53 protein-coding genes and 1 other annotated feature are annotated in these 57,671 nt (G+C 52.1%); of the genes, 16 read left to right on the top strand and 37 right to left on the bottom strand.

The window, feature by feature from the left end; translation table 11 throughout:
* Window positions 1-510 (bottom strand): thymidylate synthase (thyA, locus tag TJ79_RS11320; RefSeq protein ID WP_040950484.1); only part of this gene is annotated, 510 nt, incomplete at its 3' end.
* Window positions 511-685: 175 nt separating this feature from the next.
* On the opposite strand from thyA, the gene pdxK reads away from it, so the two are divergent.
* Window positions 686-1,498, top strand: a complete 813-nt coding sequence (gene pdxK / locus TJ79_RS11325) for a pyridoxine/pyridoxal/pyridoxamine kinase (protein WP_040950426.1) — start codon at window positions 686-688, stop codon at window positions 1,496-1,498.
* A gap of 127 nt (window positions 1,499-1,625) precedes the next feature.
* Here pdxK and TJ79_RS11330 read toward each other — a convergent pair whose 3' ends face one another.
* From TJ79_RS11330 to TJ79_RS11360, 7 genes are all read right to left on the bottom strand, one after another.
* Window positions 1,626-2,570: a Gfo/Idh/MocA family protein gene (locus tag TJ79_RS11330; protein ID WP_040950427.1), complete on the bottom strand. Its 945-nt coding sequence runs from the start codon at window positions 2,568-2,570 to the stop codon at window positions 1,626-1,628.
* Window positions 2,571-2,627: 57 nt separating this feature from the next.
* On the bottom strand, window positions 2,628-3,602 hold the full coding sequence (gluQRS, locus tag TJ79_RS11335; RefSeq protein WP_040950428.1) for a tRNA glutamyl-Q(34) synthetase GluQRS: 975 nt from the start codon (window positions 3,600-3,602) through the stop codon (window positions 2,628-2,630).
* A gap of 20 nt (window positions 3,603-3,622) precedes the next feature.
* The gene (locus tag TJ79_RS11340; protein ID WP_040950429.1) at window positions 3,623-5,320 is read right to left on the bottom strand and encodes an anti-sigma factor domain-containing protein; all 1,698 of its coding nucleotides are present in this window, start codon (window positions 5,318-5,320) and stop codon (window positions 3,623-3,625) included.
* Window positions 5,317-6,033 (bottom strand): RNA polymerase sigma factor SigI, encoded by a 717-nt coding sequence (sigI, locus tag TJ79_RS11345; RefSeq protein ID WP_238322968.1) that lies wholly within the window; start codon window positions 6,031-6,033, stop codon window positions 5,317-5,319. Before sigI ends, TJ79_RS11340 begins: the two co-directional genes overlap by 4 nt.
* Before the next feature lie 301 nt (window positions 6,034-6,334).
* A complete protein-coding gene (locus TJ79_RS11350; RefSeq protein ID WP_040950431.1) occupies window positions 6,335-6,754 on the bottom strand; it encodes a hypothetical protein in 420 nt (139 codons plus the stop codon).
* A 156-nt stretch (window positions 6,755-6,910) separates the two neighbouring features.
* A complete protein-coding gene (gene gcvH / locus TJ79_RS11355; RefSeq protein ID WP_040950485.1) occupies window positions 6,911-7,306 on the bottom strand; it encodes a glycine cleavage system protein GcvH in 396 nt (131 codons plus the stop codon).
* Between the two features lie 156 nt (window positions 7,307-7,462).
* Window positions 7,463-8,008, bottom strand: coding sequence for a peroxiredoxin (locus tag TJ79_RS11360; RefSeq protein ID WP_040950432.1), 546 nt, complete (start codon window positions 8,006-8,008; stop codon window positions 7,463-7,465).
* Window positions 8,009-8,404: 396 nt separating this feature from the next.
* On the opposite strand from TJ79_RS11360, the gene TJ79_RS11365 reads away from it, so the two are divergent.
* Window positions 8,405-9,769, top strand: coding sequence for a dicarboxylate/amino acid:cation symporter (locus tag TJ79_RS11365; protein ID WP_040950433.1), 1,365 nt, complete (start codon window positions 8,405-8,407; stop codon window positions 9,767-9,769).
* Window positions 9,770-9,897: 128 nt separating this feature from the next.
* On the opposite strand, the gene leuB is transcribed toward TJ79_RS11365, so the two are convergent.
* From leuB to ilvB, 5 genes are all read right to left on the bottom strand, one after another.
* Window positions 9,898-10,974, bottom strand: a complete 1,077-nt coding sequence (gene leuB, locus TJ79_RS11370) for a 3-isopropylmalate dehydrogenase (protein WP_040950434.1) — start codon at window positions 10,972-10,974, stop codon at window positions 9,898-9,900.
* A 316-nt stretch (window positions 10,975-11,290) separates the two neighbouring features.
* Window positions 11,291-12,841: a 2-isopropylmalate synthase gene (locus tag TJ79_RS11375; protein WP_040950435.1), complete on the bottom strand. Its 1,551-nt coding sequence runs from the start codon at window positions 12,839-12,841 to the stop codon at window positions 11,291-11,293.
* 65 nt (window positions 12,842-12,906) lie between these two features.
* Window positions 12,907-13,899, bottom strand: a complete 993-nt coding sequence (ilvC, locus tag TJ79_RS11380; RefSeq protein ID WP_040950436.1) for a ketol-acid reductoisomerase — start codon at window positions 13,897-13,899, stop codon at window positions 12,907-12,909.
* Between the two features lie 242 nt (window positions 13,900-14,141).
* Window positions 14,142-14,633, bottom strand: coding sequence for an acetolactate synthase small subunit (gene ilvN, locus TJ79_RS11385; protein WP_040950437.1), 492 nt, complete (start codon window positions 14,631-14,633; stop codon window positions 14,142-14,144).
* Window positions 14,630-16,375, bottom strand: a complete 1,746-nt coding sequence (gene ilvB / locus TJ79_RS11390) for a biosynthetic-type acetolactate synthase large subunit (protein ID WP_040950438.1) — start codon at window positions 16,373-16,375, stop codon at window positions 14,630-14,632. Before ilvB ends, ilvN begins: the two co-directional genes overlap by 4 nt.
* 560 nt (window positions 16,376-16,935) lie before the next feature.
* On the opposite strand from ilvB, the gene TJ79_RS11395 reads away from it, so the two are divergent.
* From TJ79_RS11395 to TJ79_RS11405, 3 genes are all read left to right on the top strand, one after another.
* Window positions 16,936-17,412 carry a helix-turn-helix domain-containing protein gene (locus TJ79_RS11395; protein ID WP_238322969.1) on the top strand — a complete coding sequence of 159 codons (477 nt, stop codon included), beginning with the start codon at window positions 16,936-16,938 and terminating at the stop codon, window positions 17,410-17,412.
* Window positions 17,348-17,977, top strand: a complete 630-nt coding sequence (locus TJ79_RS11400; protein WP_040950439.1) for a VOC family protein — start codon at window positions 17,348-17,350, stop codon at window positions 17,975-17,977. The genes TJ79_RS11395 and TJ79_RS11400 overlap by 65 nt, the downstream gene beginning before the upstream one ends.
* Window positions 17,978-18,347: 370 nt before the next feature.
* On the top strand, window positions 18,348-19,787 hold the full coding sequence (locus tag TJ79_RS11405; RefSeq protein ID WP_081756864.1) for a DHA2 family efflux MFS transporter permease subunit: 1,440 nt from the start codon (window positions 18,348-18,350) through the stop codon (window positions 19,785-19,787).
* A 40-nt stretch (window positions 19,788-19,827) separates the two neighbouring features.
* Here the strand turns inward: TJ79_RS11405 and TJ79_RS11410 are convergent, their stop codons facing one another.
* From TJ79_RS11410 to TJ79_RS28120, 8 genes are all read right to left on the bottom strand, one after another.
* Window positions 19,828-20,415: a TetR/AcrR family transcriptional regulator gene (locus tag TJ79_RS11410; protein WP_040950441.1), complete on the bottom strand. Its 588-nt coding sequence runs from the start codon at window positions 20,413-20,415 to the stop codon at window positions 19,828-19,830.
* Window positions 20,416-20,581: 166 nt separating this feature from the next.
* The gene (gene rplT, locus TJ79_RS11415) at window positions 20,582-20,941 is read right to left on the bottom strand and encodes a 50S ribosomal protein L20 (protein WP_040950442.1); all 360 of its coding nucleotides are present in this window, start codon (window positions 20,939-20,941) and stop codon (window positions 20,582-20,584) included.
* Between the two features lie 38 nt (window positions 20,942-20,979).
* A complete protein-coding gene (gene rpmI / locus TJ79_RS11420) occupies window positions 20,980-21,180 on the bottom strand; it encodes a 50S ribosomal protein L35 (protein WP_040950443.1) in 201 nt (66 codons plus the stop codon).
* 50 nt (window positions 21,181-21,230) lie between these two features.
* Window positions 21,231-21,725 carry a translation initiation factor IF-3 gene (gene infC, locus TJ79_RS11425; protein WP_040950444.1) on the bottom strand — a complete coding sequence of 165 codons (495 nt, stop codon included), beginning with the start codon at window positions 21,723-21,725 and terminating at the stop codon, window positions 21,231-21,233.
* A 41-nt stretch (window positions 21,726-21,766) separates the two neighbouring features.
* Window positions 21,767-21,899: a sequence feature (ribosomal protein L20 leader region), on the bottom strand.
* 34 nt (window positions 21,900-21,933) lie between these two features.
* The gene (locus TJ79_RS11430) at window positions 21,934-23,169 is read right to left on the bottom strand and encodes a glycosyltransferase family 2 protein (RefSeq protein WP_040950445.1); all 1,236 of its coding nucleotides are present in this window, start codon (window positions 23,167-23,169) and stop codon (window positions 21,934-21,936) included.
* A 410-nt stretch (window positions 23,170-23,579) separates the two neighbouring features.
* Entirely contained in the window at window positions 23,580-24,377 is a 798-nt protein-coding gene (gene trmB, locus TJ79_RS11435) for a tRNA (guanosine(46)-N7)-methyltransferase TrmB (protein ID WP_040950446.1), read from the bottom strand.
* A 183-nt stretch (window positions 24,378-24,560) separates the two neighbouring features.
* A complete protein-coding gene (locus TJ79_RS11440; protein WP_040950447.1) occupies window positions 24,561-24,767 on the bottom strand; it encodes a hypothetical protein in 207 nt (68 codons plus the stop codon).
* Window positions 24,768-25,027: 260 nt separating this feature from the next.
* Window positions 25,028-25,543, bottom strand: a complete 516-nt coding sequence (locus TJ79_RS28120; protein ID WP_040950448.1) for a WGxxGxxG family protein — start codon at window positions 25,541-25,543, stop codon at window positions 25,028-25,030.
* A 186-nt stretch (window positions 25,544-25,729) separates the two neighbouring features.
* On the opposite strand from TJ79_RS28120, the gene mnmL reads away from it, so the two are divergent.
* The 3 genes from mnmL (at window position 25,730) to TJ79_RS11460 (ending at window position 28,344) form a co-directional block, all read left to right on the top strand.
* Entirely contained in the window at window positions 25,730-26,689 is a 960-nt protein-coding gene (mnmL, locus tag TJ79_RS11450; protein ID WP_040950449.1) for a tRNA modification radical SAM protein MnmL/YtqA, read from the top strand.
* A gap of 3 nt (window positions 26,690-26,692) precedes the next feature.
* Window positions 26,693-27,271: a tRNA 5-(aminomethyl)-2-thiouridylate-methyltransferase MnmM gene (mnmM, locus tag TJ79_RS11455; protein WP_040950450.1), complete on the top strand. Its 579-nt coding sequence runs from the start codon at window positions 26,693-26,695 to the stop codon at window positions 27,269-27,271.
* Window positions 27,272-27,378: 107 nt separating this feature from the next.
* Window positions 27,379-28,344: a type I phosphomannose isomerase catalytic subunit gene (locus TJ79_RS11460; RefSeq protein WP_040950451.1), complete on the top strand. Its 966-nt coding sequence runs from the start codon at window positions 27,379-27,381 to the stop codon at window positions 28,342-28,344.
* A 94-nt stretch (window positions 28,345-28,438) separates the two neighbouring features.
* On the opposite strand, the gene TJ79_RS11465 is transcribed toward TJ79_RS11460, so the two are convergent.
* The 6 genes from TJ79_RS11465 to TJ79_RS11490 form a co-directional block, all read right to left on the bottom strand.
* Window positions 28,439-30,664 (bottom strand): MMPL family transporter, encoded by a 2,226-nt coding sequence (locus TJ79_RS11465; RefSeq protein WP_040950452.1) that lies wholly within the window; start codon window positions 30,662-30,664, stop codon window positions 28,439-28,441.
* A 216-nt stretch (window positions 30,665-30,880) separates the two neighbouring features.
* A complete protein-coding gene (locus TJ79_RS11470; protein WP_040950487.1) occupies window positions 30,881-32,638 on the bottom strand; it encodes a B12-binding domain-containing radical SAM protein in 1,758 nt (585 codons plus the stop codon).
* A gap of 48 nt (window positions 32,639-32,686) precedes the next feature.
* Entirely contained in the window at window positions 32,687-33,181 is a 495-nt protein-coding gene (locus tag TJ79_RS11475) for a hypothetical protein (protein ID WP_238322970.1), read from the bottom strand.
* 113 nt (window positions 33,182-33,294) lie between these two features.
* Window positions 33,295-34,662: a DUF4129 domain-containing protein gene (locus tag TJ79_RS11480; RefSeq protein WP_040950454.1), complete on the bottom strand. Its 1,368-nt coding sequence runs from the start codon at window positions 34,660-34,662 to the stop codon at window positions 33,295-33,297.
* The gene (locus TJ79_RS11485) at window positions 34,652-35,869 is read right to left on the bottom strand and encodes a DUF58 domain-containing protein (RefSeq protein ID WP_081756858.1); all 1,218 of its coding nucleotides are present in this window, start codon (window positions 35,867-35,869) and stop codon (window positions 34,652-34,654) included. Before TJ79_RS11485 ends, TJ79_RS11480 begins: the two co-directional genes overlap by 11 nt.
* Window positions 35,781-36,752, bottom strand: a complete 972-nt coding sequence (locus TJ79_RS11490; protein ID WP_202903313.1) for an AAA family ATPase — start codon at window positions 36,750-36,752, stop codon at window positions 35,781-35,783. Before TJ79_RS11490 ends, TJ79_RS11485 begins: the two co-directional genes overlap by 89 nt.
* Window positions 36,753-37,135: 383 nt before the next feature.
* Between TJ79_RS11490 and TJ79_RS11495 the strand changes: the two genes are divergently transcribed.
* The gene (locus TJ79_RS11495) at window positions 37,136-38,059 is read left to right on the top strand and encodes an RluA family pseudouridine synthase (protein ID WP_040950456.1); all 924 of its coding nucleotides are present in this window, start codon (window positions 37,136-37,138) and stop codon (window positions 38,057-38,059) included.
* Between the two features lie 93 nt (window positions 38,060-38,152).
* Here TJ79_RS11495 and TJ79_RS11500 read toward each other — a convergent pair whose 3' ends face one another.
* From TJ79_RS11500 to TJ79_RS11520, 5 genes are read right to left on the bottom strand one after another with little or no spacing between them, the layout of a single operon-like run.
* Complete coding sequence (locus tag TJ79_RS11500) at window positions 38,153-39,322, bottom strand: ABC transporter substrate-binding protein (protein ID WP_040950457.1); 1,170 nt, start codon at window positions 39,320-39,322, stop codon at window positions 38,153-38,155.
* Window positions 39,323-39,355: 33 nt separating this feature from the next.
* On the bottom strand, window positions 39,356-40,060 hold the full coding sequence (locus TJ79_RS11505) for an ABC transporter ATP-binding protein (protein ID WP_040950458.1): 705 nt from the start codon (window positions 40,058-40,060) through the stop codon (window positions 39,356-39,358).
* Window positions 40,061-40,062: 2 nt separating this feature from the next.
* Complete coding sequence (locus TJ79_RS11510; protein WP_040950459.1) at window positions 40,063-40,842, bottom strand: ABC transporter ATP-binding protein; 780 nt, start codon at window positions 40,840-40,842, stop codon at window positions 40,063-40,065.
* The gene (locus tag TJ79_RS11515) at window positions 40,814-41,782 is read right to left on the bottom strand and encodes a branched-chain amino acid ABC transporter permease (RefSeq protein WP_040950489.1); all 969 of its coding nucleotides are present in this window, start codon (window positions 41,780-41,782) and stop codon (window positions 40,814-40,816) included. Before TJ79_RS11515 ends, TJ79_RS11510 begins: the two co-directional genes overlap by 29 nt.
* Before the next feature lie 9 nt (window positions 41,783-41,791).
* On the bottom strand, window positions 41,792-42,691 hold the full coding sequence (locus tag TJ79_RS11520) for a branched-chain amino acid ABC transporter permease (RefSeq protein WP_040950460.1): 900 nt from the start codon (window positions 42,689-42,691) through the stop codon (window positions 41,792-41,794).
* Between the two features lie 665 nt (window positions 42,692-43,356).
* Between TJ79_RS11520 and TJ79_RS11525 the strand changes: the two genes are divergently transcribed.
* From TJ79_RS11525 to ahbB, 4 genes are read left to right on the top strand one after another with little or no spacing between them, the layout of a single operon-like run.
* Complete coding sequence (locus tag TJ79_RS11525) at window positions 43,357-44,535, top strand: radical SAM/SPASM domain-containing protein (RefSeq protein ID WP_040950461.1); 1,179 nt, start codon at window positions 43,357-43,359, stop codon at window positions 44,533-44,535.
* A 21-nt stretch (window positions 44,536-44,556) separates the two neighbouring features.
* Entirely contained in the window at window positions 44,557-45,576 is a 1,020-nt protein-coding gene (locus TJ79_RS11530) for a radical SAM protein (RefSeq protein WP_040950462.1), read from the top strand.
* On the top strand, window positions 45,567-46,037 hold the full coding sequence (gene ahbA / locus TJ79_RS11535; RefSeq protein ID WP_081756859.1) for a siroheme decarboxylase subunit alpha: 471 nt from the start codon (window positions 45,567-45,569) through the stop codon (window positions 46,035-46,037). Before TJ79_RS11530 ends, ahbA begins: the two co-directional genes overlap by 10 nt.
* 8 nt (window positions 46,038-46,045) lie before the next feature.
* Entirely contained in the window at window positions 46,046-46,516 is a 471-nt protein-coding gene (ahbB, locus tag TJ79_RS11540; RefSeq protein ID WP_040950463.1) for a siroheme decarboxylase subunit beta, read from the top strand.
* Window positions 46,517-46,583: 67 nt separating this feature from the next.
* On the opposite strand, the gene TJ79_RS11545 is transcribed toward ahbB, so the two are convergent.
* Window positions 46,584-47,105 carry a flavodoxin domain-containing protein gene (locus tag TJ79_RS11545; protein ID WP_040950464.1) on the bottom strand — a complete coding sequence of 174 codons (522 nt, stop codon included), beginning with the start codon at window positions 47,103-47,105 and terminating at the stop codon, window positions 46,584-46,586.
* A gap of 183 nt (window positions 47,106-47,288) precedes the next feature.
* Here TJ79_RS11545 and TJ79_RS11550 point away from each other — a divergent pair, with 183 nt between their 5' ends.
* Together TJ79_RS11550 and deoC are read left to right on the top strand one after the other, a co-directional pair.
* Window positions 47,289-47,639 carry a hypothetical protein gene (locus TJ79_RS11550; protein WP_052339508.1) on the top strand — a complete coding sequence of 117 codons (351 nt, stop codon included), beginning with the start codon at window positions 47,289-47,291 and terminating at the stop codon, window positions 47,637-47,639.
* 123 nt (window positions 47,640-47,762) lie between these two features.
* The gene (gene deoC / locus TJ79_RS11555; protein ID WP_040950465.1) at window positions 47,763-48,440 is read left to right on the top strand and encodes a deoxyribose-phosphate aldolase; all 678 of its coding nucleotides are present in this window, start codon (window positions 47,763-47,765) and stop codon (window positions 48,438-48,440) included.
* A gap of 68 nt (window positions 48,441-48,508) precedes the next feature.
* Here the strand turns inward: deoC and TJ79_RS11560 are convergent, their stop codons facing one another.
* From TJ79_RS11560 to TJ79_RS11570, 3 genes are all read right to left on the bottom strand, one after another.
* On the bottom strand, window positions 48,509-48,730 hold the full coding sequence (locus TJ79_RS11560; protein WP_040950466.1) for a DUF1128 domain-containing protein: 222 nt from the start codon (window positions 48,728-48,730) through the stop codon (window positions 48,509-48,511).
* A 40-nt stretch (window positions 48,731-48,770) separates the two neighbouring features.
* On the bottom strand, window positions 48,771-49,406 hold the full coding sequence (locus TJ79_RS11565) for a YigZ family protein (protein ID WP_040950467.1): 636 nt from the start codon (window positions 49,404-49,406) through the stop codon (window positions 48,771-48,773).
* A gap of 215 nt (window positions 49,407-49,621) precedes the next feature.
* Window positions 49,622-50,977, bottom strand: coding sequence for a glucose-6-phosphate isomerase (locus TJ79_RS11570; protein ID WP_040950468.1), 1,356 nt, complete (start codon window positions 50,975-50,977; stop codon window positions 49,622-49,624).
* A 234-nt stretch (window positions 50,978-51,211) separates the two neighbouring features.
* On the opposite strand from TJ79_RS11570, the gene TJ79_RS28575 reads away from it, so the two are divergent.
* Complete coding sequence (locus TJ79_RS28575) at window positions 51,212-52,576, top strand: NAD(P)-binding domain-containing protein (protein ID WP_040950469.1); 1,365 nt, start codon at window positions 51,212-51,214, stop codon at window positions 52,574-52,576.
* An 87-nt stretch (window positions 52,577-52,663) separates the two neighbouring features.
* Here TJ79_RS28575 and TJ79_RS25960 read toward each other — a convergent pair whose 3' ends face one another.
* Window positions 52,664-57,433, bottom strand: coding sequence for a carbohydrate binding domain-containing protein (locus TJ79_RS25960; protein ID WP_238322972.1), 4,770 nt, complete (start codon window positions 57,431-57,433; stop codon window positions 52,664-52,666).
* Between the last annotated feature and the right edge of the window lie 238 nt (window positions 57,434-57,671).

Consider the following 57,671-nt stretch of genomic DNA (forward strand, 5'->3'; position numbering starts at 1 on the left):
CGTATCGCCGCCGCGTTGGTACAGTTGGCAGCTCAGCCGCCCTTCCGCCACGTAAAATTGGAACAACAGATGACAGGGAGCAAGAGCCATCTTGTCCAGCTCGCCGACGTTCCATGCACTGACGATCAGCCGTCTGGAGTCGGGATTGCTCTTCAACTGCTCCAGAACTGCAGTGATCTGGTCGATGACCTTACCGTCAGCAGCTAGCCAAGAGCGCCACTGCTTACCGTAAACAGGACCGAGATTGCCGTTCTCATCCGCCCATTCATCCCAGATCCGGACACCATGCTCCTTCAGGTAAGCGATATTGGTGTTCCCCTGCAAAAACCAAAGCAGTTCATGGATGATGGACTTCAAATGCAGCTTCTTGGTGGTCAAGAGCGGGAAGCCTTCCCGCAGATCGAAACGCATCTGATAACCGAATACGCTCTTCGTTCCTGTACCGGTGCGGTCTTCCTTGACAACGCCGTTTTGCAAAATGTGCTCGCACAAATCAAGATATTGTTTCATAGCTCCTCCCAAAACCGTTCATAACCGAAAAATTTTCTGATTAACCCCATTATAACAAAAAAGAATCATATTCACTTCCATGATGTTGAGGAAACGCAAATTCATTTTCCCGTTGACAAGCGGACGCAACATTAATAGGATTACATACAAAAGAAAAAGATAGGGGTAATGTACCATGAGCATGAAAAAAGCGATTACCATTGCAGGTTCGGATACAAGCGGCGGAGCCGGTATCCAGGCCGACCTGAAAACCTTCCAGGAGCATGACGTTTACGGCATGACGGTGCTGACCTGCGTCGTGACCATGGACCCGTTTAACGGCTGGTCACACGGTGTACATCCCATCCCCCTCGATGTGGTGAAGGATCAAATCAACACCGCTTTCGCAGGCGTCGGCGCCGATGCGATAAAGACCGGCATGCTGGGCTCCGTGGAGATCATCGAGCTGACCGCGCAAACCTTGGATAAATACGCGCCGAAAAGCATCGTGATCGACCCCGTCATGGTGTGCAAAGGAACCGACGAAGTGTTGCACCCAGAGACAGCCGTCGCGCTACGTGAGCTTCTTGTTCCCCGGGCGACTGTCGTGACCCCTAACCTGTTTGAGGCATCCCAATTGGCAAAAGTCCCGGTAATCAAAACCGTAGACGATATGAAGGAAGCCGCAACTCGCATTTACGAGCTTGGCGCGAAGTATGTACTTATCAAAGGCGGCAGCAAACTGCAGCACGAAAAAGCCGTCGATTTGCTCTATGACGGCAAAGAATTCGAGCTGCTTGAATCGGAACGGATCGCCACTACCTATACCCATGGTGCAGGTTGCACCAGCTCTGCCGCCATCACCGCTGCGCTGGCTAAAGGCACCGAAGTGAAGGATGCCATCCGCCAAGGCAAAGCTTTTATTACGACGGCTATCCGAAACGGCTTCCCGATCAACGAATTTGTCGGCCCCACCCGTCATTCCGCCTGGCGGACGTGCAAGTTGTAAGGTATAACAACTTCATGTGTTCAATAATAAAAACGGATGGAAGTGACTTTAGCTTCCGCCCGTTTTTTTCATAATTACGAGCCATGCCGGTGAATCCAAGCAAGCAAAAGGCGGTAGTAACCGGCTTTCATCTTTTGTGGAGTTTGCTTACGAGATGATCTGCTAAGCGGTGGGTTGCCAATACCCGATCCACCCGAAACTCGCAATCGTCCGGATGATCCAGTGCCGCAAGAAAGTGTCCGATCGCCCCTGTGAAGCCCCTTCGGTACAACACGCTGTCCCAACTGCCGAAGACTAGTTCCCGCTTTCCTTCAGCCACCGAATACAGATCAGCTGACTCCATATTCGTCACTTCCGCCGAGCGACCAAAGCCATGAAGCTCCAGCTTCTCCAAGTCCACACCGGCGCTGCGGTTCATTGCATACATCCCGGAACCTCCATCAAAGGCAAGGGAACCGGAAATATGCAGCAGCCTGCCCGTTTCGTCCACGCGGATATCGGCATCGCTTGCACGAGAATCTGCTTGTTCCCCCATTAGCCATAGTAACAGGTCGAGCATATGGATCAGATCGTCATAGACCGTTTTTGCTGCGTCATGCTTTTGCAGCCGGGTGCGATGCTTTTGGGCGACGGCAAATGCGATACCCCCTGCTCCTTCAAGCCACTCTTTCGCCTCCCGGTATCGCGGCGCAAAACGGCGGTTGAAGCCCACTGCCAGCAATCGGCCATACTTATACGCCGCTTCGGCCATCGCTTCGGATTCTTTCCATTCATAGGACAACGGTTTATCGACGTAAATATGAAGTCCCTCTTTTAAACAGTCCATCACAAGAGAAAAATGGGATTCCGTTGCAGTATGAATAAAAACCGCTTCCGGCCCCGCAGCCAAAAGCGATTTCAAATCGGTACAGCCGCCGGATAAACGGTACTGGCTGCCGATCCGCCGCACCGTCTCCTCTGTCCGGCTCATGATCCCGGTGATCTCCACATCGTCCATGGCTGTAATGACGGGCAAATATGCCTTTTGCGCGATATCTCCCAACCCGATGATCGCCACTTTGCGCTTATCCATTGCATTTTCCCCCCTGACCGATCTAAAAACAAGCCCATGCAAACCCGCCGTCTCTCATCAGGTGTATGAAGAAAGCTCCATAAGGAGATCCGTTGTTACGACAACGGGCTCGCGAATGATCCGCTGCAGCTGAAAATGCGGAATCAACTCCCCGGGCTTGACCGGTTCAGCTTTATCCAACAGTCCACTGAGATAGGCCAGTATGCCAATCACCCGCTCCGGCTGTACACCGGCATTCCGGATAGAAGAAAGCGTGACGGAGCCATGACGCTTAGACAGTCTTTTCCCATCCGGTCCGTAGAGCAAGGGGACATGGGCGAACCTCGGTGCCTTTAGGCTCAAGGCTTCGTAAAGCATCAACTGTCTGGGAGTCGAGTCCAAGAGATCGCTTCCCCGTAAAACGTCCGTAATTTCCATAGCGGCATCGTCCAGAACGACCGCTAGTTGATAACCGATCATCCCATCCGACCGCTTCACGACAAAATCGCCGCCGCTGTCAGAGGAATAGCACTGAAGCCCGGCCACGCCATCATGAAACGAGATGGATTTGTCTTCGGGCATCGCAAAGCGGTAAGACGGTGTTTTGCTTTTGCCCTTATCCAATCGTTCCACCTGCGACAGATGGCGGCACGTTCCTGGATAGCGCGGCCCTTCCGACTCCAGCCCATGGGGGGCGCTGGCCGCGGCCATGATATCCGCACGGCTGCAATAGCAAGGATAAATCCAGCCTTTCTGCTCCAAACCGGCTAAAGCTGCTTCATAGCGTTCCAGCCGCTCGCTCTGGGTATAAGGCGCAAAGGGCCCGCCAATGTCGGGCCCTTCATCCCAGTCAAGACCTAGCCAGCGCATATCCCGCAAAATCGTTTCTGCATAATTCCGCCGGGAACGTTGTCTGTCGATATCCTCTATGCGCAGCACGAACATTCCGTTTTCTTTGCGGATTTGCAGCCAAGCGAGCAGCGCGGTTCGCATATTCCCGATATGAAGCTCCCCGGATGGTGTCGGAGCAAATCTCCCCCGCGCCTCAGCCATGTTCCATCACCCCAAAAAAACTACTTCCTGTTTGGCAACTGCCAATTGCTCCAATCATCATTCCAACTGATCCGATAAACGATATTCTTGTTGCTGCTAGAGTTTTTGCTGTCGGAGTTTCCAGACTTTTTGCCGTTATTTTGTTTATCGTTGCCCTTTCCGGCATTGTCGCTATTGCCCTTATCGCCGTTTTTCCCTGAATTGCTTTTATTTCCGTCATTGCCGGTTTTGCTATCCTTTTTATCATTTCCGTCATCTTTGCTGTTGTTCTTCTTGCTATTGCCATTTTCGCCGGTGCTATTCCCACCGCCGCCCGTATTGCCCTCATTTTTCTTACTATCCTTCTTTTGATTGTCTTCTTTCGTATCGTTTGTTTCGCTCTTGTTTTTCTTGTCTTCGTCCTTCTTCTCCTGGCTGATCTTACCGGTGTTACCATTTTTGCTGCTATTGTTGCTATTGTTGTCGCTGTTTCCGCTATTGCCGTTGTTTCCATTTTTACCATTGCTGCCATTGTCTCCATTTTTACCATTGTTGCCATTGTTGCCGTTATTACCGGTTTTACTGCCGAATCCTTTGTTGCTCCAAAAAGTATCGTTCTTACCGGACTCCCCGCTAAACGATTGTTTTCCCTTTTCATTCCACTGACTGATATCCCAAATGTAACCGCTCCGGTCGTTCCGTAAAGCCCTTTTGCCCTGTCCCCAGCCTTTTCCGTTGGTTCCAAAGGTAACGAGGGGCTTCAAGCTTTCCTTGGTCACTTTCGGAGTCGAGCTGGTTGACGCTTTTCCTGGTTTTGCCGTGAGTAAGCTAACCAGTTGGGCTTTCTCGCCTTCCCCCGCCATGCTGCTCTTCTTGCCTTCCTTCTTTTCTTTAACCTTGCGGTCCAGCTCACCGTTTTTCTCTTCCGTCAACAGTTCCTTGACGTTTTGCTTCGTCAGTTTGTCTGGTTGCAATAAAGAGTCGACGCCACCGTAATCTTTGGCAATTTCATGGATCGAACCATTGCGGAAATCATCCACTGATAGATCGTAGCCGTTGTTTTTCGCACTTAGATAAGCCACGTATTTGCCGGTCGATAGCCCGCTTTGCTGAGCAGCCTCCCGTACTTCGGGACTCGCCGGCAGTTCCGTTACGCTGATGGTTTCTTTCTCCTTAGCATGGTTTTCGCTCACGTAGTCGGTGACAATTTTCTTAACCTCATTGCCAATGGAGGTATCGTCCACACCGTCGTTGTCTTTAGCCTCCGTTGCCGATAACACAATATCCGCCGTTCCGAGAGACAGATAGTTGGCTTCCGCCTTTTGCAGAAGCGCCTCCATTACCACTTTCAACGTTTTCCCTTTAAAGACAACACCTTTGATTAAGGTCTCGCCATCTACATTCTCAGCCTTAAGACGCAGCGTCTTACCATTCTTATCGATTCCGATTTCCACGCTAGGATTGATATCAAGTGAAACGTAAGCCGATACCTGCTTGCCGCCAAAACCGGTAGGAATGCCGCCGATCAGGAAAAAACAGAACAATGCCGCAACCGCGAGAGATGACGCTATGGCAAGGGGGGATAATTTGCTGCGGCGAACATCTTGAGCATCCCGAAAAGACACTTCTTCGCCAATGGCCCCACTGCGGCCTTTTCGGGCAATTTCACGAAACTCCCCGTCCGGCGTCAGCACAATGTAGGATTTTTTTCTTTTTTCCACCACGATGCCCTTGTTCATTCGGTCACTCTCATTTCATTAGATAATCCGGCATTCAAGTATTCGCGCAGGTAAGGATAAGGCCCGTTATGAATGATAGCGACTGTTATAATATATTTGCGGTTTCGTTCTATGGTTTTGCGGGACAATCCAGACTGCTCCGTCAATTCCTTCACCGGCAGCCGCTTTTTGGTCAGCAGGGTACGCATGAGCAGCGGTTGATCCGCAAGCTTAACCCCGATTCCCATCAGCATGCAGCGGGAATCGGTATGGCGTGGAGAAATTCGCACCAGCTCGTCAAAGCCGATTTCAAATTCATGCAAGCAGCGGGTCAAATCCAAAATTTCGCCTCGGCGCTCCTCTACGCTCAATTGATCGCGATAAGCATCCACAGCCTGTTTGACCTCCACCGGATTGATCACATGGTCATCTTCATCTGCATAATCAAAGGCACTGATCGGAATTTGCCCCGAATGACGCTGCTCCTTGCGAAGATAATCGATCAGCCTGCGGCGAATCACCGTTTCGGCGAATCCGAGAAACGATTTCCCGGCGGTTGGGTTATATTGTTCCACCGCTTCATTGAACGCGGAAAGAGCGATGCTGAATTCATCATCTATATGAGGATTGACATATCGGTTGCAAAAACGGCTCGTTACTTTGGCTATGTAGGGTTGATAATCGGTTATAAATTGATTGAGCAACTCCGAGTCGCCAGCCTGAATACGAGCCACCAGCTCTTCAGGGCTTCGATGAGAGTTCCGGGCTTTTGAGTCCGACGGACTCTTTCCCAGAAATCTTCTGAAGATCGCGAGAATCAAAAGATCCACCTCACACTTAAATATTCGCTAAAAAGGGCTAACTTTTGGGGGTATGTAAAGTACCGCACGAGAATAGTTATCGGTTAAATTTCGACTTTTTTCATCAGCAGGCTTATTATACCATAGTTTCCTGTGCAGCCGTTTCCATAGGAACTCCTTGCATAAAAAAGGAAATCCTCCGGTATGGGAAGATTCCCTCCTTGTTCTTACCGCATTAATCCGCAGAGCGGCGCACCGCCTGCTTTTCCCGTTGATAACTTAATACCTGAAGCCGTTCATAAAGTTGCCGCTCCCAATGCCGGTCCTGCATGTCCTTGGCTACCATCAGGAGATCAAGCGACATGTCGATTTGAGAGGTCAAAAGCTGCAGCGGATCTTCCTGCTCGCGGCTGGAGCAGTTTTCAAACAGGTCCTCCAGCTTCTTCCCCCTTATATAATCGGAAAAGTTCACTTCGGGAATGCCTTCTCCTGTCGCATATTCCGCTAAGATTTCAAATTCGCTGCGAATCAAATGGTGAACCTCCGAACGCTTACAAACCGGACAAAACAAGAGAGGCACATTTTTCAGACTTGTATGCATATGCTTGAGGGTTCCTCTCGTTCCAATCATGCTGGCTCCGCAACAGAAACTCATCATCTTCCCCTCCCTTTTTTCGAAAAATCCGAGCCGGCTATAAATCGCCTCTACTCTTTCTTATTCATCATTTATCCATATCTGTCCATTTTGAAAAGTTTTCCGCAAAAATCCTTTGAAAAAATTAAAAACGCCGGTCGCCCGACGTTTCTTAAGTTACTCTTCATTTTCCGGTTTTTGCGGGATAGACGCGACGTAGCGCTCGACTGACCACAATCTGTCCACTTCCGTCTCATCGTTCCATTCCATCACAAAAAGCCAAGAGTTATACGGGTCCAGGTTGATTTTTCCTGGCATATCCGAGAGCGCCCGATTACTCTCCAGCACTTTGCCAGACAAAGGCGATGTCAGCTCCGTTACCGTCTTGATCGATTCCACACTGCCGAAGGGGTCTCCCGCCACCAGCTCATCGCCAGGCCGAGGCAGATCGGCATACACGATGCTACCAAGCTCGTCCTGGTAAAAATCGGTCAAGCCAAGCCGTGCCCTTTTCCCTTCGATCCGCACCCAAACGTGCTCTTCACTATATTTCAGATCCATTGGATGATCCATTTTCCCAAACTCTCCTTCCGCTTTGCCTTTCACATTCAAGTATAAGGGAAAATCGCCTAGATTCAAAAAGGAAAACCCCTCCCGCATACAATTGCGATCAGGAGGGGCTGCCGTTATGATGTGAAATTTCGGTTTTTATTAGACTGTTCGAAAAAATTAGCCGACCAGCGTTTTTTGACCCGGTTTCCAGTTCACTGGACACAATCCGCCGGTTTGCAGCGCTTGGAGCACGCGCAGCGTTTCTTCTACACTGCGGCCAACGTCATTGTGGTTCACGACTTGGTATTTCAGCTCGCCTTCCGGATTGATGATAAACAGACCGCGCAGGGCGATGCCTTCTTCTTCAATCAATACGCCGTAATCGCGGGATACCGCGTGGGTCAGATCCGCGCCCAGTGGGAAGTTGATTTCGCCGAGTCCTCCGTCATTGCGAGAAGCGTTGATCCATGCTTTGTGGGAGTGCTTGCTGTCAGTGCTGACGCCCAGGATTTCGCAATCCAGCTCTTTGAATTGATCGACAGCGCCGCTCAGAGCCGTAATTTCAGTCGGACATACAAAAGTGAAATCGAGCGGGTAGAAGAACAGGACGAGCCATTTGCCGCTATAATCCGCGAGTGAGGCAGTACCAAAATCTTTACCGTTCCCGAGTGCCGTTTCCAATTGGAAAAAAGGAGCTTTCTTGCCTACCAAACGTTCTGCCATTTTAATTCCTCCTAAATGATATAAAGATGCAAAAGGGAGAAAAAAGGTATGTATACGCACTCCCATTTTTAGATACCAACATGTAATTTCCCTATGGAAAATGGTATCATCGGCCAAAATTGATGTCAATAATGGTAACGTTATTATATTGTAATAATTTTAATTTGTGTCGGAAATGTGGATTAATATGCCTAATAAGCGCTTTCAAGAGTTGACGGCGATAGGATGGCATTCAGTACCTTGGGGAGAAACGGCGGCGGCAGTCAGCAAAACTTTTACACATGGAGATGAACGTTCAGGCATATAGCTTTGGCGTAAGCCGTAAGTGAGCCTTATTTCGGTCGGTATTTGCCCGCATTAATCCGATTATATCACTTGATTTAGGGGGGAGTTACCTTGGGATCTGTTGATAACAACTTGCTGCACGCAATCGATACCAACTGGTTAAGCTTCGTCATTTCTCTTGTCGTGTTCGCCATTCTGTATTACCTCGCCCGTAAGCATGTCGGTTTTGGAACTCGAGTGCTCATTGGTCTTGGTCTCGGGTTAATCGTCGGAATCCTCATCCAAAATGTCGATGTTGAGGTTAAAGGAATCACTACTTTCGGCAGCATCTATGTAAGCTTGATCCGCATGCTGGTCATCCCATTAGTGTTCATTCTCGTCCTGAACAGCATATCTTCTCTTAACAATCTGGAATCCTTACGAAAAATCGGCCTTAAAACTTTCGCCTGGTTTCTCGGCACAACGGGGATCGCATCCATCATCGGCCTATTGATCGCCCTGCTGTACAACCCCGGATCGGGCATTGCCCAGAAGGTGCCGGAAGGCTTTGCGGCAAGGGAGATTCCTACATTTTCACAGGTCATTCTGGATCTGGTCCCGTCTAATCCCTTCAATGAAGCGGCGCAAGGAAAGGTTGTTCCCCTCCTGATCTTTGCTATCTTCCTGGCTGTCGCCATCATTAAAGTAGGAGCAAAACAACCGGAAGCCGTCAAACCTGTGCGCGACCTGCTCCAATCTCTGACGAAAATTCTCCACCAGGTCGTCAAGCTAGTCATCCGGCTAACCCCCTATGGCGTATTTGCCTTAATTGCAGGGGTCGCTTCCCAGTATGGCTGGGATACGCTCAAAGAGCTGGGCAGTGTCATCCTCGCTTCATATACTGCGCTACTCTTGCATTTTGTGCTGGTCTTCGGCGGATTGGTTTTGCTGGTTGCCAAGGTGAATCCTCTGCGCTTTTTCCGAAAGGTTTATCCGACCATAGCAGTAGCTTTCACGACCCGTAGCAGCTACGCCACCCTGCCCGTCAATCTTGACGTCATTACCAAGCGGCTGCATGTCTCCCCGCGTATCGCCAGCTTCGTCGCTCCTTTGGGCGCTTCCGTCAATTTCAACGGCTGCGGCGGCATTTGGCCGGCCATTGTCGCTGTCTTCACCGCTCAGGTCTACAATATCCAGCTTACCTTTACGGATTACATCATCCTCGTGTTTGTCAGCATCATCTCTTCTATCGGCGTAGCCGGAGTACCCGGCCCAGCAACCATCTCCACCACCGTAGTGCTCACGGCTCTGGGGCTGCCCCTGGAGGGAATGGGCATCGTCGCCGGGGTGGAAGCCCTCATCGATATGGGCCGCACCGCTATCAATGCGACGGGAACAACGGTCACTTCCCTGCTGGTGGCTGAGTCCGAAGGAGAATTCGACCGCAAAGCGTTCAATCGGGATGAGGACGAAGAAATTGTAATCAGCGCAACTTGATAGAAGTCGAAATGCCTTCCATTCCCCATGTACAGAAAAACGAGCTGTTCCACAAGTCTGTTGGATGACTTGGGAACAGCTCGTTTGATTTGGATCGGGCAGCAAATGCCCGGATTCTGCGGATAAGATTAGCCCATAGCGGCGATGATCAAGTCGCCCATAGCGGAGGTGCTGATGGCTTTGCTCTTGTCGACCGCGATATCGCCAGTGCGATGGCCGGCATCCAATACAGACTTGACGGCATTCTCGATAGCATCGGCTGCGTCATGATAGCCGAAAGTCAGATGGAACATCAGCGCTACGGAAAGGATCGTAGCGATGGGGTTGGCGACGCCAAGACCGGCGATGTCCGGTGCGGAGCCGTGTACCGGCTCATAGAGGCCAAAGCTTCCTTCGCCAAGGGAGGCGGAGCTGAGCATGCCGATGGAGCCGGTAAGCATAGCCGCTTCGTCGCTCAAAATGTCGCCGAACATGTTTTCGGTGACGATGACGTCGAAGCTGGATGGGCGGCGCAGCAGCTGCATCGCGCAGTTGTCGACGAGCACGTGCTCCAGCTCAACGTCCGGATAGTCGGCGGAGACGCGGATGACCGTCTCCCGCCACAGGCGGGACGTTTCCAGCACGTTGGCTTTGTCGACGGAAGCCAGCTTTTTGCGCCGGGTGCGGGCGATTTCAAAGGCTTGGCGGGCGATGCGTTCCACTTCAGCGACGCTGTATACGCAGGTGTCCACCGCTTCCTGGCCGCCTGCCCCTTCGCGGCGCAGCTTGTCACCGAAGTAAATGCCGCCGGTCAGCTCGCGGACGACGATGAGATCGGTGCCTTCCAGCACTTCCGGCTTCAAGGTGGAGGCTTCCTTCAAGCAGTCGAATACGACAGCCGGGCGGATGTTGGAGAACAAGCCCAATGCTTTACGGATGCCGAGCAGACCCGTTTCCGGGCGAAGCTCCTTCGGATTGTTGTCCCATTTCGGGCCGCCGACAGCTCCAAGCAGCACGGCATCGGCCTTTTTGCAAATATCCAACGTATCTTGAGGCAGCGGCGTTCCCTTTTCGTCGATAGCGATTCCGCCGAACAAGGCATGCTCCGTTTCAAAACGGTAGCCAAACAGCTCCTCCGTCTTCTTCAATACTTTCAGTGCTTCTGCTACTACTTCCGGTCCGATTCCGTCTCCGGCGATAACCGCAATCTTCTTCACGTCAGCCATTTTCGACACTCCTTTTACTCGTCTCCGTTAATCTAAAAGTAAAACCTGCAAAGATGCAGTTTTTCTTGCTTCAATTGGATATCCGGCGAAAATTTCTGCAAGATCAGGCTTATCTCGGGATCTGCTGCTTCTTGCTTCGTCGGCTTCTCAACCCTGTGGCTACCTAATCGTGCTAGTACTGTTTTACCATAGCGAGATTCATTTGACAAAGATATAAAAACTATCAACTTCATAGACTATACCTATAACTGCAACATAGGGGCAACATAAAAAAAAACAAGGCAGCCTCCACTCGGAAGACTGCCTTGTTGTGTATCTAAATCAATTGGATTTTATCCGTGCGTCCCTCTCCAACGGTTTTACGCCGGTCCAGCAAACGGTTGATCGCATCCACGTACGCCCGGGCACTGGCTTCCAAAATATCGGTGCTGACGCCGCGGCCTTGAACGGAGATTCCATTTTGGACGAGAACGACATGTACCTCGCCCAACGCATCTTTGCCGTCCGTGACGGCTTTGATGGAGTAATCGGTCAATTGAACCTCTTCTCGGGTCGCTTTGTCGATGGCTTTGTAGATGGAATCAACGGAGCCGTTGCCGCTAGCCGTCTCCACCACAACATCGCCTTCCTCGGTGCGAATCCGCACTGCAGCGACCGGTACCGAGTGGTTGCCGTAGGAGACTTGAATCTCCTCGAGAACAAACGCTTCAGTAACGGAGGTCAGCTTTTCCTCGATCAGAGCGAGGATATCCTCTTCGCTGACTTCTTTCTTCTTATCCGCCAACTCCTTGAACTTGGCGAACGCGATGTTCAGTTGCTCTTCCCCGAGATCGTAGCCCAGATCGATCAGTTTTTCGCGGAAAGCATGGCGGCCGGAGTGCTTGCCCATGACCAGCTTGCTGTCCTTCAGGCCGATGGTCTGCGGAGAAATGATCTCGTAGGTCGTCTTCTCCTTCAGCACGCCGTCCTGGTGGATACCCGATTCGTGGGCAAAGGCGTTGGCGCCGACGATGGCTTTGTTGCCAGGTACAGGCATGCCGGTCAAACGGCTGACCAGCCGGCTGGTGCGGGCAATCTCCGTCAGCACAAGGCCGGTGTTAGCTTGATAGAAGTCTTGGCGAGTGGCAAGAGCCATCGCTACTTCTTCCAAAGCCGTATTGCCCGCCCGTTCGCCAATGCCGTTGATCGTGCCTTCCACCTGGTCGGCACCGTTCAGGATCGCAGCCAACGCGTTGGCGGTGGCCATGCCTAAATCGTCATGGCAGTGGGCGCTCAGTTGAATCTTTTCAATACCCGGCACCGTTTCCTTGACCGTCTTGAAAATATTCCCGTATTCATACGGAGTCAAATACCCGACGGTATCGGGGATATTAACGACCGAAACGCCGTTCTTCACGGCCATTTCCACCACTTGGCAAAGGAAGTCAAGCTCGGTACGGCCGCCGTCCTCCGGAGAAAACTCGATCTTGCTGAAATACTTCTTGGCGTAGCGGATCGCGGCTTCAGCCGTTTCCAGAACCTGCTCCTTCTCCATCCGCAGCTTGTGCTTCCGATGAATCGGAGATGTTGCGAGGAACAGGTGCAGACACGGATCCTGAGCGTTCTTCAGCGCTTCCCGGGCGGCATCGATATCCTGCTCACGGGAGCGGGCCAAGCCTACAATGGTCGCATTTTTCACAGCCCGGGCCACGGCATCAACCGCTGCCAGGTCGCCGGGAGAAGCGGCGGGAAAACCGGCTTCGATCCGGTCCATCGCCAGCTTTTCCAGTTGTAAAGCGATCTCCACTTTCTCCTGGGTGTTCAGGTTGACGCCCGGCGATTGCTCGCCGTCCCGCAGAGTCGTATCGAACAGATAGATCTTGCGCATCTTATTCCCTTCCTCTCACAATCCGTCGAACTTATTCAAAAGCTTATGCGAGCTTTATGAAAATCTTACTTCTTGATCCAGTGCATCAATTCGCGGAGACGTCCGCCGACCACTTCGATCGGATGCTCGGCTTCGTTGCGGCGGGTAGCCGTCAGGAAGGCGCGGCCGGATTGGTTTTCCAAGATGAAATCGCGGGCGAATTTGCCTTGTTGGATATCGGACAGTACGCGCTTCATTTCTTTCTTCGTTTCTTCCGTTACGATTCGGGGGCCGGTTACATAGTCGCCATACTCCGCGGTGTTGCTGATGGAATCGCGCATGGTAGCCATGCCGCCTTCATAGATCAGGTCAACGATCAGCTTCATTTCGTGGAGGCACTCAAAGTAAGCCATTTCCGGAGCGTAGCCGGCTTCCGTCAAGGTTTCGAAGCCTGCTTTGATCAAGGCGGTTACGCCGCCGCAAAGAACAGCTTGCTCGCCGAACAGGTCGGTTTCGGTTTCTTCCTTGAAGGAGGTTTCGATAACCCCGGCGCGGGTACAGCCGATGCCCTTGGCATAAGCAAGGCCAATAGCTTGCGCATTGCCGGTAGCGTCTTTATGGATCGCGATCAAGCCAGGAACGCCGAAGCCTTCTTCATAGGTGCGGCGCACCATGTGACCCGGAGATTTCGGAGCAACCAGCAGCACGTCGACATCAGCAGGAGCCACGATTTGGCCGAAGTGAACGTTGAAGCCGTGGGAGAACAGGAGAGCGTCGCCTTTTTTCAGGTTAGGAGCGATTTCTTCCGCGTATACTTTCGCTTGAGTTTCGTCAGGCATGAGGATTTGGATCACATCGGCCAGACGAGAAGCTTCCGCTACGGAGTACACTTCAAAACCGTCGTTTTTCGCTTTATCGAAGGACTTGCCGGCACGCAGACCGATGATGACTTTCAGGCCGCTGTCCCGCAGGTTTCTGGCTTGTGCGTGTCCTTGGCTGCCGTATCCGATAACGGCGATCGTTTTTCCTTTAAGCGCTGCAAAATCGGCATCTTTTTCATAGTACATGGTTACTGGCATTTGAATAGTTCCTCCTTTTATATGGACCTGTCCGGAATTGCATTAGCCTGGTCCGCCATCCTTCCTCTCCCGCCCGCTGCGGCATATCCGCAAACTGCAGCGCATTGGCGCTTAAAGGGACTAAAGGATGGCGGTACAGACCGCAGCCTATTTCAGGCTGCCCGGCAGGAAAGTAAACTTGCCTTCTACTTTACGCTGTTTCATGATTTTCGTCTACCTGACTGATTTTCCATCAATTCGGCCTACTTGACGCTGCCCCGGGTCATGGCGGTTACGCCGGTGCGAGTCAGCTCGCGAATGCCGTAGGGCTTTAGAAGCTCGATGATGGCGTCAATTTTATCGGTTCCGCCAACGGCTTGAACGATCAAGGAGCCGGGGCCGATATCCACAACGGAAGCGCGGAACGTATCGACGACGCCTAGAACCTCCGGACGCAGGGACGGCTCTGCGGCTACCTTGATGAGAGCCACTTCACGGTCCACCATCGGGTTTGCGCTCAGATCGACAACTTTGATGACATCGACTAATTTATACAGCTGCTTTTCCACTTGTTCCAAGGTATCTTCGTCGCCCGTGGTGACGATGACCATGCGGGAGAGCCCCGCTTCTTCCGACGCTCCCACCGTAATGCTGTCGATGTTATAGCCGCGGCGGCCAAAAAGTCCGGACACCCGCTGCAAAACGCCCGGCTGGTTGTTCACCAGCACGGAAATGGCATGTTTCCCCGTCGTCATTCGGCATCCCCCATTATCATCTCATCTAACGTTTTTCCTTGGGCAACCATCGGGTAGACGTTCTCGTATTTACGCACCCGGAAGTCGATCAGCACAGGCCCGGGAGTATCCAACGCCTCCTGCCAAACTTTCTGAGCTTCCTCTTTGGTCGATGCGCGAAGTCCCTTCACGCCGTAAGCTTCCGCCAGCTTGACGAAATCCGGGCTGCCTTGAAGATCGATATGGCTGTAGCGTTTATCATAGATCAACTCTTGCCATTGGCGCACCATGCCCAGCACCTGGTTGTTAATGATCACGATCTTGACCGGGATGTTATTGATGGCGCATACCGCCAGCTCTTGGGAACACATTTGGATGCCGCCGTCACCGTTGATGGAGACGACCAGCTTATCCGGATTCCCCATTTGCGCGCCGATGGCGGATGGGAAACCGAATCCCATGGTGCCGAGACCGCCGGAGGTAACCAGGGAACGGGGACGCTGGAATTTGTAGAACTGAGCGGCCCACATCTGATGCTGGCCAACGTCTGTTGTGATAATGGCTTCGCCCTTGGTGGATTCATTGATCATTTCAATGACGTACTGCGGTTTCAACTCGTCATCAGAATCCGTATAGGTCAAAGGATAATCCAGCTTGGATTGCTGAATGTGCGCGAGCCATGCCGCCGACTTCGCTTGCTTCGCCTTGGTGTTGGCGTACTCCAGCAGGTTCTTGACGTTGCCGACGACGGGAATGTCCACCTTCACGTTTTTGCCGATTTCCGCCGGATCGATGTCAATGTGAACGATTTTCGCCTTCGGGGCAAATCCGTTCAAATTGCCGGTTACCCGGTCATCGAACCGGGCGCCGATACAGAGGAGCAGGTCCGCATCCTGGATGGCTTTGTTAGCTGTATAGGTGCCGTGCATACCCGGCATGCCCATCCATAGTTCATGAGCGCTGGGGAATCCTCCTAATCCCATCAACGTCGTCGTCACGGGAATTTGCGTCTTCTCGGCGAATTTCAGCAGTTCGTAGCCGGCGTCCGCACTGACTACGCCGCCGCCTGCCAGAATAACCGGACGCTCCGATTCGGCGATAGCCGCCAGCATTTTGGTAACCTGGGCTTTATTCGGATCGGTAGTCGGATTGTAGCCGCGAATGTGCACCGGCTCCGTCACCGGCTTAAACACCGTTTTATGATTGGAAATATCCTTCGGGATGTCAATGAGTACCGGACCTTTGCGACCGGTATTCGCCAGATGGAATGCCTCATGGATAATCCGGGGCAAATCCTCAACGTGACGAACGAGATAGCTGTGTTTTGTAACTGGCAGCGTAATGCCCGTGATGTCTGCCTCTTGGAAAGCATCGGTTCCAATCAGCGTGCTGGCAACGTTGCCGGTGATAACCACGAGTGGGACCGAGTCCATATAAGCGGTGGCAATACCCGTCACTAGGTTGGTTGCCCCCGGGCCGGAAGTGGCGATACATACGCCTGCTTTTCCGGTAGTCCGCGCATAGCCGTCGGCCGCGTGAATCGCACCTTGCTCATGGCGAGTCAGCAAATGGTGAAAGTCAGGGTTGCCGTGCATGGCGTCATAAATGTAAAGCACCGCACCTCCAGGGTAGCCGAAGACGCAATCGACACCCTCCAACAGCAGACAGCGAAGCAAAATTTCCGAACCGGTAATTTCATCAGGGACCATTAACTTCGCCTTCAGCTCTTCCGTCAAAACTTGTTCAGGATTCGAAATACTCATCCTTCTTCCTCCCTTCGCATAATTGAGGCCGCAACGCAAGACCGATTTCGATTAGTTAGCAAAAAGAATATCAAAAAACCCCTTCCATCCCTCAACAACGTGCGTTGAAAGGGACGAAAGGGGTTAGCTTCCGTGGTACCACCCAATTTTATTCCGCGCCTCGCAGCGCGAAATCTTGATAAGTGCCGATGAGCGGCGGATTCATCCGTCCTCACGTGACACCCCGGCACGTTAACGTGTGCCCTTCCGGTTTTCCCTACTCGCCCTATAGGCGCCTATAGCTTTTCAGGAAAACAGCTCCGAGGTGAGCTCGCCGATAAGGGATTTTAGGCGTCGGTTTCAGCTGATCCTCCGCTCTCTGTTCTAATGAGCCCCTATGACTTCGTCCTCTTCATAGCCGATTCGGTTTTGTGTTAAGAGCTATTATACGCATCACATTTTGAATAGTCAATACCCGATCGCACCGGTTTTTTTGCGAAAAACGGCCGTAAAACCTCCCCGTTCTCCTTGATCATTCCATGCAAAAACGTTCCAATGGCGCGGTTTTCCGATATAATCTTATGGACAAGGATGAGCTAGGTCATACTGCAAAATTTTCTGGAAAGCGAGTGGCTGTAGTGATGAAACCGCCGGATAGACAGGAAATGGCGATGTACACCAAACAAACGAATGCGGTCCTCGATTTTATTCATGGCAATCTGGACGGCTCCCTTTCCTTGGAGCGGCTATCCGCTATTGCCAGCTTCTCTCCTTATCATTTCCACCGGGTTTTTAAGTTAATCGTTGGTGAAACTCTTCTTGTTTATGTAAACCGTACCCGGATAGACAAAGCCTGCCGCTTTCTTGCCTTCCATGAGAATTTGTCAATGAGAGAAATCAGCTTGGAATGCGGGTTTTCCTCTCTCGCCGGATTTTCCCGGACGTTTCGGGCAATTCACGGCATGTCCCCAACGGAATATCGACTCCGTTTCCATGCTTTCAAGCCGTGGACCGATACGCTGGCGGAACAGCGTTTTCGATTGGCCATGGAAGCCTAACATCCTCTTATGTTGGCGGACACAAAATCTGAAAAAGCTGCACCGCCTCTATCAGGAAAGCGGAATCCGGGTAACGGATATCTATGACGGCCCCGGCCCTACCCGCTATTTTGACTTTTGGGCGACTTGCGAAGGCATCCGGATAACAGCCCAGGAGGACAAACGCGTTCAGGAAGAAGGATTTTTTCCTTCTTGGAATCGGTTGGGCGTGAGCGATCTGACCCATTCGGTGAACTGGTATCAGCAATACATGGGAATGGAGATCGAGCACGACTTGAGGGAAACGGGCTTCGTCATCATGAGTCTAGCCCTAAGCCATCAGCCAGAGCAGAAATCGTTATGGGTACCGAAACAAGCCGCAAACGATGCGTATATCGGAAAAGTAGACGGCCCTGTCCGCCCCTACTGTCGGGTCGCGGAGCGGGAAGAGTTCTTCCGCTACCATACGTTTTTATCGGACAGCGGGATAGAAGTCTCGGACATCGGAGGGTTTCTGACGAGGGGATTGGCATGCTTCCACTTCTACGACCCTGATGGCAACCGTTTAAACATCAGCACGCTGTAAAGAAATGAACGGCTGCCTCCGCTGCGAGCTGCTCATGCGTCAACAAATAACGCCCTTTTTCGGTTAGTTCCGGAATAGGGCGTTTTTGCGTAGCGGATATAGGGAAATATCACGGACGCGGCTGCACTTTTCACCCCGCGTTTTGTAGTATTTTTCAAAGATAAACAACTGAAAACGGAACCAATATAGATAAGTTTACATTTTCCGATTTTGTGTTGATTGTCATAACGGCCATTCTGACTATAATTCAACTACATAGTGTAAATTACTTTTGCAGAGAGGATGAACATCGTTGAACGAAAATACCACAGCCACTTCAGTTCCCCGTTCCGTAACGGATGGATTTAAGAAGGGACCGATTCTGTTTATTATGATCCTTGGTGCCTTTCTTGCGACCCTCAACGCTACGGTCATGAGTGTTGCAATCCCCGAATTGATTGGAGAATTCAATATTTCGCCCGCAACCGGGCAGTGGCTGACAACAGGCTATATGCTGGTAAACGGAGTCCTGATCCCCGTCACCGCCTATCTGATGCAGCGTTTTTCTACCCGCCAGCTGTTTCTAACGTCAATGCTGATTTTTCTTGTAGGCACCGTCGTCTGCGCCTTATCATCCGACTTCGCGAGCCTTTTGTCAGGACGAATGATTCAGGCGGTCGGAGCCGGCATCATTATGCCGCTGTTGCTGCAGGTCGTCTTAACGATTTTCCCTCCCGATAACCGCGGCGTTGCAATGGGTATGGTGGGATTAGCCCTTGTATTCGCCCCAGCCATCGGCCCCGTTTTTTCCGGTTACATTCTTGAAAACTACGACTGGAAAACCATGTTTTACGTCATTATTCCATTAACCGTTATCGTTATCGGCCTCAGTTTGATCTTTTTGAAAAATGTATCCGAGACGATTTCAACAAAAATTGATCTACTCAGCGTGGTCCTGTCCACCATCGCCTTCGGCGGATTATTGTTCGGCTTCAGCCGCGCCGGCAGCCTTGGATGGTCGAGTCAGGAAGTCATTGCATCGATTATCGCCGGAATTCTTGCGCTTATCCTGTTTAGTTGGCGGCAGTTGGCATGCAAATATCCCCTGCTGGATCTAAGGACCTTTAAATTCAATATGTTTTCGTTAACGACCGTCATTTCCATCGCCGTTAATATGGTTATGTATGCGGATATGATGCTACTCCCTTTATATCTGCAAAATGTACGCGGTTATACCCCCTTGGAATCGGGTTTGCTCATGCTTCCGGGGGCCGTCTTGATGGGAGTCTTAATGCCTCTGGCCGGAAAACTGTTTGACCGATTTGGAGCGAAATGGCTGGCGATTATTGGACTCGTCATTACGATCATCACCACCATTGGCTTTATCGACTTGACGGACTCCACAAGCTATACGTATCTCTTACTCATGTCGACGGGCCGGCGGATCGGGATTTCGCTGCTCATGATGCCCTTGCAGACCGCAGGACTTAATCAATTGCCACCCAAACTGGAAGCTCACGGTAATGCCATTACCAACACGGTTCGTCAGGTGGCCGGCGCCATGGGTACTTCCCTGCTCGTAACCGTGATGACAGATCGTACAAAAGCTCATTTGACCGACACGATGGCAGCAGGTTTAGCGAGTGGCATGACAGAAAAGCAGTTGAAACTAGATGCAATGATACAAGGGATCAATGATGCCTATGTGGTGATTGTCGGGTTCGTGGTAATCGCACTTCTGCTTTCCTTCTTCATCAAACGTACGGTGATAACAAAAACTTCACATGTACATTCTGAATCACTAAGTGCACATTCGGTTTCCGAATCTTGACGAAAAAGCCAGTTCCCCCGTGGAACTGGCTTTTTTACCATTATGACGGTGAAGGCAGCAACGACAGGATTTGTTTGGCCAAATAACGCGGCGCATAGGGCATGTCGTTTCGCAGCCAAAAGATAATAGCACCGATCAGGGCTGACGAAATATACCAAACCGCAATGCTATTTTCGATATCCCCTTTTGCAGCGCTCAAGCCGTTTCCCTTTTGTTTTATTCTATCCGTCACCGTTTCCGCGAGGATCATGGAGAGCCGTTCGGTAAAGATCGGAATGCGTTTCATAGCGATTACGACCTTATAAAACTTCTCGTTTTGCGCAATATGCTCCAGAAGCTTTTCAAGCGGCACTCCCTTCTCTCTCTCGCACATGGCATCTGCGGACTTATCACCGTAAATAGCATGGTTGATTTCTTCAACCATTTCATTCGCAAACTTGTTCATCATATCCGGAATATCCCGGTAATGCAGGTAGAAGGTAACGCGATGGATTGTTGAACGCTCGGCAAGGCGATTCACTGTGATTTTCTCGACGTCCATCGCCTGAAGCAAATCGATGAATGCATCTTTAAGCGCTTGGCGTGTTCGGACAATTCGCGGGTCGATGCGATCTTTTGAATGAGTCATGACGAAACGCTCTCCTTTCTTGGCGACAACAGGACCTCTGTGTAGTATCAGGTGAGGCAAAACAACTATACTACATCATGTAAATTTAATCTAGACTGCAAAAGCAAAAAGCGCCCTTCATCCGGTACTGCCGGAGAAGGGCGCTTCTGTGCTACGGATAAAGAAATTATCCGTTGATTTTTGCTTTAGCGGCGTTAGCCAGATCAGCAAAAGCTTTGCTGTCGGATACAGCCAGATCGGCCAAGATCTTGCGGTTTACGTTTACGCCGGCCAGTTTGAGGCCGTACATGAACTTGCTGTAGCTCAGGCCGTTTTGACGGGCACCAGCGTTGATACGGGTTACCCACAGACGACGGAAGTCGCGCTTTTTGCGGCGACGGTCACGGTATGCGTACAGACCGGACTTCATTACTTGTTGGTTTGCGGTTCTAAACAGTCTGTGCTTGGAGCCGAAATAGCCCTTTGCCAACTTCAATACTTTTTTATGACGACGACGGGTTACAAAACCGCCCTTTACTCTTGCCATGGAATTCTACCTCCTGATTATCGGTGAATGGAAATGTTTTATTTTACGTAGACGAGCAGGCTCTTGATCCGTTTGGCATCGCCTTTGGAGACGAGGGCAGCTTTACGCAATCCGCGTTTGCGGGCAGGAGATTTGCTCTCCAGGATATGGCGTTTGTAGGCTTGGTTTCTTTTCAGTTTGCCGGTGCCGGTCTTGGAAAAACGCTTGGCGGCGCCGCGGTGGGTTTTCATTTTAGGCATGGTGAATTGTCCTCCTAACGGAATATGTCAAAGCTTGCGATCCTTCAGCCTTATTTGTTTGGGGCCAGAATCATGATCATGCTGCGGCCTTCCAGCTTGGGAACGCGTTCCAACACGCAAATTTCCTTTGCTTCTTCAGCCACACGGTTAAGCACTTTTTGCCCGATGGAAGCATGGGTGATTTCGCGGCCGCGGAAACGGACCGAGCACTTCACTTTATCTCCATCATTCAAGAACTTCAGAACATTGCGAAGCTTGGTTTGAAAGTCGTGCTCGTCGATGGTTGCGCTAAAGCGGACTTCCTTAAGCTCCACAATCTTTTGGTTTTTGCGTGCTTCTTTTTCTTTCTTCTGCATTTCGTAGCGGTAGCGGCCGTAATCCATGATCCGGCACACTGGCGGCTTTGCCTGTGGGGCTACGTTTACGAGGTCGAGATTGGCGTCGGCGGCGATTTGCATGGCTTCACGGATCGGCTTAATCCCCAATTGCTCGCCGTCTGCACCAATCAAACGAACTTCCTTCACACGGATCTCGTCGTTAATCATATGGTCCTTGCTAATAGTCTTCCACCTCCGGAATATCTTCTCATCAAAAAAAGATGTGGACGCGTTGGCGCCCACATCTTTGCACTATCCACGAACGGATCGATTCACAAAGTCCGGAAGAACCAGCCAACACGGGGTCGGTCAGGTGAGAAGCGGGCGCTTCTGCTTTAAACATACTTCGATACTATATCACGTCGATCATCCGTTGTCAACTGGCTTGTTTGCTTTGCACTTCTTCCAACCGCAGCACCCGGGTATGCGCCGTGTGGCTCCACTGTTTGTTGTTCTGGGTGAAGAAGGCGTACATGGTCAGCGGATACCAGGAAATCAGGTACAACGGAAAAGTCAGCAAAAATTTGAACGTCTTGAGCGGAGCCTTTTCCAGAAACATCGCCATCAAATACTGCAGCACGTTGACCCCGGAAATGGTCATGAATACCGCCGGCGCATACTGGAAAATCGAGGTCAACCTCGGCCCTCCGGGCATGAGCATATCGGCATACAGAATAATTGTGACGACTCCGCCTAAAAATACGTTGTAGGCATTCAGCGCGTAGATCGCCGTATCGATTTTGGACCAGCTGCGCTCCTTGATGCCTTGGAACAGCAGCGGGAAAAAGTAGCGGCGGGCTACATCAAAGTGACCCTGCATCCAACGGAGCCGCTGGCGCCAAGAAGCGTTGAAGCCGAGGGGCTTCTCATCATACACCTTCGCGTCAAAGTTGAAGGTTGGGTTGATGCCCTTTTGCACGCAGCGCATGGTGAACTCCAAATCCTCGACCAGACTGGTTGCACCCCAGCCCATTTCTTTCAAGAGCGCGGTATCGAAACACATGCCGGTGCCGCCCAGGTAATTGGCGAGACCCAAGTTGGTCCGCGGAAGCTGCCAGAGACGGTTGCAGTACCAGTATGTAACGGCATATGCGGAAGTAATCCAGGAATCTTGCGGGTTTTTCGTATCCAAATAAGCTTGAATGACTTTGGAACCGGATAACAGATCACTGTTCATATGGAGCAAATAATCGGCGCTGACCAGATTATCGGCATCGAACATCACGACGGCGTCGTAGGACCGGGGCATTTTCCACAGTTCTTTCAGCATCCACTCGATGGCGTAGCCCTTGCCCCTAAGCTGCGGGTTATGGCGTTCGCAGGCGTGTACGCCGTGTTTCCGGGCGATGGCGGCGGTGTTGTCCGTGCAGTTGTCGGCGATTACGAAAACATCGTAAAGCTCTTTCGGGTAGTTCAGTGTTTTTAAATTTTCCAGAAGGGCGCCCACGACTTGTTCTTCGTTATGGGCTGCCACGAGAATGGCGAATGATTTTTGCGGCGCAAATTGGGTTCGCTTCTTACGGCGAAACCAGCCAAAGAAGGCAAGAACCAATTGGTAAACGCCGATAACGGCGATGATGATCTGCAAACTGAGTACTACGTAATCGAGCATTCGGGTTTCCCCTTTCGTATGGTTATTCATCCTTCGCGAATGGTTAAGAACGTATCTCTCTCTATTTTCATCTCTTTGTCCTATTGTTCGTTTCCCTTTATGGGTCGTCTGCTTTTGTATCGTTCGTTGCGGCAGCCTTTTTTCGGTCCGTTCACCTCCGATCCGCCCCACATCTTTTACATCTTGCCCATTATAAGTGACGCCTTCCCCGAAACACAAACGTCAAAATGGCGCTTCAACCGCTTATATCTTAACCATTTGTAATAATTCTGAAACATTTCGTCATATTCCTGTCATTTTCACATCTATTGTACCCATTCGTCCAAATCTAATCCTTACTCCCTATGTAATAAAAGAAAAAAGCACGGCATAACCGCGCTTTGAATGTTTGATATGGCCGGCGTCGCGGCTTAACCATGTTTATTCGCTTCCAGTGCCGCCAGATGATCGGCCAACGCATCCTTGCCCGTTACGACCTCGCAGCGGTGAATGTTCATGCCCTGAGCGACAAATTTGCTTTCGTATTCGGTTAAAACAAGATCATCGCGAATACCGTTTGCGTGCAGGTCCAAGGAGATGTTGCGCATCCTGAGCCCCATATCCGAGAAGGAATTGAGAGAATATTCAAAGAGCAGACGGGAGTCAGTTTTCAAGTGAATCTCCCCGCGCTCGTTCAGGAAATTCAAGTATTTACGGACAAACCCGGGATGGGTCAGCCGACGGCGGGCATGTTTGGACTTGGGCCACGGGTCGCTGAAATTGAGATACACTCGCTCCACCTCACCGGGGGCGAACACTTCATCGATATACTGAATGTCGAGCAGAGCCAAAGCCAGATTCCACGGCTTCGCGGCTACAGCTTCGGTGCCAACCTCAGCGGGGCCACTAACAACAGAATCGATGTCGCTTCCATCTACTGCATCTTCCAATTCATCAACTTGCCCACCATGATGCAGCCGCCTCGCCTTCAAGGCGCCTCTGCGGATCAATTCGTCGTACCGGTCTACGCCGATATAATTTACATTGGGGTTTCTTCGACTCCATTCGCTAATGAAAATTCCTTTTCCCATGCCAAGCTCGACATGAATCGGCAAGTCATTCCCGAAATGTTCCCGCCATTTCCCCTTCAGCTTCCGCGGGTCCAGCACCACCAGGTCCGTTTGGCGTTCCAGCTCTTCGCGAATTCCTTTTCGTCCTCTTAGCCGCATGCTTGCTATTCCTCCACCGCTCGCGCAACACAGGCGCCAGCTTCTTTTTCATTTACACCCTTCCAAAGGATAGTGCATCCCCGAAAAAAAAGCAAAGCCCACGTTCCCGCTTTTTATGCACAAAAAAAACCGCCTGGCGGCAGCCAAAGCGGTGGCGTTGTGAAATGTGGCGTTTGCGGCATCCTACATCTTGAGATTTTCGTAACGAACCTGTTTGGCGGCGTCGGGAATGAGCGCTTTGTCCACGGTTCTCATGATTTGCTTGCGCGCCTCGGCTTCCAGCCGGGGATCCGCATTGAAGCGAAACCCGCTAAGTGCGAGAGCCTGCTTGATCGTGAGTTCAACCTTAACCGTTTCTTCGCCTTTAGGAATTTCAAAGCGAGTCGTCATGTTCATCATACTCCTTATCTTAATCTTCGAGAAAGCCTCGATAAGAACAGGGGCAACAGGCGACAAAATTTGGGAATATCAAGAAGATAAAGCATTTTCTACACTTGTAATATAACATAACATGTTAGATATTTCAATAGGAATAAAGCGCTTTTTTCGAAATTTTCGCTCTATTTTGTCCCGATTAAAAACAGGCTCCCCGACCTTCGGCCGGGGAGTTCGGTCTTGTTTATCGACTTTTTTCGACGGTTAAGCTGAAATCAATACGGGTTCTTTTCCCGAATGTGCTCGCCGCGATCCGTGGATCTCGATCTCATACCGGCAAGTCCGATAAGACCGAGAAGACCCAACCAGCCCCAGCCACCGTAGCTTCGTGCGGTGGTAGTAGCTCTGGCGCGAACAGTGTTAGCCATATAACCGTCATTGTAATTATTCAGCGTCCGGGTGCCTGTAACTCCATACGTCCTCGTTCCGGGAACAACATTGTTGTTGTATCCGTAGTTCGTTCCGTAAGTGCTGTAGCCAGGGGTGCCGTAAGTGTTTGTACCATAATACCCGTTGGTGCCATAACGATTCGGTGAAGCGATGGTGCCGCCTGCATAAGGATTGGTGCCCGGTGTGCTGGTTAGACCCGTCATACCGTCGTGTGTCGTTGTCCCTAATGTCCCGGTGGTGCCCATCGTACCTGCGGTACCCACTCCAGCTGCGGAAGCGGACAGCGCCCCCAGGGAAAGCGACATCAGCAGAACAAGGATGGATATTCTTAATTTTTTCACGCGAATCCCCTTTCTTTAGGATGATTTGTTGGTACGGGTATAGTGTGAATCAGAAGGAGTCGTTTTATGCGGACGAAAAGGGCGGTGTTCATACGCAATTTGGCGGATATCGCCATGGATAGCGGCTAGCTTAATGTTTTCTGATGGGGTAAAATAAGAAACGGCTTCACGGATAAGGAGGACACGATGATCGATACCGATTCCCGCCCTCTCCTCTGGGGAGACAAGCGGTTTCATACATGGAATTACGAGATGCGCCAAACCTTTGGCGGCAAAGTATTCAAGGTCATGCTGGATGCGGGCTTTACCTGCCCGAACCGGGACGGCAGCATCGCCAAGGGCGGCTGCACATTCTGCAGCGCCAGAGGCTCGGGGGATTTTGCCGGCAGCCGCCGGGATGATCTGGTTACCCAGTTCAACAAAATTCGCGACTTGCAGCATCAAAAATGGCCAGAGGCTGCCTATATCGGCTACTTCCAAGCCTATACCAATACCTACGCTCCCGTTGAAGAATTGCGGGAGTATTATGAAGCGATTTTGGAACAGCCTGGGGTGGTGGGCCTCTCCATTGCCACCCGGCCGGACTGCCTGCCCGATGATGTGGTGGAATATTTGGCGGATTTGAACAAGCGGACTTACTTGTGGGTAGAAATGGGGCTGCAAACTATTCACGAATCCACTTCGGAATTGATCAACCGCGCCCATGATACCGCCTGCTACTATGAAGCGGTGGAAAAACTCAGACGGCATAATATCCACACTTGCGCCCATATCATTTTCGGCTTGCCGGGAGAAGACCGGGAGATGATGCTGGATACCACTCGCGCCGTTGCCGGTATGGATGTGCAAGGCATCAAGATCCACCTGCTGCACCTGATGCGAAAAACGCCGATGGTCAAGCAATACGAAGCCGGCTTGCTGCGTTTTCTGGAAAAGGATGAGTATGTCAATCTGGTGGTGGACGCTCTTGAATTGCTGCCATCGGAGATGATCGTACATCGGCTTACCGGCGATGCGCCCCGGGACCTTCTGATCGGGCCGATGTGGAGTTTGAAGAAATGGGAAGTGCTGAATGCCATCGACGATGAGCTGAAGCGGCGGAATTCCTGGCAGGGCAAGTTTGCTTTTGCGGGAGGGGCGGAATAACGGATGGGCTTTCCTTCTGCGATATCCATCGCCCAGCGCTGGGTCGCCGAGCGCCTAGGGGCCGGAGAGCCGGCTATTGACGCTACAGCCGGAAATGGCGTGGACACGCTCTTTCTAGCCAAACAATCCGGGGCAAGAGGTACGATATACGCCTTCGACATTCAAGCCGTAGCCTTGGAGCAGACGCAAGAGCGGATTTCTAGCGAGAACGCTGGGCCGTTGGCAACAGTGAAGCTTATTCACCGCTCCCACGACGGAATGGCGGAGGAAGTCCCGTCAGATCACCATGGCCGGATTGCCGCCGTGATGTTCAATCTGGGGTATCTGCCGGGCAGCGACCAGGTCGTCATTACCAACCCCGCTTCCACACTTCCCGCCCTTCAAGCCGCCCTGGGCCTGCTGAGGAAAAACGGCGTTTTGACCATCGTTCTCTACCCCGGCCACCCCGGCGGACACGAGGAAGCGGAGGCTGTGGAAGCGTGGGCAGCAGGCTTAGACCCGCTGACGGCGGAAACGCTGCTCTATCGTTTCCTCAACCGGGCTAAGTCGACTCCTTACCTGCTTGGAATCATCAAAAAGTAAAATAGATGCAGCCTTCCGGAATCGTGACAGCGAATCCGTAACTTAGCTTATCTTACGGAATCACTATAGCGAATCCGTCATTTTATAGAGAAAAGAGGAGTAGCGGCATGAAACCTTATCCATTAAAATTCAATCCCGAAATGAAGGAACGCGTATGGGGTGGCCGAGCGCTGGAGCGCTATGGCCTCGACCTTCCCGAAGGAAAAATCGGTGAGGGCTGGATGATCGGTGATCATCCCAACGGCACCACCAAAGCGGACAACGGCGAACTGGCCGGTTTGGGACTGGACGAGATCCGCGAACGTTACGGCAAGGATTTCTTCGGTACAAAAGGGTACAAGGAAGACGCCCGTTTCCCACTTCTGATCAAGCTGCTGGATTGCCAGGACGACCTGTCCGTTCAAGTGCATCCGAACGATGATTATGCCGGCTTGCCGAAAGGCGAATTGGGCAAAACCGAGATGTGGTACATACTTGACGCCAAGCCGGGTGCGAAAATCATTTATGGATTAAAGGACGGCATCGGCCGGGAAGAAATGGAGAAAGCAATCCGTGAGGATCGGATCATGGATACGCTGCAAGAGGTTCCGGTGGAAGCGGGAGATTCTTTCTATATTCCGGCGGGAACCGTGCATGCCCTCTGCTCGGGCGTACTGGTTGCAGAAATTCAGCAAAATTCCGACACCACCTACCGTCTCTACGACTACAACCGCCCGGGACTGGACGGAAAGCCGCGCGAACTGCACATCGAGGACTCATTGAACGTCATCGCATATGAAGGTTCGGGAGCTACCCGGATGAAAACGGAGCAAAAGGAAGCCGGGAAATGGTTGACCCTAGCCCACTCCCCCTATTTCATCACCGAAAAAGGAACCGTTCGCGGTGAATGGGAACTTATGACGTCGGAAGAGTCTTTCACCATTCTCGTCATTTGCGAAGGAACCGGCTCCATCCGTTGGGCCGACGGAACACTGAGTGTCAAGCCCGGAGAATGCTACTTGTTGCCAGCCAACCTGGGGGCTTACGGACTGGACGGCTCCATGACCGTTCTGCGCAGCTATTTACCGGAGTGACCGAAACGAGTTGCCTGCGAAAATATACGAAAGCCGACTTCCCCAAGGGAAGCCGGCTTTTTGCTTTTACGAGCTGAAACAGATCGATGACCGCTTATCTTGTTCCCCGTTCTCCGTCGGCGGTACCAGGTTTTCCTGGCCAGAAAGCCGCCCTACCCAAAACGACGGTAATGGCGGGAACGAGAAATGGGCGAACCAAGAAGGTATCCAGCAAAACGCCGATGGCGGTAACAAGGCCGAATTGAAGCAGCACTTGGATGGGCAGTGTCGTCAACACCGCAAAGGTCCCCGCCAGAATCAACCCGGCGGATGTGATGACGGAACCCGTTTGGGCAACGCCTTCCCGAATGGCCTGCCTTATGGGCATACCGGCTTTGGCTTTTTGCCAGATGCTCGAGATCATGAAGATGTTGTAATCCTCACCCAAAGCGACGAGGAAGACAAAGGAATAGAGCGGAATCGCGCCTTGTATGGCTTCGGCACCGAACCCGTAATGCAGGATAATCCAACCGAGTCCTAAGGCAGAGAAAAACGACAGGAGCACCGTCAGCACCAGATAGACGACCGCCGTAACCGATCGCAGGTACAAAAGCAGCAACAGGGCGATCAAACCGAGAATAACGGGAACGATGATATCCGTGTCGCGATCGGTGAAATGCCGATTGTCGTACTGGGCGGCGGTTTGTCCGGCAACCCACACCTTATCGGCAGGAGAGGCAATGCCATCATGCCCTAATGCTTCCTCCAGTGCGGAACGGACTTGCGGGATCACGGCCATCGCTTCGCTGGAGTAGGGATTGATGTCGAATTCAAGGGTGTAAGCGACGATTGATGGATGCTCTTTCCCCTGCTGCGGCTCCGACACGCTGGCGATATGGGGCAAGGTCGCGAGCTTATCTTTCAGGCTCGCTGCTTTCCCCTCGGTATCGGCGATAGCCGTGACTGGCGCTAATTGGCCGGGCGTAAACTTGTCGGCGATGACCGCAAAGCCCTCTCTAGAGGGGATATCTTTCGGGAAGGAGGAAAGCAGATCATAGGACATTTTGATCTGCGGAACGAAAGCCGCACATGCACCCAGAAGGATAATCGTGACGACGACAATCTGCCAAGGCTTGGCGGTAACCGCGTTGCCGACCTTCTGGCCGAACCCGCCGGTCCTGCGCGGTTTGGGCTCTGGCTTCCCCTTAAGCGCAGCGCGCTGACGGTTCATCTCCGGGGTTCTGGGGATAAAGGGATAAAAGGAAGCTCTGCCGAAAATGGCCAACAGGGCAGGAACCAGCGTCAAACTGGCCAATCCCATGATCAGGATGGACAAGCTGAAGGGAACGGCAAAACGGTGATAAGCTCCATATTTGGCAAGCAACAAGGCGAAAAGAGATAGCACGACGGTCAACCCGCTCATGGCGATAGCTCCCGCGGAGCCCCGCACCGATTGGAACAGAGCGCGCCGCGGATCGGACTGCTCCGTGAGTTCCTGGCGGAAGTGAGCCACCAGAAACAGGCAATAGTCCGTCCCGGCGCCGAATAAAAGCACGGTCATAATAGAGATCGCCTGGGAATCGACGGTGATCACGCCGGCCTCAGCTAGTTTGCCTAAAATCGGACCGACCAGACCGTAGGCGAAGCCAACGGCGATAATCGGAATAATCGCTAAGAGCGGGGAACGGTATATAAGCAACAAAAGGACCAGCACCAGCGACACTGTTGCGATCAATAACGAAACGTCCGCGTTTTTGAACAGCCCAGTAGCGTCGATGGATATTCCCACCGGCCCCGTCACGCGAGCGCTTAGCTTGCCGTCATCGCGGACATCGGCGGCAAAAGGATCGGTGCCGAAACCTTCATGAACCCTCGTCTTCAAGCTATCTAGGCTCGTTTTCAATTTACTTGCGTCTAATCCTTTTGCAAACAAAACGGGCAGCACAAGGGTGGAACCATCCTGCGAGAGAGTCGCCTTAAGCGCCGGAAGCGGCATCCGGTGAAGCGGAACCACCGAAGTTTGATCCGGCAACGGCTTTTGCTCCAACTCCTCCGTCAGCTTTTGCATATTGGTCAGATCTTCATTAGACAAGCCTCCCGACCGATGCCACACCAATAGCGCGGGGACTCCCTCGCTGCCGGGAAATTCTCTTGCCATAATGGCATCGGCTTGAACCGATAATGAATTCTGTGGAAGGTTAGCGGCACCATTATCTTCTTCCTTGTTGACGGACGGCCACGTCATGGACAACGCTCCAACCAAAAGAATCCATACAAGCAGCGTCACCCACTTGCTCTTCGGCCCGGCCACCCATCCTGCGAAACGTTCCAATCCTTTCATGTCGCTCCCCCCAAAAAAGCCGCCCTTCGGCGGTTTTCTATTCCAGTTAATAGAAATCTTATGATTCTCGTTCATTATATCCATCGAAAGCAAAGGGAAGCAAATCCAATGACATGGCGATGATCGGCGTTTCCTCTGCAATTAAAACAGCCGCCAAAAAAAAGAAGCGGATAGGCGCGCCGCCTATCCGCTTCTTTTTGTGTCTTTCCGTAGATATCATTTATCTGCAGGTATGGCGAAAAACTCCACCTTTTCCCCGCTCGGAGCGAAGTAAGCCAAGAGGATACTGCTCCGGCTGCAATCGATTTGCGATTCCTGCCAATACCGGCCCAGATCGAAAGGCACGAATTCCGCCATCACATGCTTGTGCAACTCCCTCTCCCCCAGCCCCAGTTCGGCAAAACGCGGAGAGACAAGACCCGGGTTGTCCGCCAGTTTGCGGTAGATATCCCCTTGCCGCTCTTTGCCCAGTTGGAATTCCCACCACATTTTCCGCGGCTTATACTTATGGCCCAGGAAGTAATCCAGCTTCATCAGACCTTCAATTACAGCCAGTTCCGTCGTACCCCGCTCCCGCAAAAACTGCTGCAGCCGGGAAAACAAATCCTCCAACTGGTGACCGGTCTTCTGCCAGCCGCGCTCTTCCGTGTAGTCTCCGAATTCCTGAAAAAAGTCATAGGGCGTCTCAAAGCACCGCTCAATCAAAAACGTCACAGAGTGATCCAGCCGGTGGCTGTTCCAGTATTTTTCCAGTACATCCTCCACACGTTTGATCCGCACGATATCGGAAAAGGGCATGACATCGTTGCCCAATATTTCATAAGGCGCATGGTCCATGTAGACATAGCCGTATTTATCCGCATCCCTACGCATGCCCGTTCCCCGCAGCATTTTCAAAAAACCGAGCTGCAGCTCTTCGGGACGCAGCGCGAACACATCGTTGAAGGTTTTGCGGAAGGAATGATAATCTTCACCCGGCAAACCGGCGATCAGGTCCAGGTGCTGGTCGATCTTGCCGCTATCTTTCACGGCATTTACCGTGCGGGACAACTTGGTAAAATTTTGCCGCCGCTTCACCAGCTCATTGGTGGCATCGTTGGTCGACTGCACGCCGATTTCAAAACGGAAGATGCCAGGAGGCGCGTTTTCCGCCAGAAAGCTCAGCACTTCCGGACGCATGATGTCCGCGGTGATTTCAAACTGGAAGACGCATCCTCGGTGATTTTTGATGAGAAAATCGAACATTTCCAGGGCATAGTCCCGTTTGATGTTAAAGGTGCGGTCGACGAATTTGATCAGCTTCGCGCCATTGTCGATCAAATACAGCAGATCCGCCTTAGTCCGTTCGATATCGAAATAGCGGACTCCAGTCTCCACGCTGGACAGGCAGAACTGGCAGTTAAACGGACATCCCCGGCTTGTCTCAAAATACACGACCCGATTCGGCAGCTCTGCCAAATCCTCCGGGAACCGATAAGGAGAAGGAATTTCGTCAAGCGGAAGCTTCAACCGCGGCGGATTCAACCTGACTTTGCCCTCCTTGCGGTGGGCGATTCCTTCTACTGCGGAAAAGTTGCCGACATGCCGGCCTTTATCCACCTCCCGCAGCAGGTGCAGGAAGGTTTCTTCCCCTTCTCCCATGACGATATAATCGACTTCCGGCTCCTTTTCCATCCAATAGTCCGTATCGTAGGAAACTTCCGGCCCCCCCAGCACAATGACGAGCTCCGGCATAATCTTTTTCAGCATCCGGACGATCCGGAGCGTCTCTTCGATATTCCATATATAGCAGGAAAACCCGACTACGTCGGGCCCCAGTCGAAACAAATCGGATACGATGTTCATGAGAGGATCTTTTATTGTAAATTCGACCATGGTTACATCAAATTCGCTGCCGCAATGAGCCTTCAACAACCGGAGCGATAAAGCGGTATGGATATATTTCGCGTTAAGCGTCGATACGACGACGTTCAACTCACTTCTTTTCAAGGCACTCCCTCTTTCCATGCTAGCTGTATCCCCTTATTGTACAGGAAAATGCCCATAGGGCAAATCAAGCAGCGGCGAGTGCCCCCCGTCTCCGGCAGTAAGCAGATTCCCGCTGAACCCATCTTTTCGGATCCGCACGAGCCATTCCAGCAGGGAATCTTCTTCACGGGGCAGCCATTTTAACTCTGTCTTCCGTTTTGCGGAGCCGATTGGAAGAGTCATTCCATTCGCAATCGCAGGTTCATCTCCTTCGACACTCTCATTCTCAGCCGGTAAAAGATCACCGGGTTCCTCCTGCATAAGAGCGAGCCCAAACGACTCCATGTCCACGCAAAATGTAAACGGTTGCAAATTTGTGCCGAATCCAGCGACGTAATCCCGGATATCCAATAACTTCCGTTCCAATCCCAGGATCGCCGCTGCCACCGCCAATCCATCGTCCCCCGCCTCGGCATCCAGAAGGCGACCTCTCATCACCTTCCATTCTTCCATCAAGCGGGCGGTTATGTAGAGGATCACAACCCTCACTCTCCCGTCTCACTCATCTTTAATCCTACTTTACATGAGGAGTATGAAGGATGGATATGGAAATGATTACAAATTTTTTAAGCAATTTTAACGATTCGATTACAAAAAAAGCTTTAAGGTTTACCGAGAATCGATTCCGCCAACCGATTAACTTCGTTTTCCGTCGGTACCTCGCCACCATAACGGACGCCGCTATACAGAGTGGTTAATTCTTCGGAAGATGTTCCTGACAGATGCTTGCTCTTGGCAAGCTCTGAACCGTTTTCCAAAGGAGTAAGCCCCGGCCGGAACAGATATCCCTTCTGTACGGCGCGGCGCAAGGCCATCCGGTAGAGAAACCGAGCTTTCGCTTGGGTATCGGGCAATTGCTGCCACTTAGGCTCGCGCTTCAGCCGCTGTCTCCAGCTTTCCAGCAGCTTGCTCAGCTTTCGCGGCGCATCGGCCAAACCTAACAGCGATTCCTTTTCATCACTGTAGCTGTCGATATCCATCGTCCGGTCACGCTTCAGCCAGAGCAGCAGCTGGCGGAACTGGCGCACAAGATATGGAATTCCCCGCTTATACAATTGATAAAGGGCAGCGATAACCAGAGCAGCTATTATGCTGTAGGCAACAATCGTTGAGATGATTGTAAAAAGGTGGCTGTCCTTATGGGTGCTACCCGGAAGTGCGACAGATGGCTGCCGATGCGGAAGATTATCGTTCTTCTCCGAGACCATTAAGGAGCCGAGAAAACCGATGAAGCGGAAAATGAGCACGGCTATCCAGCGAAGGAAGCGTTCTGCCTCCCGTTCCACCTGACGAAAATAGGAAACCGCAAGCACAACGACGAAGAGCGCCGCCACCCAGATCCGGCTTTTTCGCAGCAGGGATACGTTATGAGCGGTGGCATGTACGTCTTTCTTGCCGGCTACCCGCAGATTGAACCGGTTGTGACGCAGCAAAGCGACCAAGAGCGCGGCAAGTCCCGCGATATTGATCCACCGGCTATAGCCTTCAAGGGGCGGGAGGGAGCGTGCCAGAAAAGGAGTGACGAGGTAGAGTGAGAAAACAAGGTAGATCACTTCGTCAGCCATCATCGCATCCCTGTGCCAATAGGCGAATCCCTGGGACCTCAGGGCATATACAAAACCGAGAACCCAAAGGACGATAGCCGCCCATAAAGGTTCCTCGCCGCTTCTCCACAAAAAAGCAAGTCCTCCACAAACGGCGCAAATCAGCGCGATCTCCATGAGACGCAGAACGAACCGGATGATCCCTTTCCAGCTTGGTTTAGGAATATAGGCGATCAAATATCCGGTCAAACCAAACGCCGGTAAAAGTAAAGCAAAGAGCAGAGGATTGACTTCCGGCGAAAAATACCGGTCCATCACAAGCAGCAGAGGAAAGAAAAACAAAGCTTCCATCAAAAGGTTCAGCACAATCCAGGGAAGCTGCCGGATAGAAATCCTTTGCGGCGCTTCTTGAAATTTAGCCGGCATTGCTGATCTCTCCCCTCTCCTGCTTATCGGCATTATCAGTCAGCAAGACTTCGACGGAATTCCCGTTTTCCTGTAGCCGTTCAATCTGCAGACGAATTTTGTCGGACAGGAAAGGGGTAATCAGAAGATAATCCCGATTGGAAACTCCCATGCCCACGTCCTCCTCGAGAAAGATCTCGAAGGGCAGCACCCGGGCAATCTCCAACTTGGCCATCGTCTCCAAAATGGCGTTCATCTGCTCACCGCCGCCTTCCGGCGCGATCCGCACACATTCACCCGGTCTATCCAATGTCACTCCGTTAAAACCGAACCCGCAAGGAATCCCCTTGGCAAGAGCAAAATCGGCGATGGTGGCGGCGTAGGATATCCCAAGCTCAACCAGCTCAGGGTCGGTGACGGCAGCCCACATGTTTTCCGACACTTCAACATTAACGCAAACCACCAAACGCGGATCGGCGGTGTAATCCCTTTTGTTAACCTGAAGCCTTCCACTGCGGGCGGTGGCCTTCCAGTTCACCCGGTTCATAGCATCGCCGTATTGGTACTCCCGTACGCCTGCAATCAGGAACGGATCGTCGACGATCCAGCGGCGCACCGTCAAATCTCCCATCCAGCTGTGAGAAGGAAACGGGATATCGGAAAGGGAAACCGGCTTCGGAAAAACGAGAAGATCGGCATGGGTTTCGAGGCTTTTGGACGCAGCCTGTCCACCGATCATATCCCCCGCCGACATCGCCGCCGTACGCAATCGGTACCACCCCCGCTTGTCACAGGTCACCACATGGCGGCGGGTAATCTGGGTATAAGACATGAGGCTGAAAATACTTTTATGATTCTGGTAATAAGTGCCGGAGCTTGTGTCCAGGTTTGTCTGGTTCTGAAAGCTGAGCCCGATATGAATGGTCGATTCGATACGCAGCCAAGGCAGCGGCAGAAGCTTGCGGTTGGCGATGGTCTCCACCAGTTCCACTTGATCCCCTACGAAACACCGTTCGACGTTGAATTTGCGGTCATACGTCACCTTCCGCAAAGCATACCGGCGAAAAAACATCGCTTGCAGACCAATAAAAACAATGGCGACAACGATGACCCAACTGATCACGGCAATCCCGCCTTTGTCACAAAATTCCGCTTTCCGCGGGTACCGGCGTATCGGCCGCAATCCGATCCAGGATTTGCTCCGCCAAACCGCTGGCTGCACGGACATGATTCCGCAGCAAAATCCGATGTCCGAACAATGGCTTCATCAGCACTTTGATATCGTCAGGCAGCACGTAATCCCGGCCACGCAATATTGCCAGCACTTGGGCGGCCTTAAGCATCGCCTGGCTTCCCCGAGGGCTGACACCGAGCAGCAAATCCGGGTGAGAGCGGGTCTTTTCGACAAGTTGAATCAGATAACGCAAAATATCATCGCTGACAGCCACCTTGGCGTAACTTTCCTGTGCCTCGGCAAGCTCCTCTCTAGTCGCTACGGCGCCGATTTCCTCCAGCGGATTTTGCTCCTTGAACCGCTTCAAGAGTGTCACGCTTTCCTCCGTGCTGGGGTAGCCCATGGAAATTTTCAGCAAAAAGCGGTCGAGTTGAGCTTCAGGCAGCGGGAAGGTGCCTTGATTCTCCACCGGGTTCTGGGTAGCCAAAACGAGAAAAGGCGCCTCCAGCCTGCGGGTCTCACCGTCTACGCTGACCTGCCGCTCCTCCATGGCTTCCAGCAAGCTGGATTGGGTGCGGGGGGTCGCCCGGTTGATCTCATCCGCCAGCAGAATATGGGAGAACAGCGGCCCCGGGTGAAACTCGAATTCCCCACTTTTTTGGCTGTAAAAATTGATTCCGCTAATATCTGATGGCAGCAGGTCGGGAGTAAATTGCACGCGTTTGAAGGTACAGGAGAGGGAACGGGCGATAGACTTGGCCAGGAGTGTCTTGCCGGTACCCGGAACGTCCTCAAGCAGCACATGGCCGCCGGCGATAAGCGAAATGAGAATAAGTTCAATTACATCGTCCTTGCCAACGATCACCTTGGCCACATTGCGGCGGATTCGTTCCGCCAATTCGCGAATGTCCGTCATTTCCAACAAAAGTCGCCTCATTTCAAAAGAAAGATAAATGGTCTTCCCATACATATAAGTTGAACTAAGGATTGCATCGGTTCGAACAGAGGAGCTGCGGACCATTTAGACTGACCGTCGCACGTTGTTACTAAATTTCTTGATTAGCACCTCTTTTTCAGCGGATAAAATCCGAAAACAAAGGCGAACGCTAACGCTCCTGCAGTCCAAATGTCCTCCATTCCTCCTTTCGAACTTTACTCCGTCATAGTTCAACTTATTCAGTCCGTTATGGAAAAAGTGGATTACGCTTTCATCTTACCGTTTTCGGCAAAATCAATCTATCTTTTTTCGAATTGCACTCCCTTGTAAATCCGCTGGAAACTGAGTATAGTTAGTACGACTAAATCCCGGAGGATGGAACCATGCCTGAGAAACGCCGCCGCACTACCGTAAAACCGCCTGCCCCGCAAGACGCGGTCAAATCTTATACCGTGACGGAACCCGTACAACTGTTGAATTTCCTGCTCGCAAAAATGTCCGGCAAAGGCCGCAATTCCGTGAAAGCGGTGCTGGCTCGTGGACAAGTATCCGTTAACGGTCAGGCGACGACTGCTTACAACTTTCCACTAGTGCCGGGACAGACCGTTGCCATCAGCACCGAAAAAACAGAAGAAAAACCCCCTCTTATGGGACTATCTATTATATATGAAGACGAAGCCATTCTCGTGGTGGATAAAGAAGCCGGACTGTTATCCGTTGCCTCACCTCAGGAAAATGAAATCACCGCTTACCGGCAGCTGACCGCCTATGTGCGCAGCGAGAATCCACAGAACCGCATCTTCGTCGTGCACCGTCTGGACCGGGATACCTCCGGTGTCATGATGTTTGCCAAGAGCGAAGAGGTTCAGCAAACCTTGCAGAACAACTGGCAGGATGCCGTAAAAGAACGCACCTATGTCGCTCTTGTGGAAGGCACGGTGCATAAGTCCGAAGGCACCATCAAATCCTGGCTGAAGGAAAGCAGCACGCTGAAAATGTACTCCAGTCCGCAGCCGGGGGATGGGCAGCTTGCCGTGACCAACTACAAGGTTATGCAGACGGGGAACGGCTTCAGCCTGCTTTCGGTCAACCTGGAAACGGGCAGAAAAAACCAGATTCGCGTCCACATGCAGGATATTGGCCATTCCGTTGCAGGCGATAAAAAATACGGCGCGAAATCAAAAGGGATCGGCCGTTTGGGTCTGCATGCCCGGCTGTTGGCTTTTACGCATCCGACAACCGGCAAATTGATGCGCTTTGAATCCCCTGTTCCGCCCGTTTTCTATCGCTTCTTCAAGCAGCATTAACCCTTGGAACCACAAGTAATCTGCTCACACGAAAAAGAGCCCGCCATCCTCGCTAGAGGAAAGCGGGTTCTTGCTGCATTTCCGGATGAATGATTACGGATTGATTTTGGTTTTGAAGGTTTGCACGCCATCTTTGTATTCCAGAACGACAGCGGATTTTACCGGGTCATGATTTTCGTTCAGCGTAATAGTGCCGGTAGCCAGCTTCAAATCTTTAGTGGAGGCCAACGCTTCCTTCAGCTTCTCGGAATCGGTGGAACCAGCGCGGGTGAGCGCGTCGGCCAACAGCTTGACGGCGTCATATCCAAGTGCAGCCAGTGCGTCCGGCAGCTCGTTGTTGTTGTCGGCTTTATACGCGGTAACAAAGTCGACGATTTCCTTGGAGCTGTCCGAAGCCGAGTAGTGGTTGGAGATGAAGGTGTTATTCAGCGCGTCCTTGCCGGCGATTTCCACCAGCTTCGGCGAATCCCAGCCGTCGCCGCCGAGAATCGGAATGGTGATGCCCAGCTCGCGAGCTTGCTTGACGATTTTACCGACTTCATTGTAATAGCCGGGCACGTACAATACGTCCGGATTCTTTTCTTTGATCCGCGTCAGCACGGCTTTAAAGTCCGTATCGTTGACTTGGAAAGCTTCCTCGCCGACGATTTTGCCTCCGTTTTTCTCGAAGGTTTGTTTGAAGAATTTCTGTAGACCTTTGGAGTAGTCACTGGATGCATCGACATAGACAACCGCCGTTTTGGCTTTCAGATCATTGGATGAAAAGTTAGCCATTACTTCGCCTTGGAAAGGGTCAATGAAGCAGGCGCGGAAAATCCAATCGTTGACTTTTCCCGTCTTCTCATCGACAGTAACCTTCGGGTTTGTTGCGGATGTAGTGATCAGTGGAACTTTCTTCTCCATCGCCACTGGAACGGCTCCCATGGTATCCCCTGTGGTAACCGGCCCGATCAAGGCTACGGCCCCGTCAGCAACCAGCTTTTGTGCGGCGCGGGTTGCTTCTTCCGATTTGGATGCGTTGTCCTGTTCCATAACTTCCAACTGACGGCCAAGTACTCCGCCTGCCGCATTGATTTGCTTGACAGCGAGCTTGACACCTTTCATGGATGAACTTCCGAACGATGCGTTTGAACCCGTCATTTCAAAGTTAGCGCCAATCTTGATGTTCCCCTTGCCGTCATCCTTCTTGTCCTTGCCGCAGCCCGCCAGACTTACCGCAAGAACCGCAGCAAGCGCAAGTGCACCTAGCTTTCTCAGCTTCATGCAAACCCCTCCCGAGTCTCCATAGTTATAGTGTTAATGGCCCAAATAGGCCAGCTTAACCTCTTCCGCGTTGGCCAGTTCATCGGCCGCCCCGCTCAGAACAACCTTCCCCGTCTCCAACACATACGCCCGGTGCGCGATCTTCAGAGCTTGGCTGGCATTCTGCTCCACAAGCAGCACAGTCGTACCCGATTCGTTGATTTCCTTCACCACGCGAAAAATCTCCTGAACCAGCATAGGGGCAAGGCCCATGGACGGCTCATCCAACAGCAGCAAGTTGGGCTTGCCCATCAACGCGCGGCCGATGGCGAGCATCTGCTGTTCACCGCCCGATAAAGTACCTGCATGCTGCTTCCTTCGCTCGGATAGGATGGGAAACCGCTGGAATACGGCGTCCAGATCCTTTTTAATCGCTTCTTTATCCCTGCGCAGATACGCGCCTAAATCCAAATTTTCCTCCACGGTCATATTGGCAAAAATCCGCCTGCCCTCCGGACAATGCAGCAGGCCGAGACTGACGATGGATTGGGCGGAAAGCCCGCCGATCGGCTTGCCCATAAAGCGGATATCGCCGTTTTTCGGCTTCAGGAGACCGGATACCGTCTTGAGCAGCGTGGATTTCCCCGCTCCGTTCGCTCCGATCAAGGTAACGATCTCCCCTTTGTTCACCTCAAGGGAAACGTTATGCAAAGCGTGAATCGATCCGTAAAAAACGTCGATATTCTGAATTTGCAGCACGATTATGCCTCCTGTCCCAAATACGCTTGAATGACGCGGGGATTGGACCGGACCTCGTCCGGCGTCCCTTCGGCGATCAGCTTTCCTTGATCCAACACGTAGATTCGATCGCACACGCCCATAACGAGAGACATGTCATGCTCGATGAGTAATATCGATAATTGGAATTCCTCCCGCACCCAACGGATCAAATTCATCAGCTCGCGGGTTTCCTGGGGGTTCATACCGGCCGCCGGTTCATCCAACAAAAGCAGCTTGGGCTGCGCTGCAAGCGCCCGTGCGATTTCCAAGCGCCGCTGTCCGCCGTAGCTTAAATTTTTGGCCAATTCGTTTCTTTGCTCGTCCAGTTTGAAGATTTTCAGCATGGCCAGCGCCTTGTCGGCAATTTCCTTCTCGCCGGCGCGGAAGCTGGGTAGACGGAACAAGGATGACCAAACGGAATATTTGGCATGGCGGTTGTAGGCGATTTTCACGTTATCTGCAACGGTCATATTGCCGAACAAGCGGATGTTTTGAAAGGTGCGAGCTGCGCCTTTGTGATTGATCTGATAGGGTTTCATTCCTCCCACCGACTCGCCATTCAGGATGATAGTTCCCTCAGATGGCTCATACACCCCAGTCAGTAGGTTAAACAGGGTGGTCTTTCCTGCGCCGTTCGGTCCGATGAGTCCGACTAACTCTCCAGTCCGAAGCCGCATGGAAACGTCGGTCAAGGCCCGGATACCGCCGAAATGCCGGCTGGCCTGACGGACATCAAGCAGAGCGTTTGCCGTAAGTGTCATGAGGAGCTCCCCCCTTCTTTTTAAAGAAGCTGAGCGTAAACTCTTTGGTTCCCATAAGGCCGCCGGGGCGGAAGATCATCATAAGCACCAGCAAGCTGGAATAAATGATCATGCGCAACTCTGGGAAATCTTGAAGGAACGTAAACAAGAGCGTCAGCACGATGGCGCCGATAATGGCACCCGACGTACTGCCTAAGCCGCCTAAAACGACGATGACGAGAATTTCAAAGGATTTCATAAAGCCGAAGCTGGATGGATTGATAACGTAGAAGTGATGAGCGGACAAGCCGCCGGCGATGCCGGCGAAAAAGGCGCCGATCATAAAGGCCATAACCTTGTAAAGCGTGGTGTTGATGCCCATCGCCTCTGCGGCGATTTCGTTTTCCCGGATGGCGATGCACGCCCTGCCATGCTTGGAGCGGACGAAGTTTTGAATCAGAATGACGGTCAACGCCGTGAAGATGAACAACCACGTCCAGTTGGTGAGGGTGGGAATGCCGCTAAACCCGGAGGCTCCCCCTACGTAATTAGAATTCAGAAGCACGATGCGAATAATTTCGCCGAATCCGAGAGTAGCGATAGCCAGATAATCTCCACGGAGACGAAGGGAAGGAATGCCGATCAACATCCCGCATAAAGCCGCTACGATCCCCCCAGCCACAAGAGCCAAAGGAAACGGCGTATTGAAGTTAACCGTTAATACAGCGGAGGTATAGGCACCGACTGACATGAATCCGGCGTGGCCGAGGGAAAACTGGCCGGTAAACCCGTTGATCAGGTTGAGGGAAACCGCCAATATCGTATTGATGGCGATTAGAAACAAGGTGGATTCGGCAACGTCATCCAATACTCCCGTGGAGAACATGATCTGGACAACGGCGTAAAAAACGATGGATAAGCCGAAAAACAGCAGGAAGCTTTTATTCATTTTCGCAAACATGGCCGCCACCTACACTTTCTCCCGGATGTTTTTGCCTAAAATACCCGATGGACGGAAAATGAGGATCAGGATCAGAACGGCAAAAGCAACACCGTCGCGCCACATGGAGAATCCATTAGCCGAAACCTCCGTCTCAATGGTTCCGAGCAGCAGCCCCCCGACCAGAGCGCCAGGGATGCTTCCGATTCCGCCTAATACGGCGGCAACGAAAGCCTTGAGACCAGGAACGATCCCCATAAGTGGATCAATGGAGCTGTACGTCATCCCGAAAATAACGCCTGCCGCCGCAGCCAAACTAGAGCCGATTGCGAAGGTTGCGGAGATGGTGCGGTCAACATTGATGCCCATCAACCTCGCAGCTTCCATATCGTAGGAAACGGCCCGCATAGCCTTGCCGGTTTTCGTATAGTGAACGATGAATACGAGAATCAGCATCAAAATGACGGTTGCGACCATGATCATCAACTGCTGTGAATCCATTTGGACTTTCCCGAAGAGGTGGTACGTGTGCTTGGAGATGATTTCCGGGAAGCCTTTTGCCTGAGGCCCGACTAGATACATGAGCCCGTACTCCAGAAGGAAGGATATCCCCACCGCTGTGATCAGGACGGCTATGCGCGATGCGTTGCGCAAAGGTTTGTAGGCGAGCCGTTCAATAATGACACCGAGAGCAGCGCTGATGAGCATGGAAACAATAAGAGCTGTTAGAAACAAAGGAACGGGAGGCAAAGCGCTGTCCAGAGTGTGTACCGTATACAGGCCAATGAACGATCCGACCATGAAGATATCCCCATGAGCGAAATTGATCAGCTTGATGATGCCGTACACCATCGTATATCCCAATGCAATCAATGCGTAGATGCTGCCCACCGATATTCCGTTAATCAGTTGTTGGATATGATATTCCATCGGCCACCTCTTGGACTTGTAATAAAATGATGACGCCTTGCCAGTTAACACGACTCTTTTTCTTTTTGCCGATTCCCTTTTTCTGCACATTGAATAGTTATTGCTACAGCGCTTTGTCGTAATAAACCACTGGTTAATGTTATATATGGTAACATGATATGTATATATATTCCATAGAAATTTTTGTATAATATATGAAATAAATATATATAATTTCTGTTGTTTTGCCTTATCTGCAAAAATTACCGGACCATTTCCCGCGTCGTTATAAGAGAAGTTCGGATTTTGTTGGAATATGACCAACCCTGGTGAAACCCGGATAACATCGTCTTTTCTTGCGATTTATCAGGCTGCGCCCTACAGTTTGGATTGCTCAGTCATTAACGAGAGCCGGCCCCCATTGGAATCCGAAGACGTAAACAATTAATAATACAGGGCGATTTGAATAAATGTCAGGTTTAATGACTGAAAGCCCTTCCACTTCACGGAGTTTCCACCGAAAAGAGCGACTAGCATGACATTAGGCTGTCAACGATGCCATTCACCATATTTTCACAGTTCACGATAATTTCACCGCTTCATCTTGTAAATTTTGGATTTTCCATTCATCCAAGCGCATACTACCCCGGTACATATGCCACAACGTGCAGAAACGGGGGATTGATTTGATCAACGTAACCAAGCTTCTAACAGGACTGGAAGCGGAGGGTGATCACTTGCGCTACGCGCCTCAAAACCAGTCTCGACATCACGGAGCCGCAGCGGGCATGGGTCCCGTCGTGGTATGGAACATGACCCGCTCCTGCAACCTGAGCTGTCTGCATTGCTACGCGGAAGCTTGCAAGGAAAGAGACCCCGCCGAGCTTACTCTCGAGGAGTCCCTCCGATTCATTGACGATCTGTCGGCTTTTCGCGTGCCCGTACTGCTGTTTTCCGGCGGGGAGCCGCTGATGCACAAGGATCTTTTTCAACTGCTGGAATATGCCTCCTCAAAAGGCATCCGGCCGGTTGTATCCACCAACGGCACGCTCATCACACCAGCCGTTGCAAAACGCCTGAAGGACGCGGGCACCGGTTATGTCGGTGTCAGTATCGACGGCGTTGCCGAAGGAAACGACCGCTTTCGCGGCCAAACCGGAGCCTATGAACGGGCGATCACAGGAATCCGCAATTGCCTGGAGATCGGGCAAAAGGCAGGCTTGCGGTTCACGATCAGCCGCCATACCTACAACGATTTGCCCAAAATTCTGGACCTGATCGAAGAAGAGTCCATCCCCCGGGCATGCTTCTACCACCTCGTCTACTCCGGACGGGGACAGCAGCTGCAGCAAGAGGACGTCACCCGGAAAGAAGCCCGGAACGCCTTGGATCTTATCATCGCCAAAACCATGGAACTGCGTAAAAAAGAGCGATCCACCGAAATCCTCACGGTAGACAACCATGCCGACGGAGTCTATCTCTACAACTGGATGAAAGCGCGGGACGAGCATCAGGCCGCTCATGTGCTGGATCTGCTGCGGAGAAACGGAGGCAACCGCTCGGGCAGCGCCATCGGCTGCGTGGATTGGCACGGCAATGTTTATCCGGACCAGTTTACCCGGGACGTGCGGCTCGGCAGCATCCGTGAACGTCCTTTTAGTGAAATATGGACGGATTTGAGCCATCCGGTAACCGCCGGCTTGCGGAACCGCAAGCCGCTTTTGAAAGGCCGCTGCAGTGAATGCGGCTGGCTGGACATATGCAACGGCAACTTTCGGGCGCGAGCCTCGGTGAGCGGAGATTTTTGGGCGTCCGATCCCTCCTGCTACCTGACAGACGGAGAGATCGGCTTGGTGAGAAATTAGCGGGGAAATGGAGGAATCCACATGCTCATTTCATGGAACGTGACAAAACGCTGCAATTTATATTGCGCTCACTGCTACCGGGATTCCGGCCCTCACGCTTCTGTTGAACGGCAGCTCACCACCGGCGAAGGGTTGAGGCTCATTGACGAGATAGCGGAGGCAGGCTTCAAAATGATCATTTTCAGCGGCGGTGAGCCGCTCTTGCGGGAGGATTTGCCCGAGCTCGTCGCTCACGCAAAAACCCGCGGGATGCGCGCCGCCATGGGCAGCAACGGCACGTTGCTTACAGCGGAGAAGGCTCGGGAGCTGAAGGTGGCCGGTCTGGCCGGAGCTGCCATCAGTCTAGACAGCGCCTCCCCGGAGCATCACGATCGGTTCCGAGGCGATTCCGGCAGTTGGGAAAAGGCGGTGGATGGAATCCGGCACGCACTGGATGCAGACCTGAAGGTGCAGATCAATATGACGATTACGGAGCATAATGCGGGGGATTTTGCTGCAATGACGGATCTGGCCGTGGAACTTGGCGTCCAGGCGCTGCATCCCTTCTTCCTCGTCCCCACCGGTCGAGGGAAGAGCATCGAGGAGGACGCGTTAAAAAAAGGGCGGTACTATCAAACTCTGCGCCAAATCCTCTCCCGGCAAAAAAACTCCCCCATCGAAATCAAACCGACCTGCGCTCCCCAGTTCATGCCGCTGTCCCGGGACATGGAGTTGAACCTGAGGTTCAGCCGCGGCTGCCTGGCTGGGGTCTCTTATTGCTGTGTCCTGCCGGACGGCGAAGTGAACATTTGCCCTTACTTGCCCGTTTCTGCCGGCAATGTCCGGGAAAGACCCTTCCATGAAATCTGGCGGGAAAGCAACCTTTTTCAAGATTTACGGGACTATACCAAATACGAGGGAACTTGCGGTGCATGCGGGGATGTAGGGATCTGCGGCGGCTGTCGGGCTCGTTCTTATTATTACAGCGGCGGTAATCTGCTGGCGGAGGAACCTTGGTGCTACAAGCGCGAAAATAAGGATGAGGAAAGAATATGCCAATGAGTATGGATCTTGTTGACCGGCAGCTGTTGAATATCCTTCAGGAAGGCCTGCCACTAACCGAATATCCTTACCACGATATCGCTCATAGCATGGGCCTCTCGCCCGATGAGGTGCTGGACAGATTAGATCGACTCAAGCAATCCGGCTATATCCGCCGCATCGGCGGGATTCTGAACCCGGCCAAAATCGGCTATACCAGCAGACTATATGCGATGGAAGTGCCGGAGGAGCGGTTTCGCGCTGCGGCGGAAGTGGTCAACGGCTTTCGCGGCGTAACCCACAATTACCGGAGGAACGGCAGGTTGAACATGTGGTTTACGTTGTCAGCAGCAAACGAAGAAGACAGAATATCGACGATAGCCACGATTCTTGCCCATTCCGGGACCGATCGCATCTATGATTTTCCGGCAGAGCGGATTTTTAAGTTGAATGTGTTTTTCGATATGGAGAAGGGAGATTAACAGGAGGAATGAGAATCGAGGAACTGGATAAAAAGCTGCTGCGCATCATCCAAGGCGACTTTCCACTGTGTCCCGATCCATACGAAGCGGTTGCCAAGCAGGCGGGATGTACAAAGGCGGAGGTCTTGAAACGCTTGAAAAGGTTAAAAGACAGCGGAGCCGTAAAACGGATCGGCGCGGTTCTTAGGCATCGACAGGCAGGGTTCGGCGCAAACGGCATGCTGGTGTGCAGTATACCGTTAAGCCATCTGGAGGAAGCCGGAAAACGGCTGGCCACCCTGCCTCAAGTGAGCCATTGCTACCAGCGAAGCTCCGCTCCTGACTGGCCGTATAATTTGTATGCCATGATTCACGGAACGAATGAGCGGGAGGTTGCGGAGGTCGTCATGCCATTCATTCGAAGTCAGAGGTTGCGTTCCGATGATTTTGACATCTTATTCAGCACGGAAGAATTGAAGAAAACAAGCTTTCAAATATGAAGCTCCTCTCTCCCGTCTTCGGTCCGGCAATCATTCCGGCAAAGATAAGGAGAGGGGAGCTTCCGCGTTATACAGCCGCTTGCATCGAACGGGCGAACTGTTCTACTTTATCCTCGGATATCGTTGAAACATCCGTTTTCCCGTCTCCGATAAGGGAACTTCCCTGTTTCTTCATCTGCGATCTTCCTACCATGCGGATGATAAACCGTTCAGCTGTATTCATGCGCTTAAAATGAAGCTCTCCGCCGAACGTATCCGTCGCCACCGCCTTCTCTACCAACTCCCGGGGAAAACAAGCCTGCAACTGCTTTTCGGCATCCGCACCGTTTGCCATGGCGCATAGGAACAAGCCGGTGGGTTTATCCTGAAGCTCCTTGAGATACTTTGCAATAAAGGCTTTCGCCTCTTTCCGCATGTTTCCCATATAGACAGAACTGCCGATAATCACCTTCTCGTACCGGGATAGATCCGCCGTTTTCACTTCTCTCAAATTTAACAACTCCACCTGCCCGTCAAGCTTATCCGCCAATTGTTTTGCGCACTTCTCCGCACTGCCATACTTTGTCGCATAAACGATCAATATGGACATCCTAATCCCCTCTCCCTTCGTTAATCATCCAGCCGCCCGCTTCTGTGTACCTTCATTGTAGCACTTGGACTGGAAGTCCATCTGCTTTATTCATGTGAATCTGGAAACTTTTCATGTACACATTGTAATTTGTAGTATTCCGAGTATAATACTAGGTAAATGATGGTGAAAGGGGCAGTACCTATGTACAATCTCAAGAAAACGGCGGCAGTTCGAATCGACGATTATTTGGATTTGTACAACTACGCCGGAACGATCGGCGATGTCCAGTGGCAACATGATCTGATTGCCAGGCTGAGCCAAATCACCCATCCGGAAAACGCTGCGAACGGGCAAACACTACCCGAGCTTTTGCATACATTCGATCAAGTGAATATTAGCCTGATGAGGCTTTACGGCCAATTGCACAAAGCAGAAAGCAAAGAAGAAGCGGATCTGTTATGGGCGGAAGTGTGGGAACTGAAAAACCTCCGTATCCAACTGATGCAAACCCTCTATCCCGAGATTCACGGCAACTCGCTTTTGGACCGATAAAAGAAAATTACACCAGCAATCCCCCTTTCCCTATCAGAGTCACGCCGAAGGATCGGCCATTTTTTACAACATAGCCGGAATAATGTTAAAATAGAGGGAGCCAAACAGAGGAGGAACTCCCGAATGAATCGCGAACAAATCGTTAAAATGGTTGACCATACGCTGCTGAAAGCGGACGCTTCCAAGGAAGCCATCGTCAAATTAGCTAAAGAAGCCAAGGAATACGGCTTTGCCTCGGTCTGCGTGAATCCAGCCAACGTGAAAACCGCCTATGAGGTGTTAAAAGATACCCCAGCCGTAAAAGTGTGCACCGTCATCGGCTTCCCTCTCGGAGCCAATACCTCCGAGACAAAAGCCTTTGAAACCCGGGATGCCATCGCAAACGGCGCCACCGAGGTGGATATGGTCATCAATATAGGTGCATTGAAAGACAAACTGGACGAGGTGGTCGAGCAAGATATTCGCGCCGTTGTGGAAGCAGCCAAAGGCAAAGCCTTGACCAAAGTCATCATTGAAACCTCGCTTCTGACGGACGAGGAAAAAGTCCGGGCCTGCAAACTGGCCGTTGCCGCCGGAGCCGACTTTGTCAAAACCTCCACCGGCTTCTCCACAGGAGGAGCAACTAAGGAGGACATCGCTTTGATGCGGCAAACCGTCGGACCCGATGTTGGCGTCAAAGCTTCAGGCGGCGTGCGCAGCTACGAGGATGCCCTCGCCATGGTCAATGCCGGTGCCACCCGCATCGGCACAAGCGCCGGAATCTCCATCGCCACGGGCGGCCAATCTGCTAACGCCTATTGATCCGTCAAAAGTAAAAAGCCGGGACCTGCCGCATACAGCGGGGTCCCGGCTTTGTTCTTATCTTGGCGCTATTTCCGCAAACGTCCCAATTCCTGAACGATAGCGTCGATCTCGCTGACGCTGAACCGTTCTTTTCCGTTTACATGTTCATAGATGTCTACCAAATCCTCGTACTTCTCTGCATCGAAATACTCCGATTTGATCGCCGCACCTGATGCCATCCGCAGCTTCGTCTTGATCGCCTCAATCATGAATTCGATGTTTTCTGCCGTGCTTTGGCTCAAATCCATCCGGTTCCTCATCCCTTCCCTCGCGGCGTCAACGCCGCTGTCATGATAATGGAGTCGCGATATAGCGGGCATCTCCTACTCGAATAATTCCCTGCCCTTGGGTCAGGTCCGTGAGCCAAGCGGCAAACGCTTCGGTTTCTCCTGCCACAGGCAGGCAGTTGACCGTCACTTTGTCGGTAAACTCCGTCTCGCCTAAGAGCGTTCCGCGGTTACGCAATTCATTCTCTACCTTGCCCAGCCAGGTGTAGTCCACTTCCAGCGCCACTTCCCGGTGCAGCGCCATCTGTACGGGGCCGGCCGCTGCTATGCCGATAACCGCGCCGTCGGTATACGCCCGGATCAACCCTCCAGCTCCTAAGAGGATGCCTCCGAAATAACGAGTGACCACGACAACGGTATTTTTCAGCCCCTGCTGCTTGATCACTTCCAGAATTGGCTTGCCCGCCGTGCCGCTGGGCTCGCCATCGTCCGATTGCCGCTGGATTTCGTCCCGTTCTCCGATAACGTAAGCGGAGCAGTTATGAGTGGCGTTATAATGCTTTTTCTTGATTTCGGCGATGAAGGCAACGGCTTCCTCCTCCGACACCACCGGTTTGCAGTAGCCAATGAAGCGGGACTTGCGGATGATGGTCTCCGCCTCGCCGTAGCCGCTCACCGTTTTGTAGCTGTCCAGCATACTGCCGTCCTCCGTTATTGACGTCGCCCGAATCGGGCCTGCCTCAAAAAATTCTTATAGGAAGAAATCGGGTCGCAAAGGCGACCGCTGACGCTTTTCCAGAACAATCGGTTTCTCCGCTCCTTCATCCGGTTCTCTGGTTCAACTTATATAGACAGAAGGCGACCCATCCAAGGATGAATCGCCTGTTTTTCCATATGGATGCGTGTGACCGATCAGCCTTGCAGGCGGGCTTCCAGCGCTTCCTTCTCGGCTTCGTAGCCGGCTTTGCCCAGAAGCGCGAACATGTTCTTCTTGTACGCTTCTACGCCCGGTTGGTCGAAAGGATTGACGCCCAGCAGATAGCCGCTTACGCCGATGGCTTTTTCAAAGAAATAAACCAGGTAGCCGAAGGTGTACGGGGTCATGTCCGGAATGGTGACGATCAGGTTGGGCACGCCTCCGTCGGTGTGAGCCAGCATTGTGCCTTGGAACGCCTTTTTGTTGACGAAGTCCATGGTTTTGCCGGAGAGGAAGTTCAGTCCGTCCAGGTTAGCTTCGTCGGTGCCGATGACGATCTCTTCTGGAACGCTCTCCACTTGAATGACGGTTTCAAACAGGGTGCGGTTGCCTTCCTGAATGAATTGGCCCATGGAGTGCAGGTCGGTGGAGAAATCGACGGAAGCCGGGAAGATACCTTTATAGTCCTTGCCTTCGCTTTCGCCACACAGCTGCTTCCACCACTCGGACACATAGTGCAGGGACGGCTCGTAGTTGACGAGAATTTCCGTCGTTTTGCCTTTGCGGTAGAGGGCATTGCGCACGGCAGCGTATTGGTAAGCGATGTTTTCCGACAGGTTCGGATTGGCAAAATCCATCATGGCATCGGATGCGCCTTGCATCATGGCATCGATGTCGACGCCGGCGGTAGCGATCGGCAAGAGGCCGACAGCGGTGAGCACAGAGAAACGGCCGCCTACATCATCCGGAATGACGAAGGTTTCGTAGCCTTCTTCGTCCGCCAAGGTTTTCAGAGCGCCGCGGGCTTTGTCCGTGGTGGCGTAAATGCGCTTGCGGGCTTCTTCTTTGCCGTATTTCTTTTCGAGCAGCTCGCGGAAAATACGGAACGCGATAGCCGGCTCGGTGGTCGTACCGGATTTGGAAATGACGTTGACGGAGATGTCTTTGCCTTCCAAGAGCTGGATCAGGTGCTTGGTGTAGGTAGAGCTGATGTTATTGCCGACGAAAAAGATTTGCGGCGTCTTCCGCTCGCCTTTGCCCTGAATGTTGTAGAAAGAGTTGGTAAGCATCTCGATGGCAGCGCGGGCTCCCAAGTAAGAGCCGCCGATCCCGACAACTACGAGAGCGTCGGAGTCGGACCCAATCTTCGCAGCCGCTTTCTTGATGCGGGCGAATTCTTCCTTGTCATATGTGAGGGGAAGATTGATCCATCCCAGATAATCGTTCCCTGCTCCGGTGCCGTTATGAAGCTGCTCATGAGCGAGGCGAACAGGAGCCGTAAAGTAGTCGATTTCATGTTGTTGTACGAAAGATAACGCTTTGGAATAATCAAAATGAAGCTTGGTTTGCACAGTAGGTACCTCCTTGATTTGTGTATAATTATGCCGATCTTTTACGCATTTTGCCTATGATAAGAATACTGATCCTCCGCGTGAAAAGCAAGTGAAGGCTTTCGCACGTTTCCGCGGTACCATTCATTTCACGCCTACCGGAAAAGTGTTAAAATAAACGGATACTGAGTGTCGCAGGCGGAATCGTTTTTTCGTCTGACAACTTCGGGTTATTTTCAGAAATGGAGGATGGCCATGAAAAAAATCGGATTTATCGGTCTAGGCACGATGGGGAAGCCAATGGCTCTTAATTTGCTGCGAAAAGGGTATCCGCTGACCGTGTTTAACCGTTCGGAAGATAAGACAGAGGAACTGGTTCAAGCCGGCGCACGACAAGCTTATAGCCCTGCAGATGCGGCGAGGGATGCCGAAGTGCTGTTCATCAACGTCAGTAACGACGCGGCGGTTTTGGACATCGTGCAAGGAACGGACGGCGTGCTGGCCGGCGCTCATGCGGGTCTTACCGTCATCGATTGCAGTACCATTGCGCCGGAGACAAGCAAGCAGGTAGCAAACGAGCTGGGCAAAGTCGGCGCCCGCTTCCTTGACGCTCCCGTAACGGGCAGCAAGCCGGCTGCGGAAAGCGGCACCCTGGTCTTCATGGTCGGAGGGGACGAGCAGGTGCTGAACGGACATATGGATCTATTCGAAACCCTTGGCAAAAAAATCATGTACATGGGTCCGACGGGTTCCGGCTCCTACTCGAAGCTGGCCCACAATTTGATCGTCGGGATCAACTGCGCCGGATTATCGGAAGGCATGTCTTTTGCGGCTAGGGCTGGTCTGGATCCAGCCAAGTTTCTGGAGATCGTCCAAGCAGGCAGCGCAGGAAGCAAACAGGCGGAGCTGAAAGGCCAAAAGATCATTGACGGCGATTTCACCAACCAATTCTCTCTGCAGCTCATGCTAAAGGACCTGCTGCTGGCCGCCCGGGAAACCGCGCGTTTCCAGTTCCCCTCTCCAATGCTGCACAGCGCCACGGCGCTCTATCAAATTGGCTTGTCCAAAGGCAACGGACCACTGGATCTTTCCTCCGTCGTAGAAACCTACGAAGATTGGATGAAAGCCAAGGTCGGGCAAAACGCCTTCGCAACCCAAGCTTCCGGTGATGCGGCGGCTGAAGCAGGACGCGCCCAAGGTGAGCATTCGGCTGCCCTGGATACAGCGGTTGCTCCAGCGTCCCCGACGTCCGATACGCTGCCACTCGGAACCACCGAAAGGCGACGCTCCTTCCGGATCAATCTGGATATCGCGCTGCAGATTTCCGTATACCAATGGGAGCAAACCGGTTCCTTCTCCGGCCAAAACATTCCGGCGCTTCTCCACGATCTGTCCGAAGACGGGGTGCAGTTCGTATCAGCGGAACCGTTGACAGAAGAGATGTTCGTCGTGATCCATTTTCCCAAAGACGCAGGCCTTCCCCCTATCACCGCCAAAATCCTTCGCGCCGCCAAGCTGGAGGATGGACAGGGCTATCGCTACGGCGGCATGATGATCGGACTAGCCCCGGCGATCCGTTCACAGTTGGAGCAGTTCATTCAGACTAAGCGGAACGGCTAAAGAAGCGTTCAGTCTTTCTAACATGAGGACGGGCAAAAAGCTCATCGCTTTTTGCCCGTCCTTTTTCATTTTGCCGGATGCTGGAGGTTAAGATTTCTTTTCGACTTTTTCCAGCTTGACGTTATCGATCACGACATGATAAGGCAAAGCTTTAATTTCTGGATCGCTTCCGTCGCGGCCAAAACCAAGTAAAAACTTGTACGGTTTTTCCTCCGTAACTTCAATGATCGCGGAATAGGTTTTCATTTCTTGGCCGACATCCAGATCTTGAATGCCAGCCCCGCTCCCCGAAAGTTCCGCCCGGATTTTACGCGGGATTTCCGATCTGGCGTCAAAGCTGATTCTGTACGTTCCCGGCGACACCGTTATGCCTTCTTGGTACAACTGGATATGCCACCATTCCCAACCAACTTGCTGGATAGCGATGTCTGCCTCTCCATCCTTGACGGATATATCGCTCTTCCCTGCCCATTGTTCGTAATCGGCCTGATTATGCACCTTCCAGCCATCTAAGGCGGCGTCAAACGATCCGTTTGCGAGAAGATTGGCGCCCACCACCACCCATTCCACCGCCGGCTCCGTTGGATCCGTTGGATCCACTGGGACTGCTGGAACTTCCTTCAATACGATGTCATCCATGTAGATCTCGTGGGCTCCATCCGGCGTAGTCGCCGATCCGTTATTCACATTGCCGACGCAGAAATTCAATTTCAACTTGCCGTCAGCGAGCGACAGGAACGTTTTGGTTATGGTTTCGGGTGTATCCGTCACATTGAAAAAGGTTTCAGGAATCGCAGTGCCGGTATACTCGATTCGGATAGGCCGGTTGACCGAGGAATGAACCTTCATGCTGAGTTCATAGGTTTTTCCCGCGCCAAGGGGAATCCCTTCCTGATAGAACTGGGTGGACCAATTTTGCGATCCACGGCTCGGGAGCGTCATCTTTACCTCCCCGTTAACCAGTGACAATGACGCACCTGCCTCTGACCACAGACTCCAGTTATCCGTATTCACGCTAAAGTCGCCGTTTCGGATCAAATTGCCGTCATTTTTCAGAATATCCTGTTTAACGGATGCCGCAGCATATCCCGCTGCTTCCACAGTAACAGTATAGCTGGAGTCCGCGGTGAACAACGACCCGGATAAAAGCAATTTCCCGGCGGTCAATTGATAAGAATCCGGAGCTACCTGCTGTCCGTTCAAGCTGACAACAGCCACTTTGGAGCGCCATGCCGCGTTATCGGCAAAAGTAATCTCAATGTCTTCGCCTACCCGGTTATTCGTCGCATCGGCGACCAGCCGCGGCGATTTTGCCACAGGCGCATCTTTGACTTCAAACACGACGTTATCGATGTAGATCGTATGCGCCGCTCCAACTGCCGGGACGCCTCCCACCAAGCCCATTAAGAACTTCACGGACACGGTATCGGATTTGTTCATTTTCAGCTCATACTCATAGTGAGTGGTATCCGCGGTCAACTGCTCCGTTTTATCCAAATACCGGGTGTAGGAGCTGTTCTCCGCAATCAGCTCGATAGGCCGGTTAACGCTTGAGCGGGCGTCGAATTTCACAACATACGTAACGTCGGCGGCGAGCTTCAGCCCGTCCTGGATGAGCATGGCGCTCCACGGATTCGCTCCTTGATTCCCGATGGCAAGCTGCAGCTCGTTTTGATCCCCCGTTATCGTGCCGGTTACGTAGCCGCCGCTGTCATTAACGGTAAACCAGGGATCGATGCCTTCGCTAAAGTCACCGTTCGCCAGAGGATAATAATTGTAGTTCAAGGAAGTTTGGACCAATTTTACGTTGTCCAGCGTAATCTGCCGGACGCTTCCTCCAAGCAGGAAAACGAGCCGGGACTCTTCATCCGTCGTATTGGGCATCGTGAAAGACAATGACTTATCCGCCAGACTTGCCGTCAAGTCCGCCGTTTGGCTATCGAATACGGTTCCGTCCTTACCCACGAGTTGAACCGTGATGGGTCCGGCAGATGAAGCTTGGCCCTGGAAAGTAAGCCGGTAGGTTTGTTCCGCCAAAAGCTGAACCCCGTTCTGAGCCAATTGCACCGCTTCAGCCCCACCGCTCCCCGGACTGGAAATGGCGGCCACAAGCTTTCTGTCCGCTTCGTTAACCTTTGCCGTCGCGACCGCCGATCCAGACGTGCTGAATTTCCAATAGGTCATCCGGTCGATCCGCCCTTGGTCGAAGGTTCCATTGTAAATGTGGTTACCGTCGGCAAGAGGAGATTTCGTCGCGTCTTCTTTATACGGATCAGCCGGCGCATCTACTTCCGTAATTCTTATTTTTCCAATCCAAAAGGACCCGCTGCTCTGACCGAGCTCAAACTCCAACCGGCTTAAATAATCCGTGTTTTCCCCCATTTGAAACTCGTATTCAAAGGGCTTCAACGTGTCCGTAAGCGAAGAATTTGCAGTAAAGTACCCTGTATATCCCCGATTCGGCCCACCGCCGATTTTGATCGGCAGGACTCGATCCGAGGTGGCTTTCGCCATAAAGTTAAGTTTATAGTACCGGCCCTTGACCAAAGTGAAGTTTTGGATCATCTGGATGGCATAACTCTCACTGCCGCCTTTGGCGACATCCACTTTTGCATACTTGCTGCCGTCCAGTGTATCGACAGTTGCGGCAGCCGCTCCACCATAGGCGTCGATGGCAACCAGATTCCACCGCTCCGGATCGGTCACGTCGTAACTTTCCAATGGACTCGGTATGGAGGTGATCGAGTTTATTCCTTTATCAAACGTCTCGTCGTAAAGCCAGTTGCCGTCGCTTGTCGGCATCTTCGCATTAGCCGGGAGATCCTCTCCGGTAAAGCCGGGCTCAGTTACCGTCTTGTACGGCCTGCCTGTCAACTCATACACCCGGACGTAATCGACTTCCATCGTTTCGGGGAACCGGTTGTCCTCCGGCAGCTTGTTATCGACGTAATTGCCGCCCACAGCCAGGTTTAAAACAATATAAAACGCTTGGTCGTACGGAGCGGGAAAAGCGTATTTCGCCGGTTGGTCAGCCCCTGTGCTATCCCAGTTTGTCTTGGTGGAATACAGTTGATCGTCCACATACCAGCGGATTTCGCCGGGCTCCCATTCCACGGAATAGGTATGGAATTGCCCGATGGAACTTCCTTCCGGGAATTGATACGCGCCTCCCGAGTACTTGTTGCCCGGCCACGGCTGACCAAAGTGGATGGTGCCGTTCACCCGGTCGGGCTCTTGGCCTTTTGCTTCCATGATATCCAGTTCGCCGGAAGACGCCCAAACGCCATAAGCGCTATCCTTCGGCAGCATCCAGAAGGCCGGCCAGAAGCCCTGACCCTCGGGCAGCTTCATGCGCGCTTCGATTTTGCCGTATTTTTTAGCATAGGTCTCTCCGGTATAGAGTCTTGCGGAGGTGTAGCTTTTGCCGCTCTGATTTTCTTTTTTCGCCGAGATCACGAGTTTTCCGTCTTTGACCACTGCATTCTCTTCCTTGTAAAACTCGCCTTCGTTGTTGCCCCAGTCGGTCAGTCCGTATTGGGAGCCAGTGCCCGTCTGAAAGCCCCACTTATCCATATCGATACCCTGGGCGTTGAGGCGGTTTCCCGTTCCGTTGAATTCATCATCCCATACCATCGTCCACATTTGGGTCTCGCCCGAACTGCTTCCGCCTCCACCGCCCCCAACGGCCGGCTTTAGCGATACCGTTTGTCCTTTTTTCTGCTGGATGCCGTTAACGAACACGCCATCCGCCGCGATGACCAGCTCCGTGATGACGGAAACGGCGGAAACCGTAATCCGAACCGGACCGTTGACGGTGACGCGGGTGAACTTGCCGTTCAATGTAACCGCTGCGTCCGGCTTCACCTTGTCCGTGATGACCACGGATTTGAAGCCTTCTCCCGTCAAATCCTTCTCTTCTAGAATAGCTCCGGAATGGAGTTCGACGGAATCAATGACCGTGCTACCGGATGCCACCAGCCGCAACGGATCGCCATCTTTATCGATATCCACCATCGGCAAGGTAGAATCAACGGCATGAATGCTGTTTCCGCCTCCGCCGGACAGAAAGGCGATGCCTTTCGCGGAAATACCCTTCAAGTCAACGTCGCCTGAACCGATACCCGCCGTTAAATAAAGATTGCCTGCGACGGAAGTGTTTTTCAGCTCGACTCCTGCGGTATTGATCACTGCATTTCCTGGTATCGCTGTCTTTTCATAGGAACCTTTTGCATGAAAAAGCTCCCCCATCACTTTGTCGATCAGCGTAAATGCTTCTGCACGGGTGATGATGCTAATCGGACGGAAGGTTTTGTCTGGATATCCGCTCATGTAAGGGCCCAGCACCTGAACGGCTTCTTGAGCATACCTGCTGATCGAAGCGCTATCCTTATACTTGCTGACGTCTGTTGCGCCACCTTGCAAAGAAAAGGCCTTGGCCAGCATGACGGCTGCGTCTTGCCGGGTAACCGGCTCGAGCGGCCGGAACGCGTTCCCCGCATACAGCGAGGCATAGCCCGCTTTGAGGGCGAGAGCAGCATGCTTGGCGAACCAATCGCTGGCCTTAACATCAGAAGGTAGCGACTCTTCCTTTTCCGTAAAACCGAATAATTGGTTGATCACGACCGCAATCTCGGCCCGGTTTATAGGTGCGTCCGGGTGCAGATTTCCGTCTTCGTAGCCTTTGATCAGTCCAGCATCGCGCCATTTGATTAGGGCGTTATGAGCCCAATGTTTGCTGAAATCATCTTTCGCGACCGCCTGTGGGCTCGTACTACCGCTTGCAAAAGCAGGTGGAATGACAGACAAAAGCAATAGGGTAAAAACCAAGAGAAGAGACAGCTTCTTTCGATGAAACAACATCCTCACTCCCTTATTGGTAGATAGTTCGCCCAATCGGACGACAAGCCGACTTTCCTTGTCACACGTGAGACAATTATGACCGCATTTATACACCATAATTCGACAATAAGCTTTATAAAAACTATTGTCTCACGTGTGACAATTTTGAACTCAATAAAACGCTTTCACGACTACTATACAAGGTTGAAACCATCACTGTCAAAGCTTTTTTTGGATAATTTTGGGGCCTGTTTAC

The organism is Gorillibacterium massiliense (assembly GCF_000455485.1).
GTDB classification, from domain to species: Bacteria; Bacillota; Bacilli; order Paenibacillales; family NBRC-103111; genus Gorillibacterium; species Gorillibacterium massiliense.

Coding starts and splice junctions, on each gene's coding strand:
- rpmI (WP_040950443.1), bottom strand. CDS start 21,180: ATGCCTAAAATGAAAACCCACCGCGGCGCCGCCAAGCGTTTTTCCAAG.
- TJ79_RS11565 (WP_040950467.1), bottom strand. CDS start 49,406: ATGCTGGACAGCTACAAAACGGTGAGCGGCTACGGCGAGGCGGAGACC.
- ahbB (WP_040950463.1), top strand. CDS start 46,046: ATGAGAATCGAGGAACTGGATAAAAAGCTGCTGCGCATCATCCAAGGC.
- mnmL (WP_040950449.1), top strand. CDS start 25,730: ATGATCGATACCGATTCCCGCCCTCTCCTCTGGGGAGACAAGCGGTTT.
- TJ79_RS11410 (WP_040950441.1), bottom strand. CDS start 20,415: ATGACTCATTCAAAAGATCGCATCGACCCGCGAATTGTCCGAACACGC.
- gcvH (WP_040950485.1), bottom strand. CDS start 7,306: ATGGATCATCCAATGGATCTGAAATATAGTGAAGAGCACGTTTGGGTG.
- TJ79_RS11530 (WP_040950462.1), top strand. CDS start 44,557: ATGCTCATTTCATGGAACGTGACAAAACGCTGCAATTTATATTGCGCT.
- TJ79_RS11395 (WP_238322969.1), top strand. CDS start 16,936: ATGGACAAGGATGAGCTAGGTCATACTGCAAAATTTTCTGGAAAGCGA.
- TJ79_RS11330 (WP_040950427.1), bottom strand. CDS start 2,570: ATGGATAAGCGCAAAGTGGCGATCATCGGGTTGGGAGATATCGCGCAA.
- TJ79_RS11350 (WP_040950431.1), bottom strand. CDS start 6,754: ATGAGTTTCTGTTGCGGAGCCAGCATGATTGGAACGAGAGGAACCCTC.
- TJ79_RS11375 (WP_040950435.1), bottom strand. CDS start 12,841: ATGCGCAAGATCTATCTGTTCGATACGACTCTGCGGGACGGCGAGCAA.
- mnmM (WP_040950450.1), top strand. CDS start 26,693: ATGGGCTTTCCTTCTGCGATATCCATCGCCCAGCGCTGGGTCGCCGAG.
- TJ79_RS11520 (WP_040950460.1), bottom strand. CDS start 42,691: ATGGAATATCATATCCAACAACTGATTAACGGAATATCGGTGGGCAGC.
- TJ79_RS11430 (WP_040950445.1), bottom strand. CDS start 23,169: ATGCTCGATTACGTAGTACTCAGTTTGCAGATCATCATCGCCGTTATC.
- TJ79_RS11560 (WP_040950466.1), bottom strand. CDS start 48,730: ATGGATTTGAGCCAAAGCACGGCAGAAAACATCGAATTCATGATTGAG.
- TJ79_RS11400 (WP_040950439.1), top strand. CDS start 17,348: ATGCTTTCAAGCCGTGGACCGATACGCTGGCGGAACAGCGTTTTCGAT.
- ilvN (WP_040950437.1), bottom strand. CDS start 14,633: ATGACGACGGGGAAACATGCCATTTCCGTGCTGGTGAACAACCAGCCG.
- TJ79_RS11485 (WP_081756858.1), bottom strand. CDS start 35,869: ATGTCCGTGCAGCCAGCGGTTTGGCGGAGCAAATCCTGGATCGGATTG.
- TJ79_RS11510 (WP_040950459.1), bottom strand. CDS start 40,842: ATGACACTTACGGCAAACGCTCTGCTTGATGTCCGTCAGGCCAGCCGG.
- pdxK (WP_040950426.1), top strand. CDS start 686: ATGAGCATGAAAAAAGCGATTACCATTGCAGGTTCGGATACAAGCGGC.
- ilvC (WP_040950436.1), bottom strand. CDS start 13,899: ATGCCAGTAACCATGTACTATGAAAAAGATGCCGATTTTGCAGCGCTT.
- TJ79_RS11515 (WP_040950489.1), bottom strand. CDS start 41,782: ATGTTTGCGAAAATGAATAAAAGCTTCCTGCTGTTTTTCGGCTTATCC.
- TJ79_RS11440 (WP_040950447.1), bottom strand. CDS start 24,767: ATGACGACTCGCTTTGAAATTCCTAAAGGCGAAGAAACGGTTAAGGTT.
- TJ79_RS11460 (WP_040950451.1), top strand. CDS start 27,379: ATGAAACCTTATCCATTAAAATTCAATCCCGAAATGAAGGAACGCGTA.
- TJ79_RS11490 (WP_202903313.1), bottom strand. CDS start 36,752: ATGAGGCGACTTTTGTTGGAAATGACGGACATTCGCGAATTGGCGGAA.
- TJ79_RS11500 (WP_040950457.1), bottom strand. CDS start 39,322: ATGAAGCTGAGAAAGCTAGGTGCACTTGCGCTTGCTGCGGTTCTTGCG.
- TJ79_RS11340 (WP_040950429.1), bottom strand. CDS start 5,320: ATGAACAAGGGCATCGTGGTGGAAAAAAGAAAAAAATCCTACATTGTG.
- TJ79_RS11495 (WP_040950456.1), top strand. CDS start 37,136: ATGCCTGAGAAACGCCGCCGCACTACCGTAAAACCGCCTGCCCCGCAA.
- TJ79_RS11360 (WP_040950432.1), bottom strand. CDS start 8,008: ATGGCAGAACGTTTGGTAGGCAAGAAAGCTCCTTTTTTCCAATTGGAA.
- infC (WP_040950444.1), bottom strand. CDS start 21,725: ATGATTAACGACGAGATCCGTGTGAAGGAAGTTCGTTTGATTGGTGCA.
- TJ79_RS11545 (WP_040950464.1), bottom strand. CDS start 47,105: ATGTCCATATTGATCGTTTATGCGACAAAGTATGGCAGTGCGGAGAAG.
- TJ79_RS11550 (WP_052339508.1), top strand. CDS start 47,289: ATGTACAATCTCAAGAAAACGGCGGCAGTTCGAATCGACGATTATTTG.
- ilvB (WP_040950438.1), bottom strand. CDS start 16,375: ATGAGTATTTCGAATCCTGAACAAGTTTTGACGGAAGAGCTGAAGGCG.
- deoC (WP_040950465.1), top strand. CDS start 47,763: ATGAATCGCGAACAAATCGTTAAAATGGTTGACCATACGCTGCTGAAA.
- TJ79_RS11465 (WP_040950452.1), bottom strand. CDS start 30,664: ATGAAAGGATTGGAACGTTTCGCAGGATGGGTGGCCGGGCCGAAGAGC.
- trmB (WP_040950446.1), bottom strand. CDS start 24,377: ATGCGGCTAAGAGGACGAAAAGGAATTCGCGAAGAGCTGGAACGCCAA.
- TJ79_RS28575 (WP_040950469.1), top strand. CDS start 51,212: ATGAAAAAAATCGGATTTATCGGTCTAGGCACGATGGGGAAGCCAATG.
- leuB (WP_040950434.1), bottom strand. CDS start 10,974: ATGGCTGACGTGAAGAAGATTGCGGTTATCGCCGGAGACGGAATCGGA.
- TJ79_RS11405 (WP_081756864.1), top strand. CDS start 18,348: ATGATCCTTGGTGCCTTTCTTGCGACCCTCAACGCTACGGTCATGAGT.
- rplT (WP_040950442.1), bottom strand. CDS start 20,941: ATGGCAAGAGTAAAGGGCGGTTTTGTAACCCGTCGTCGTCATAAAAAA.
- ahbA (WP_081756859.1), top strand. CDS start 45,567: ATGCCAATGAGTATGGATCTTGTTGACCGGCAGCTGTTGAATATCCTT.
- TJ79_RS11480 (WP_040950454.1), bottom strand. CDS start 34,662: ATGCCGGCTAAATTTCAAGAAGCGCCGCAAAGGATTTCTATCCGGCAG.
- gluQRS (WP_040950428.1), bottom strand. CDS start 3,602: ATGGCTGAGGCGCGGGGGAGATTTGCTCCGACACCATCCGGGGAGCTT.